At 42.9% G+C, this 45,227-nt stretch carries 45 protein-coding genes (1 of these 45 cut by a window edge); 13 read left to right on the top strand and 32 right to left on the bottom strand.

What is annotated here, in order from left to right; translation table 11 throughout:
• Positions 1 to 321: 321 nt before the first annotated feature.
• Complete coding sequence (locus MHN81_RS14255; RefSeq protein WP_023400637.1) at positions 322 to 792, top strand: RNA-binding protein; 471 nt, start codon at positions 322 to 324, stop codon at positions 790 to 792.
• Here MHN81_RS14255 and murI read toward each other — a convergent pair.
• Both murI and MHN81_RS14245 read right to left on the bottom strand, forming a co-directional pair.
• Positions 776 to 1,588 carry a glutamate racemase gene (gene murI / locus MHN81_RS14250; protein ID WP_023400638.1) on the bottom strand — a complete coding sequence of 271 codons (813 nt, stop codon included), beginning with the start codon at positions 1,586 to 1,588 and terminating at the stop codon, positions 776 to 778. The two genes, MHN81_RS14255 and murI, sit on opposite strands and share 17 nt — an antisense overlap.
• Positions 1,589 to 1,663: 75 nt before the next feature.
• Positions 1,664 to 2,767, bottom strand: coding sequence for a DUF5610 domain-containing protein (locus MHN81_RS14245; RefSeq protein WP_239426022.1), 1,104 nt, complete (start codon positions 2,765 to 2,767; stop codon positions 1,664 to 1,666).
• A gap of 161 nt (positions 2,768 to 2,928) precedes the next feature.
• Here MHN81_RS14245 and trmA point away from each other — a divergent pair, with 161 nt between their 5' ends.
• The gene (gene trmA, locus MHN81_RS14240) at positions 2,929 to 4,026 is read left to right on the top strand and encodes a tRNA (uridine(54)-C5)-methyltransferase TrmA (RefSeq protein WP_239426021.1); all 1,098 of its coding nucleotides are present in this window, start codon (positions 2,929 to 2,931) and stop codon (positions 4,024 to 4,026) included.
• Between the two features lie 63 nt (positions 4,027 to 4,089).
• Here trmA and MHN81_RS14235 read toward each other — a convergent pair whose 3' ends face one another.
• The 4 genes from MHN81_RS14235 to ccoG all read right to left on the bottom strand — a co-directional run bounded on the left by MHN81_RS14235 (position 4,090) and on the right by ccoG (position 7,928).
• Complete coding sequence (locus tag MHN81_RS14235) at positions 4,090 to 4,722, bottom strand: thiol:disulfide interchange protein DsbA/DsbL (RefSeq protein WP_023400641.1); 633 nt, start codon at positions 4,720 to 4,722, stop codon at positions 4,090 to 4,092.
• Positions 4,723 to 4,737: 15 nt separating this feature from the next.
• Positions 4,738 to 5,361: a thiol:disulfide interchange protein DsbA/DsbL gene (locus tag MHN81_RS14230; RefSeq protein WP_023400642.1), complete on the bottom strand. Its 624-nt coding sequence runs from the start codon at positions 5,359 to 5,361 to the stop codon at positions 4,738 to 4,740.
• Positions 5,362 to 5,380: 19 nt separating this feature from the next.
• Complete coding sequence (locus tag MHN81_RS14225) at positions 5,381 to 6,355, bottom strand: serine/threonine protein kinase (protein WP_239426020.1); 975 nt, start codon at positions 6,353 to 6,355, stop codon at positions 5,381 to 5,383.
• 151 nt (positions 6,356 to 6,506) lie between these two features.
• Complete coding sequence (ccoG, locus tag MHN81_RS14220; RefSeq protein WP_239426019.1) at positions 6,507 to 7,928, bottom strand: cytochrome c oxidase accessory protein CcoG; 1,422 nt, start codon at positions 7,926 to 7,928, stop codon at positions 6,507 to 6,509.
• Between the two features lie 216 nt (positions 7,929 to 8,144).
• On the opposite strand from ccoG, the gene MHN81_RS14215 reads away from it, so the two are divergent.
• Positions 8,145 to 8,501 carry a hypothetical protein gene (locus MHN81_RS14215; protein WP_023400645.1) on the top strand — a complete coding sequence of 119 codons (357 nt, stop codon included), beginning with the start codon at positions 8,145 to 8,147 and terminating at the stop codon, positions 8,499 to 8,501.
• Complete coding sequence (locus MHN81_RS14210) at positions 8,501 to 8,707, top strand: hypothetical protein (protein ID WP_023400646.1); 207 nt, start codon at positions 8,501 to 8,503, stop codon at positions 8,705 to 8,707. The genes MHN81_RS14215 and MHN81_RS14210 overlap by 1 nt, the downstream gene beginning before the upstream one ends.
• Positions 8,708 to 8,737: 30 nt before the next feature.
• Here MHN81_RS14210 and MHN81_RS14205 read toward each other — a convergent pair whose 3' ends face one another.
• From MHN81_RS14205 to gspC, 13 genes are all read right to left on the bottom strand, one after another.
• On the bottom strand, positions 8,738 to 9,313 hold the full coding sequence (locus tag MHN81_RS14205) for a UPF0149 family protein (RefSeq protein ID WP_239426018.1): 576 nt from the start codon (positions 9,311 to 9,313) through the stop codon (positions 8,738 to 8,740).
• A 3-nt stretch (positions 9,314 to 9,316) separates the two neighbouring features.
• A complete protein-coding gene (locus MHN81_RS14200) occupies positions 9,317 to 10,075 on the bottom strand; it encodes a type II secretion system protein N (RefSeq protein ID WP_023400648.1) in 759 nt (252 codons plus the stop codon).
• Between the two features lie 2 nt (positions 10,076 to 10,077).
• Positions 10,078 to 10,554 carry a type II secretion system protein M gene (locus MHN81_RS14195; RefSeq protein ID WP_239426017.1) on the bottom strand — a complete coding sequence of 159 codons (477 nt, stop codon included), beginning with the start codon at positions 10,552 to 10,554 and terminating at the stop codon, positions 10,078 to 10,080.
• Positions 10,551 to 11,759: a type II secretion system protein GspL gene (gene gspL / locus MHN81_RS14190; RefSeq protein WP_239426016.1), complete on the bottom strand. Its 1,209-nt coding sequence runs from the start codon at positions 11,757 to 11,759 to the stop codon at positions 10,551 to 10,553. Before gspL ends, MHN81_RS14195 begins: the two co-directional genes overlap by 4 nt.
• On the bottom strand, positions 11,756 to 12,736 hold the full coding sequence (gene gspK / locus MHN81_RS14185) for a type II secretion system minor pseudopilin GspK (RefSeq protein ID WP_023400651.1): 981 nt from the start codon (positions 12,734 to 12,736) through the stop codon (positions 11,756 to 11,758). The genes gspL and gspK overlap by 4 nt, the downstream gene beginning before the upstream one ends.
• Entirely contained in the window at positions 12,733 to 13,467 is a 735-nt protein-coding gene (gene gspJ, locus MHN81_RS14180) for a type II secretion system minor pseudopilin GspJ (RefSeq protein ID WP_023400652.1), read from the bottom strand. The genes gspK and gspJ overlap by 4 nt, the downstream gene beginning before the upstream one ends.
• Positions 13,467 to 13,853, bottom strand: coding sequence for a type II secretion system minor pseudopilin GspI (gene gspI / locus MHN81_RS14175; protein WP_239426015.1), 387 nt, complete (start codon positions 13,851 to 13,853; stop codon positions 13,467 to 13,469). Before gspI ends, gspJ begins: the two co-directional genes overlap by 1 nt.
• A complete protein-coding gene (gene gspH / locus MHN81_RS14170; RefSeq protein WP_239426014.1) occupies positions 13,846 to 14,448 on the bottom strand; it encodes a type II secretion system minor pseudopilin GspH in 603 nt (200 codons plus the stop codon). Before gspH ends, gspI begins: the two co-directional genes overlap by 8 nt.
• Positions 14,448 to 14,873: a type II secretion system major pseudopilin GspG gene (gspG, locus tag MHN81_RS14165; protein ID WP_023400655.1), complete on the bottom strand. Its 426-nt coding sequence runs from the start codon at positions 14,871 to 14,873 to the stop codon at positions 14,448 to 14,450. Before gspG ends, gspH begins: the two co-directional genes overlap by 1 nt.
• Positions 14,874 to 14,947: 74 nt before the next feature.
• Complete coding sequence (gene gspF, locus MHN81_RS14160) at positions 14,948 to 16,174, bottom strand: type II secretion system inner membrane protein GspF (protein WP_023400656.1); 1,227 nt, start codon at positions 16,172 to 16,174, stop codon at positions 14,948 to 14,950.
• Positions 16,174 to 17,733, bottom strand: a complete 1,560-nt coding sequence (gene gspE / locus MHN81_RS14155; protein WP_275447000.1) for a type II secretion system ATPase GspE — start codon at positions 17,731 to 17,733, stop codon at positions 16,174 to 16,176. The genes gspF and gspE overlap by 1 nt, the downstream gene beginning before the upstream one ends.
• Entirely contained in the window at positions 17,726 to 19,786 is a 2,061-nt protein-coding gene (gene gspD, locus MHN81_RS14150; RefSeq protein WP_023400658.1) for a type II secretion system secretin GspD, read from the bottom strand. The genes gspE and gspD overlap by 8 nt, the downstream gene beginning before the upstream one ends.
• 28 nt (positions 19,787 to 19,814) lie before the next feature.
• Complete coding sequence (gspC, locus tag MHN81_RS14145) at positions 19,815 to 20,711, bottom strand: type II secretion system protein GspC (RefSeq protein WP_023400659.1); 897 nt, start codon at positions 20,709 to 20,711, stop codon at positions 19,815 to 19,817.
• A gap of 263 nt (positions 20,712 to 20,974) precedes the next feature.
• Here gspC and hslR point away from each other — a divergent pair, with 263 nt between their 5' ends.
• The 3 genes from hslR (at position 20,975) to MHN81_RS14130 (ending at position 24,041) form a co-directional block, all read left to right on the top strand.
• Positions 20,975 to 21,385 (top strand): ribosome-associated heat shock protein Hsp15, encoded by a 411-nt coding sequence (gene hslR, locus MHN81_RS14140; protein WP_239426013.1) that lies wholly within the window; start codon positions 20,975 to 20,977, stop codon positions 21,383 to 21,385.
• Between the two features lie 10 nt (positions 21,386 to 21,395).
• Positions 21,396 to 22,241 carry an Hsp33 family molecular chaperone HslO gene (hslO, locus tag MHN81_RS14135; protein ID WP_239426012.1) on the top strand — a complete coding sequence of 282 codons (846 nt, stop codon included), beginning with the start codon at positions 21,396 to 21,398 and terminating at the stop codon, positions 22,239 to 22,241.
• Between the two features lie 261 nt (positions 22,242 to 22,502).
• Positions 22,503 to 24,041, top strand: a complete 1,539-nt coding sequence (locus MHN81_RS14130; protein ID WP_023400662.1) for a phosphoenolpyruvate carboxykinase — start codon at positions 22,503 to 22,505, stop codon at positions 24,039 to 24,041.
• Between the two features lie 358 nt (positions 24,042 to 24,399).
• Here the strand turns inward: MHN81_RS14130 and envZ are convergent, their stop codons facing one another.
• Both envZ and ompR read right to left on the bottom strand, forming a co-directional pair.
• Entirely contained in the window at positions 24,400 to 25,704 is a 1,305-nt protein-coding gene (gene envZ, locus MHN81_RS14125) for a two-component system sensor histidine kinase EnvZ (protein ID WP_023400663.1), read from the bottom strand.
• Complete coding sequence (ompR, locus tag MHN81_RS14120) at positions 25,704 to 26,423, bottom strand: two-component system response regulator OmpR (protein WP_023400664.1); 720 nt, start codon at positions 26,421 to 26,423, stop codon at positions 25,704 to 25,706. Before ompR ends, envZ begins: the two co-directional genes overlap by 1 nt.
• A 149-nt stretch (positions 26,424 to 26,572) precedes the next feature.
• On the opposite strand from ompR, the gene greB reads away from it, so the two are divergent.
• A complete protein-coding gene (gene greB / locus MHN81_RS14115; RefSeq protein ID WP_023400665.1) occupies positions 26,573 to 27,046 on the top strand; it encodes a transcription elongation factor GreB in 474 nt (157 codons plus the stop codon).
• An 85-nt stretch (positions 27,047 to 27,131) separates the two neighbouring features.
• Positions 27,132 to 29,465, top strand: coding sequence for a Tex family protein (locus MHN81_RS14110; protein WP_023400666.1), 2,334 nt, complete (start codon positions 27,132 to 27,134; stop codon positions 29,463 to 29,465).
• Positions 29,466 to 29,530: 65 nt separating this feature from the next.
• On the opposite strand, the gene MHN81_RS14105 is transcribed toward MHN81_RS14110, so the two are convergent.
• The 3 genes from MHN81_RS14105 to bioH form a co-directional block, all read right to left on the bottom strand.
• Positions 29,531 to 30,439 carry a putative metalloprotease CJM1_0395 family protein gene (locus MHN81_RS14105; RefSeq protein ID WP_023400667.1) on the bottom strand — a complete coding sequence of 303 codons (909 nt, stop codon included), beginning with the start codon at positions 30,437 to 30,439 and terminating at the stop codon, positions 29,531 to 29,533.
• 2 nt (positions 30,440 to 30,441) lie between these two features.
• On the bottom strand, positions 30,442 to 30,750 hold the full coding sequence (locus MHN81_RS14100; RefSeq protein ID WP_023400668.1) for a hypothetical protein: 309 nt from the start codon (positions 30,748 to 30,750) through the stop codon (positions 30,442 to 30,444).
• A gap of 103 nt (positions 30,751 to 30,853) precedes the next feature.
• The gene (gene bioH, locus MHN81_RS14095) at positions 30,854 to 31,591 is read right to left on the bottom strand and encodes a pimeloyl-ACP methyl ester esterase BioH (protein WP_239426011.1); all 738 of its coding nucleotides are present in this window, start codon (positions 31,589 to 31,591) and stop codon (positions 30,854 to 30,856) included.
• Between the two features lie 57 nt (positions 31,592 to 31,648).
• On the opposite strand from bioH, the gene MHN81_RS14090 reads away from it, so the two are divergent.
• A complete protein-coding gene (locus MHN81_RS14090) occupies positions 31,649 to 32,326 on the top strand; it encodes a phosphoribosyltransferase family protein (RefSeq protein WP_239426010.1) in 678 nt (225 codons plus the stop codon).
• A gap of 4 nt (positions 32,327 to 32,330) precedes the next feature.
• On the opposite strand, the gene MHN81_RS14085 is transcribed toward MHN81_RS14090, so the two are convergent.
• The gene (locus MHN81_RS14085; protein ID WP_023400671.1) at positions 32,331 to 34,865 is read right to left on the bottom strand and encodes a M14 metallopeptidase family protein; all 2,535 of its coding nucleotides are present in this window, start codon (positions 34,863 to 34,865) and stop codon (positions 32,331 to 32,333) included.
• Positions 34,866 to 35,009: 144 nt separating this feature from the next.
• Between MHN81_RS14085 and nfuA the strand changes: the two genes are divergently transcribed.
• Both nfuA and MHN81_RS14075 read left to right on the top strand, forming a co-directional pair.
• Positions 35,010 to 35,585, top strand: coding sequence for a Fe-S biogenesis protein NfuA (gene nfuA / locus MHN81_RS14080; protein WP_023400672.1), 576 nt, complete (start codon positions 35,010 to 35,012; stop codon positions 35,583 to 35,585).
• Positions 35,586 to 35,595: 10 nt separating this feature from the next.
• Positions 35,596 to 35,871, top strand: a complete 276-nt coding sequence (locus MHN81_RS14075) for a hypothetical protein (protein WP_239426009.1) — start codon at positions 35,596 to 35,598, stop codon at positions 35,869 to 35,871.
• On the opposite strand, the gene MHN81_RS14070 is transcribed toward MHN81_RS14075, so the two are convergent.
• A complete protein-coding gene (locus tag MHN81_RS14070; RefSeq protein ID WP_239426024.1) occupies positions 35,816 to 37,084 on the bottom strand; it encodes an MATE family efflux transporter in 1,269 nt (422 codons plus the stop codon). The two genes, MHN81_RS14075 and MHN81_RS14070, sit on opposite strands and share 56 nt — an antisense overlap.
• A gap of 27 nt (positions 37,085 to 37,111) precedes the next feature.
• Between MHN81_RS14070 and MHN81_RS14065 the strand changes: the two genes are divergently transcribed.
• Positions 37,112 to 38,158: a polysaccharide deacetylase family protein gene (locus tag MHN81_RS14065; protein ID WP_239426008.1), complete on the top strand. Its 1,047-nt coding sequence runs from the start codon at positions 37,112 to 37,114 to the stop codon at positions 38,156 to 38,158.
• Between the two features lie 4 nt (positions 38,159 to 38,162).
• Here the strand turns inward: MHN81_RS14065 and MHN81_RS14060 are convergent, their stop codons facing one another.
• The 6 genes from MHN81_RS14060 to MHN81_RS14035 all read right to left on the bottom strand — a co-directional run.
• Entirely contained in the window at positions 38,163 to 39,194 is a 1,032-nt protein-coding gene (locus MHN81_RS14060; RefSeq protein WP_239426007.1) for a chemotaxis response regulator protein-glutamate methylesterase, read from the bottom strand.
• 11 nt (positions 39,195 to 39,205) lie between these two features.
• Positions 39,206 to 39,829 carry a chemoreceptor glutamine deamidase CheD gene (gene cheD / locus MHN81_RS14055; protein ID WP_023400677.1) on the bottom strand — a complete coding sequence of 208 codons (624 nt, stop codon included), beginning with the start codon at positions 39,827 to 39,829 and terminating at the stop codon, positions 39,206 to 39,208.
• Positions 39,826 to 40,650 carry a protein-glutamate O-methyltransferase gene (locus MHN81_RS14050; RefSeq protein ID WP_023400678.1) on the bottom strand — a complete coding sequence of 275 codons (825 nt, stop codon included), beginning with the start codon at positions 40,648 to 40,650 and terminating at the stop codon, positions 39,826 to 39,828. The genes cheD and MHN81_RS14050 overlap by 4 nt, the downstream gene beginning before the upstream one ends.
• Positions 40,651 to 40,757: 107 nt before the next feature.
• The gene (locus MHN81_RS14045) at positions 40,758 to 43,493 is read right to left on the bottom strand and encodes a methyl-accepting chemotaxis protein (protein ID WP_023400679.1); all 2,736 of its coding nucleotides are present in this window, start codon (positions 43,491 to 43,493) and stop codon (positions 40,758 to 40,760) included.
• A gap of 12 nt (positions 43,494 to 43,505) precedes the next feature.
• Positions 43,506 to 44,012: a chemotaxis protein CheW gene (locus MHN81_RS14040; RefSeq protein WP_023400680.1), complete on the bottom strand. Its 507-nt coding sequence runs from the start codon at positions 44,010 to 44,012 to the stop codon at positions 43,506 to 43,508.
• Positions 44,009 to 45,227: the 3' portion of a chemotaxis protein CheA gene (locus MHN81_RS14035; RefSeq protein WP_023400681.1), read on the bottom strand. The gene runs 947 nt beyond the window's last position; the window shows 1,219 of its 2,166 coding nt (coding positions 948-2,166); its start codon lies beyond the right edge, outside the window; it ends in the stop codon at positions 44,009 to 44,011. Before MHN81_RS14035 ends, MHN81_RS14040 begins: the two co-directional genes overlap by 4 nt.

Genomic DNA, 45,227 nt, shown 5'->3' with positions numbered 1-45,227 from the left:
TAATTTTTCTTAATTAAGCTTTCCGTTTAACTTTAACCTTCACTTTGGTTTGCGTTTTCTCTCGCAGCCCGCCGTGTCAGTGGATGCGCATTATAGGGAGATTTAAGATTGGCGCAAGCGTTTTTTTATTAAATTTTAAAAAAAACATTCAATCGCTCAAAATCCCAGCAAAACCATACCTTAAGACGCTTAAAGCTCAATAAATCAGCATAATTTTACACAACATCTATATTTTATTATTGCGATGTTTAATTAAGTCGTTAAGATAGCAACCTTTCTTTGTTAAATTAATGTGTATTCACTGTTTATTGGTAGATCGTTATGAATTCTTCAGGTCGTAAAACACTCGTTACTATTTTTATACTCGCAATTCTAGGGTATGCAGTAGTGACGTTTTTATTCGCAAATAAAATCGATTCCGCGATTTTATTTGCACTTGGTATTGTGGTAGGTGGTCTGGTAGCACTAACAATTAATAAAACAACTATTGCGCAGCCGGATAATGGCAACACAATTCCAACCAAAACGCTTTATGTAGGCAATTTGCCCTATAGAGCAAATGAACAAGCTGTCAGAGAACTTTTTGAGGAAAAAGGGCAAGTTTTCTCTGTTCGTCTATTAAAAGATAAAAATACTGGGAAAAGAAGAGGCTTTGGTTTTGTTGAAATGTCTGAAAACGATGCAAACAAAGCAATTAAAGAACTTAATGAAATGGAATTTCAACAGCGCACTTTAAAAGTCCGCGAAGCAAAGCAGAAGCAAGAAGAGTCTGAGCCTAATTCTCTAGCTTAATTAATTGCAGCTTTGAACATTGCGCGGCACCATTTGTGTGTGTCGCATACCAATGCGTCATGTCAATTTGAGATGACGCTAACTCTTCTACTCCAATAGCTGTTTGGCTACTTACTATTGATAACCTGCCTGTTTGCATTAATAGATATTCTACCCGCTTTGCTATTGCGTAACCTGAGTCCACCAATTCAACTTCATTATGCAAAAGCTCTTTCAGTGCTTCTTTAATGATTGGGAAATGAGTACAACCTAAAACTAGTCTATCGAGGCGAGGATCTACTTTTAAACGTTTCAGTTCCTCTTTCAATCGCTCATAGGGTAATTCTCTATGCCAGTAGTAAGACTCAGCAATATTTACCAATTCTGTCGAGTGGTGAATATCTACTTTACATCCTTGTGCAAAGTTTGAAATTAAATTTGCTGTGTATGCATTTTTAGAAGTCGCTGGCGTCGCAAGGAGACCAATGTGTTTATTGGTGCTACTAAGAGCAGCAGGCTTAATGGCAGGCACGACACCAACAATTGGGATTTCAGTGTGCTTTCTGGCAGTCTCTAAGGCGTAAGTGGAGGCTGTATTACACGCAATAACTATAATATCAACGTTCACGTCATTTTGGTGTATCCAAAACAACAGAGATACTAATCTATTTGTAATTGTTTCTTGTGACTGGAGTCCATAGGGCAAAAGCGCATTATCCATTACATAGCTGTAGCGTGCATCAGGAAGCCTTAGCTGAAGCTCTGATAATACACTTGTCCCACCAATTCCTGAATCAAAAACTAATATATGCGGCAAACTTCAATCCCCCAAAAACGAGGATTGAAGTTTGCCATGCAATACACATAAAATAAACTGCGCCGTGTAAGCTATCTAGCTATTTTGCGTCTCAGTTTTATTATTTAACGCTCCAAAATAGGATTGTGCATAATCTAAAAACTGATTGAGTCTTTGCTGCCCTTCATTCATCCAGGCCATAATATCTGGCAATTGTGCTTGTATTCCCAAAGACTCCGCATCCGCGTTAATTCCTTCAAGCCTCTTGTCAAGTGGTGCAAACGCCTGCTCCAACTCTTTCATTGGATTGCTTTGTTGATACTGTGCAATAGCAGCTGATGTTTTACTCTGCCTTAAATCCATAGTGAAGTTTGATATTTGTTCACTGTTAAGGCTTAATCCTTGAGCAAGCTCAAACGCTTCGTCATATTCACCCGCAAAAAACGAATCACTGACGTCACGAATATCTTCCATCATCGCATTAATGGCTTCTTGTTCTTTTTCATTAAGCTCACCATTGACACTTATAGAGAAGCTTACTTCTTGAGATTGACTTTCTCCATAGGCAAAACCGACATTGTTTCCATCTCGTTCGTAACTGGCTGCGCGTGATTGGCTGTAGGCATCACTAAATGAAATTACCACTTCATCACCTTCTGCGGTAGTAAACGCGTACTCAGCTTTATTAGATAAACTCGCAAATTGGGCCGCGCTTACAGACAATTGCTGAGGACTTGGATCAAACAATTCTTTTTCAAATTCATCCAAGCCATTAAAGATGCCCTCTTTAGACTTTTCAATTCCCTCGGTGATGTCATCATTCAATAAACCAGATTCGGTTAATTCATCGGTCGCTTCATCAATCCCCATTTGCACCCCTTTACGGGCTTGCTCAAGCATACCTTTTAATGTGTCATCATCTTTGCCATCAGCTTTTGCTTTATTAATTGCACCTTGTACAAAGCCAAGGACATTTTTGACAATCTCTTCGAAATCAAAGAGCGGTTTTTCTTGCTCTTCTTTTTTCTCAATACCAAGCGCTTGCGCCAACTTATCATCGAGCACTTTCGCTGCGACCTGAGACTTATTACCTTGATAAACATCGGAGTTTATTGAGATATTAGGAATGGTCGGTTTAGCTTTGGCAGCATTGTGCTGCATCGCTGGGTTTAACAGCTGATTCAACTGTCCGATCTTCATGATTGCTCTCCGCTATACCCTATCAGTTAATTATCGGCCATATACGCTAAAGCTAAAGCTATTTTGTACAATAAAAGTGCAATTTTAATGGTAAGCACTGGACAAATGTTCCTCGCCACCTAAAATAGCGCCTCCTTGCAATACATAAAGGTAATCTCAGCATGGCCGTGATCAATATTGATACTTCTTTGTATAGCCAACAGCTATCAGAAAAAAAACAGCGCATCAGCACGCAATTTGCACGCTTTAACGCACCTGAATTAGAGGTTTATGACTCTGAAAAAAATCACTACAGGCAACGCTGTGAATTTCGAGTATGGCACGATGGAGAAGACTTGTATCACATAATGTTTGATCAACAAAGCAAAGAGAAAATACGCGTTGATCAATTTGATCCAGGTGCACCATTGGTCAATGAGCTTATGCAAGTGATGATGAATAAATTACGTCACAATGAAATACTGAGACGCAAGCTATTTCAAATCGACTATCTGTCAACACTCAGTGGTGAGATATTAGTTAGTTTGCTTTATCACAAAAAGCTGGATGATGACTGGCAGCAAGCGATGACCACGCTTAGAGCTGAGCTACAAGAAACTTATAAAATTGATTTTATTGGCCGCGCGCGAAAGCAAAAAGTCGTTTTTGGTGATGACTTTGTGACTGAAAGGCTCAATGTAGATGGTAAAGAATATATTTATCAGCAGGTAGAAAACAGCTTTACACAGCCTAACGCCAAAGTGAATGAAAAAATGTTGTCATGGGCAAAATCTATCGCGGCCCCACTATCGAATGATTTGCTAGAGTTATATTGCGGTAATGGTAACTTTTCAATCGCCTTAGCTGAGCACTTCGACCGTGTTCTTGCGACTGAAATATCAAAATCATCAGTCCATTCTGCACAGTACAATATTGCAGCGAACCAAGTCGGTAATCTTGATATTATTCGCATGTCGAGTGAAGAGTTTACTGACGCAATGCAAGGCAAACGCACCTTTTCTCGACTCAATGGAATAGATTTACAATCTTACAACTGTCAGACAATTTTAGTTGACCCACCCCGTGCAGGCATGGATGAACTAACCTGTCGCTTAGTGAGTAACTACGACAACATTATCTACATTTCTTGCAACCCAGATACACTAGAGCGAGACCTCGAGATATTAACTGAGACGCATACTATCGCGCGAATAGCTATATTTGATCAGTTCCCTTATACGCATCATGTCGAATCAGGTGTATTTTTAACTCGTAAGTAAGCCACTTGGCCCTAGAACAAAAAAACCCCGCACATGCGGGGTTTTTGTATGCCAAACGTTTTGTTATTTACTCGCCAAGTAGTTTATTAGTTTAGCGATATCATCTGGACTCGTAATACCAGAGCTTCTACCTAATACCAACTTATATTTACCATTAACGATAAATGTAGGTACACTCGATAAAGCACCTTTATCTTGAAGTTGTTTTTGCTGTCTCGCCATTTTTGAGGCTTTAGTACGCACAGAAAAACTCTTGTACATCTTGTCAAATTTCGCGCCATCTACACCTTGAGCAACAAACACATCTTTAATGTCTGCAAGTTCATTAAACTTCCCACGCTTAGTATGAATGTGACTAAAAATTGCCGATACAATTTGTTTTTTCTGAGGTAATACCTCTGCAGTAGCCAATGCTGTAGCAATCATTTTTTGATGTTCAGGATCACGGACACCAACAAAGTCAACGTGGCTTTTTTTGAACTTAACACCAGAGTCTAACTTAGGCTTGAATTGATCTATTAGGCCTTCAAAGTTATTACATGCTGGGCAATAAAATGAAAAGTACTCCGTCACTTCTGGCTTTTTAGTGCCACGCTCAGCAATCACTTCATAGTGTTTACCTGCTTCAAAAGTCATTGCATTGGCCGCCAATGGCAGCATAAGTGCCAACAAGGCAGCTTTAATTGATTTCAACATCATATTCTCCGACAATTATTTTTCTAGTAAGTGTTTAACTAATTCGTTGAACTCGGCTTGGCTTCTTAATGAATGCGTGATAACGCGATATTTATCGTTAACAATAAAAGTAGGTACGCCTTTCAATGCGCCAGCTTCGCTAAATCTCTTTTGCTCACCTTGCATTGCTTTCTCTGCAGAGATAACAGGCATACTTGCCAATGCAGAGTCGAACTTCTCAGCTGATACGCCGTGCGCTTCTAATAATTTCTGAACATCTTTCATGCTTGCGAAACGACCATTTTGCTCATGTATGGTCTTAAAGATTTGCTCAACTACCTGAGAGTCAACACCAAACTGCTTAGCAATTATGTAGCCATAACTCAAAAATGACTGTGCTTCAGGCGGGATCCCGCCCATAAAATTTACGTGAATTTTTTCGAATGGCACAGTAATAGGCAAGCTCGCTTGTAAAGCGCGCGCTGGCCCCTCAAATTTATAACAATGTGGACAATAAAAAGAAAAGAACTCAATTACTCTAGGTGTTTTGCTCTTTTCTAAAGTCAGTGTTTCATAGTGCACACTTTCTTTGAATTCAGCAGCGAATGCAGCAAGTGGCATGCATAGCGCCAATAATGCCACTTTAATAGATTTTAACATGTACTTTCTCTCTTAAATTTTATGGATAAACTGTTAGTGCCGGCTCATCTAGCGCGGCTAATTGTTCTTTTAGTGCCAAGATCTGCTGTTCCCAATATTTGTCTGTCGCAAACCAAGAAAAGTTCCTTGGAAAGGCAGGATCTTGCCAACGTTTTGCCAACCACCCCATATAATGGATCATACGCATCGCTCTTAACGGTTCAATCAGCTGTAACTGAGCCATATCTAATTCGCTAAACTCTTCATAACCACCTAGCAAAGTGTCTAGTTGCAATACTTGATTTTGGCGATCGCCATTTAACATCATCCAGAGATCTTGAATAGCGGGTCCCTGACGGCAGTCATCTAAATCTACGATCATCAATTGTTCTTGAGACCACAGAATATTGCCAGCATGGCAGTCTCCATGCAATCTGATCGTATCATTAACTACAAATTTTTCTTCCGTTTTTTTAACAACTTGCTCTAGCACTGTCGAAAAAGCCAATTGCAGCGATTGCGGCAGACATTCACTGCTTAAAATGTCTTGGCTAGCCTGTGTCAAATAACTATCGGTATTTATACTTGGACGATGGGTGAAATCATATTGTTTTGCGACACTGTGCAACCGACCAATGTAACGGCCAAGTACTTCGAGCTGATCCAAACTATCCATTTCAAATTGTCGTCCCCCCACACTAGGAAATAAAGCAAATCGATAGCCTTGATGTTCAAACAAACTTTCACCATCTCGTGTGATAGGGCTAACAACCGGTACTTCTGAATCAGCCAATTCAAATGAAAACGCATGCTCTTCTTTTATTTGCTCATCAGACCAACGGTTTGGCCTATAAAACTTAGCGACATAACGCTTCGCATCGTCGCTGCGAAACTGGTAAACACGATTTTCGTAGCTGTTCAGAGGGAGTAGCCCCGACTCAGGATAAATACCAATACTCTCTATTGCATCCAGAATTAAATCTGGCGTGAGATTTTGATAACTAAAGTCACTCATTGCTGCTGTCCATTTATAAAGTAAAAAGTTCTGGTATTGGCAAATAAAGCCTGTGGGTCACAGCGCACTAGGATAAAGCGAAGTATGATAGGAAGCAAAATATATTATGGCTTCAGGGTCACACTAAGTATGGAACCCTAAAGCCAATGGTTCAACGGCCTTTAAAAAAGTTTGTTGGTTGAGATATTTGAGACTGAGAGAGTCCATCGCTTGACAGCACAAAATGAAACTCTGTTACCGGTTTATTTAAGTCGAAGGGGTCCATTACAACTGATACAGGCACATCTAAAGTAGAGCCAGCTGCAACCGTGACCGCTTGCTTACCTAGTAATTCGAAATGAGACAACCCTCTTACAGAGATCGAAAACGTTTGCGAAGTTTGTGCTTTGTTGATCAATTTAAGTGTGTAGGTGTTTTCAACCATGCCGTCAAAGTTAACCCTGTATAGCTGATTTCTATCCCGAATAATATCCAATTCAAAAGTTTTTCGCATCGCGATATTCATTGCAAGCGCACCTGTCAACACCAGTAAAATCAGTACATAGCCAATGAGTTTTGTGCGCACGGGCTTAGTCACTTTTTTTGCATGTTCCAAGTTACGCTCTGTGGTATATGAGATGAGACCTTTGGCATAATTCATCTTGTCCATTACACCATCACAGGCATCGATACAGGCGCCACAGTTAATACACTCATACTGCAGGCCATTTCGTATATCTATGCCGGTGGGACAGACCTGAACACAGAGCTTGCAGTCTATACAGTCACCTAGACCAAGCTCTTTCGGATCTTGTTTCCGGCCTCTCGGTCCGCGCCCTTCACCACGCTTATTGTCATAACTGACCGTAAAGGTGTCTTTATCAAACATCGCCGATTGAAAACGCGAATAAGGGCAAATATGTAAACACATGATCTCCCTCATCCACCCCGCATTACCATATGTACAAACTGCAAATACGACCACACTCAAAGTGGCATAGCCACTTGCAGAAAGCATCATTAAGTCCGGTAACAAGGTTCTGATCGGCGTAAAATAGCCAACAAACGTGATGGCCGTATATAGTGAAAAAGCCCCCCAGAAAAAATGTTTAGCACCTTTCCTAAGAAACTTATCGAAATCCATTGGCCGTTGATCTAATTTTTTACGCTGGTTTGCTGAACCCTCACATTTTTCTTCAAACCAGATAAAAATAAAAGTCCAAACCGTTTGCGGGCAAGTATAACCACACCACACACGACCATAAAAAGTCGTTACTAAAAATAGGGCAAATGCAGCAATCATCAAAATGAATGCCAAAATAGTTAAATCTTGTGGCCATAGTGTCAAACCAAAAATATTGAACTTCTGTTCCAATAGGTCAAACAACACCGCTTGCTGTCCATTAAAATTGATCCAAGGAAGAAGCATAAAGGCCAACATCCCTAAAAAGCCGATTCTCTGACGCAATAGTTGATGCATCCCCTTAACAGCTCGGACGTATATTCGATTGCGAGGGTTAAATCGATCAGGTTGAAGGTTTTCTGGCGTGTGGACCTCAACGGGAATATTTTTAATTTTGATCTTATTGTCCATACAAGCTCCTTAAGCGCCTTGGACAGGTTACTTGCTACAGTGACCTTACTTTTACTAAGGATATTATATGCAACAGCTCGCTTTTCGCGTAGCCATAAATCGCACGACGGTGACAAAAACTACGAATAATTCCTGAGTAATTCGCTTGCTTTTGATTCTTGCATTTTATTACACTGTGACTTTGATTGAGTCGAATAGATCAAATTAGCGAGCTTTATGAAAAAATATCTGTTACTTGTACTGATTGTATTAGCACTATTCACCATTGATCACCCTTTGATCAAAGAGCCCAGAGATAAATTGCTAAAGCAAGGTGTAGACACCCTTGGAGAGACCAGTGAAACACAATATAGTCTTGCGGCTAAGCAAGCTAGGCAACATATTGCCAACGAGATTGAATTAACTGAATCTGAAAAAGAATATTTGCTGACAGCACTCGCTACAAACGAAAAAGTAAAAGTCTTTCACGTACGTTATTGTCAAGAGCACGAGCTGAACTTGTACTTTTACGGCCCTAAATTAAAAACAATTTGTGACGCAGCAGCAAAGGCTATAAACAAAGCGGAATTCTAATGATAGACATAGCACAATTTAATAAACTAAGAGCACGCTCTTTTAATGAACAGCGCGCCTTGCTCAAAAAATTATCGAAAGGGCAAACTGTATTGTGCCAGACATGTGGTAACGCGATAAGTTTAAATATTGCGGTTAAAGAGGGTGAAAAAGCTGTCGCACAATGCGCCAAAGGTTGCACACATATCGAACTAGATGTAGCTTAAGCATACCAGCTTAAGCTACAACACTTTATTTTACTCATCGTATAAGCCGCTATTCACAGCAACTTGTTCTATTAGCTCAGCGTAAGCGGGCGCAATTTCAGCCGCGAGTTGATATTGTTGCTCCACAAATGCATTGATGTCAGCTTCTATCGATTGACAGTAAGCTTCTATTTGGTCATGTCCTAGACTAAAAAAGCCTAACAGCTCAGTACTGGTTACCAACGCCTGCTGTAACTCCTCTGAGAGCTGCTCACATTGACTCAACTTATTCAAATACCCTTGGCAGCCATGCAAAAAACCTACGCTCCATTGTTGTTTATCCTGCCACGAGGATGACAACGTGAATGGCAGCGAAAAGCCCTGCGTAAATACCTGCTCACTAATTTGATGGTGCAGAGCTAATAATGCAAATACCACTTCTTCGGAAATATGTTCATCCGCAGCGGTTACTTCACTCAACCACATTTCAGGTTCCACACCGTCAGGACTACAAACGATGGCAAACAAAAAACCCTCGAGTGCACGTAAGTTAAGTGCTTCTGGACGCTGCTCCAAATATTGAGTGAGCAACGTTTCGTGTGCAGGCAAGTAATTAAAATCCATCATCGGTTACATACTCACCGGATATCGGCCTTCAGCATCCGGACGACCTAAATACTTAACCGCTTCGTGAACTTCTTTAGGCAGTGATGCATCTGGTTTTACGTTTCCTGCAACTTTAAATTGCATATTCTCAGCAAGCGTTGCATCTGCGCGTAGGCCTAGCAGGTTTTCTGGCTCAACAACAATCGCTATATCGCCCGATTTACAGCTTAATAAACCGCTTAAATCTCCAATGCTAAACCAACCTGACATACCTTTAACTTGAATCTCAGGGCTACTGATATCGCCTTTTAGATTTTCGCAATAAGGCTGGCCACTATTAAATTCTTCAAGCTTTAATATGATGCGACCTTTGGCGTCAACGGGTAAAGGCAGATTAACTTGATGCATTGCCTGCTCGACGCTAAACCTTAGAGTTGTTTGACTCAACTCTAAATCATTGCCAAAAAGTGACACTCCAAATGTACTGCGACCAGATATTTCAGACGCTTGGCGCGGGTTGCCAAAGTTTAATTTCCCCTGAAGCTGGCCCGATAATAAGCCCCAGCCGTTGAGCTGCCACTTCACATCGTTAAACTGTAAATTCTGATATCTAACACCGCTGATTTGCCCCTGCCAAAGGGTACCTGTCACCGCTCCTAAACGCACATTATTTGGGATATGTGATTGCACTAATTGTAAGGCTACGGGTGCCGGAATACTTATGACCGTAAAAACAATAAACGCGAATAAGAAAGCCAATACTACACTAACTGCATTTTTCATATTTAATTCTCTAACACCAAACGACTAACACGTACATAGCCTTGTTGTGGCTCCTCACCTAAATCAAGATTGGCTACCTTTACACCGTGTTGGTTCGTAAGTACATCCAGCCAGCTGACCAATTTGTTAAACTCAACATTGTCGATATTAATTCTTAGCGTATTGTCTCTCGGCTGCATTTTGCTTATCTGAATACCATGTCTGCCTCGAGTGCGGTTCACTAGCTGAGTTAAATTCTGATTACTTGATGTGGCACGGTTCGCACCACTGGCTTTTAGTTGTGCAACACTTTTTGAAACCCATGCATGAAAGTTTTGCTGCTTTTGCAAATCGGCTTGTGCTTTTTCGACTCCTGCATTAAGTGGCTTTATCACGCCCATCACCAATACAAAAATAACAAACACCACACCCGCTACAATGAGTAACTTTTGCTCCTGCTCTTTAAGCGATTGCCAATAATTAATCACTTGCTGCTTCATGCTGCACCTCTAATTCTTATTTCACCAATGACATAATCGCCGTCATTGTTCAGAGCACCTTGTTGTACTTCAATGCCTCTTTGCTCGAGAATAGATTTCACTTGGCTGAATATCTGAAACCCTTTGGCTTTTGCTCGGATCCTAAGCTCATTGCGTTTACGATCGTAACGGAAAGTCTCTGGACTAAAATCATCTACTTGCGAATAAATCGATACAAAGTGATTAGTCAACTCTAAAAAGCCGCCTTGCTCGCCACCACTGAGCGCATCGAGCTCATCTTGAATTTGCTTACGCAACAGGTGAGGCCTAACCACTTTATTTGGAAACGCTTGCTTGTACACGCTCATGGCTTGGGTTTTGTACATGTCAGCTTCGCTTTGCAGCATAAACAATTGTGCAGATTTAACTGACACAAATGCCAACAAAGCAACACTTGCCGCAATCAAACCAGATCTCCAATCACGCCACCATTGAGGCTGCTTTTTCTTCGCTGCAAATGGACCTTGGCGCAAGTTTATTGGCAGCGCATTTAAGCCCTGTGCACAAATTGCCAAAGGCAAGTCATATTCAGCTTCTTTGGCGTATAGACTCTTGGTCGTCGCTAAACTATCAGCGGGGCTATAATGCACAACCTCCGACTCGGGCGAGAGCATTAAATAGTCATTCACCCAATCAAGTTCTACCGCACCGATATGCCAATGGGCACCTTTAAACAACCACTGATGCTGTAATTGAATGGCGCTTAATGTTCCCTCTTCTGGTGTGGGTAACAATAGCGCATCTGGGACTATCACAGTTGGTTCTATATCAAAATCACCAAATACAGACATCCAGCTTTGCAACCACTCTAAATCACACAATGCGATATTGATATAGTGCTGCTCTTCAACTGTGGTCGGTTCACCCAGTGCGATGAATACCTCATCGATGTCACTGGCTACGTGCTCTTCAAGCATAAAGGGTAGTGCCCTTTCCAACTTGCGATTCCACTTTGTTGGTAAGGCAACTTGTTTAAGTTGCACGCTTGATGCTGGTAGCAACAATGCAACGCTGCGACCCGACGCTTTTTCCGTTAACTCTCCAAGTAACCCACTGTGTTCTAACTCACCACTGGCAATGATCTGTGAATCTGAATCAGACCATATTAACCAACTGACAGGTTCCTGCTGTGACTGGCCGACACGGACCAATAATTTTTCTGTCACTGAACGCCTCCAAACTTGCGTGCTAATACAGTTGCTCGACCATCTTTTATTTCGAGTATTGAGGTCATTTTAAACAACCGCTCATCAAATGATGCCTTGGCACGCAACTTAAAATAATTGCTTGTTATTGTGAAAATTTTCTCAGCTTTTTTAGTATCCTGAGCACCTTGATTTTTTGCTTCGGTAAAGAAGTCTTGCAAGTTATCAAATCCTTCTTCCGGGCGCGCGGCAATCACAGCCTCAGCCCCTGATAAGCTCAGCCCATCAAATAATGCACTTAATAATAATGCTTGCTCAGGCAATACAGTGTTCACGTTGATGGCTAAATCTGTACTGCCAGGGATAACACACACATAAGGCAACAGTTTTTCCATTACCAATGGATTGAAGCCTTTAATTACTCTTAACTCGCTTTCTGACGCCATTAAATTATTGGCTGTCATGTAGGGCATTTGGCGAGACATGTACTCATCTTCTTCTGCACCTGAGCGATACGTAATACTGTCTTCATCTAACCAGTCATAGACACTGTCAGCCATTGCCTCTTCACTTTCTTGCGCTGGCAAATCTTCAATATTTTTCAAAAGCTCTAAAAGGGCTTTGTGAGCTGGGTTGGTATCAGTGCTCTTGGCATTTTGCTCTTTTGGTGCTCTGAGCGCATTTAAGTTTAAACACGCTTGTAAATCAGTTACTTTTCCACTCAATGTACCATGGTCTACTGGGTAGGGGACTTCGTCAATTGCCCACGGCTGACCTAAATGGACTTTATCAGGATCATCTTTGCGGCTTTCTAAAAGCACTTTTTTTACCAATTCCTCTGTGCCGTAGCTATACCATTTAGCTTGCTGATGAGTTTGAATATTCGCGGCCTTTTGCACTTGCACCATCAAAGAAGACGACATTTCAGCTGCGAGACTCGCAGCCAGTGCAACAATAAACAATACAATGATCAGTGCAGCACCTTGCTGTTTTCTCATGGCCTGCCTCCTCGCTGGTTATTATTACCGCCGGCATTATTATCTCGATTTTGGTTATCATCGAGTCCATTGGAGATATTGTTGCCATTGCCCCGTGCCGCTTTTGCTTGTGTAACTTTGCCATCTCCCGGGGTTAGAAATATACGTCGTAAGGGCTCTGAATCCTGTCTTTGAATAGTAACGGCTACTGCTAGCGGCAGTGCCTTTAACTGCCAATTATCCTGCCATTTATGTTTGTCGTCTAAAAACTCAAACTTAAGTTCTTCCACGTCTTCTAATAGCACCTGAGCGCGCGGCTCAGCGCCGTCTAATTCGTCAATGTATACGCGATAAATTCGTTCAAGGTTATCATCTTTTACCCGATAGCCCACGGCCTGCAATTCAGAGCGCGGTAATAAACTCACTGGGTTAGTCCAACCATCACGTACAAATGCAATTCCATCATATTGGCTTTCCAATGAATAACGGCCATGGACAACGTAAGTAGGGCTAAAATCCCCCGCTTCGTTACGTACTTCCCGTTTGGTCATTTGATTGAAGTCTTGATCCATCAAGCGAAAGGTGGTTTGCAACCCTTCGAGCTCAGCAATCGTTTCATCCGATGCTTCTTTGGCCATGATAGAAGTATCTAAGATCTGGTGAGACGCGATCACTATAAATGTCAGAATAAATAGGGCAACCAACACTTCAATCAGTGTAAAACCAGTTTGTGTGCGCTTAATTGACAACATCACTTTTTGCCCTTATGCATAAAAGTGGTTAAATCATAGACTGAGTTTTCTCGCCTCTCGTCTTCAAACACTTCTATTGTCAATTTAACAAACTCAGCATCTGCGGTTTTTTCGACTTTTTGGCTCCAATACCAAGCATGCCCGGCAAACTCTTCATCGCCATTGTCTGAGTTTTTGCCACTCCATTTGCCACCACTGGCTTTTGCTCGCGCCATTACCATTTGGTTTTCAGCAACCCAAGCCGCATAGGTTTGCTGCTCGATGGTGCTCATATGATTAATGTGAGCGCCTGTTGCTTCTAATGCTGCAATACCGGCAACTGCGCAGATCCCCATCGCGACCATCACTTCCAGCAAAGTGAACCCCGACTGCTTTGACTTAATCATATTCAGGCTCCCGTCGCAATTTTACCGGTGCCATAAACTCACCTTCAACGTAATAAACTGGCTCAGGCTCCTGCGCCAGTTCAAGGGTGACTTGAAACGCGCTCACTTCTCCAGACGATAAAATCAGCACTTGCGGGATTTTTTTCTTTTGAAGTTCCAACAAATTATCATCTTCACCTGAGCCCATAATTTCCTGCCAGTCGGATTGTTCTAGCAAATTATCCTGCGCCCAAGATAAATCCTCTAACACCAACTCAACCTTGTACTCTTCGCCATACTCTATGGGCTTATAAAGCTCTTCGGCTTCGAAAGTAGTCCATTGCTCACCGTCGAAGACCAAGAACTCTAGCGTCCTCTTGTCCAAGTGAAGACCCAACTCAACTTGATTCAAAACGGCAAACTCCGATGCCATATTCACTATGCCATGCAGTTTTAGGGCTTCTTTCTCCAGAAGGTCCTCGTCACTTTCACCCACAGTAAAAGTCACAAGCTGAATTGAAATACCGATTATCAAGAGAACCACCAAGATCTCAAGTAGACTAAATCCACGAGATCTTGTTGGTAATTGAGTTGAGTTATTCACAGGCTGAGACATTAGCGGTCTTCTTCATCTCTCCAGTTACCGATATCATCTTCGGTACCTACTTCACCATCTGGACCCATTGAGAAAATATCGATTTTACCGATCTCACCTGGACTCACTAGCTGGTAAGGGTTGTCCCATGGATCTAGTGGAAGTTCATCTAAAAAGCCACCGTCAGGAAAACGCTTTGGTACTGGATCAATGGTCGTTTTCTCAACCAGTGCTTCTAAGCCCTGCTCAGTTGTTGGATAGCGCTTATTTTGTAGCTTGTAGATTTTCATCGCACTTTCAATTTGCGTGATATCAAGATTCGCTTTATCAATTGCAGCTTCCTCTTGGCTACCCATGATATTTGGTGCCACAATTGACATGATCATACCGATAATAACCAGTACGACCATTACTTCTAGTAATGAAAAACCTGACTGTTTCTTCACAATTTATACCTCTATGCTGTTGCATTGGCTACACGACGTGTGTAGTCCAGTGTGTTTATCTTTAAATATGTTGACTACAAACCAATTGCTTTGTTCATTGCCATAATAGGTTGGAGTATTGCCATGACGATAAAGAGTACAATTAATGCCATACTGGCAATCATCGCCGGCTCAAGTAATTTGAGTGAAACACTCACCATACTTTCAAACTCCCTGTCTTGGTTATTGGCAGCACGTTCTAACATTTGCTCCAACTCTCCAGACTTTTCACCACTGGCAATCATATGTAGCATCATTGGCGGAAATAGCTTTGTTTGATGCAGAGCTGCTTTGAGGCTCGCACCTTCACTTACGTGGGTTGCAGCTTCAGCAACTGCGGCTTTAATTTTTTGATTTTCAAGTACTTGCCCGGATATTTTCATACCTTCAAGCAAGGGCACTGCACTCGATGACAAAATACTTAATGTTCTTGCAAAGCGCGCAGTATTGATACCTCTGCTAATCTTACCAATGCCCGGTAATTGCAATAACTTAGTGTCATACCAAAAGCGTGCTTTAGGGCGCTTTAACGTTTGCTGAACAGCAACGATCAATCCAATCAATGCCAGGGTCGCTTGCATCCAGTAGTCCTGAACAAAGTTACTCGCAGCCAGTACCCATTCAGTCGTCCAAGGCAGCACTTGGTTCGATTTTTCAAATGATTTAAGAATTTCTGGTACCACGGTACCAAGCAAAACCGAAACTATGGCAATGGCAAAAATAACCAGAATCGTCGGATATACCATTGCTTGAGTAATTTGGCTGCGCATATGCTGGCGCTGCTCAGTGTAATCAGCGAGGCGATTTAGTACTTCATCAAGGTGACCTGACTTTTCACCCGCAGCAACCATTGAGCGATACAAGTTATCAAATACGTGTGGAAAATCAGACATCCCATCTGCTAGCGTATAACCTTCAACAACTTTTGAGCGCACAGCCATGAGCATGCGTTTTAAACGCGGTTTTTCACACTGCTCGGCAACTGCCATTACAGCGGCTTCAACAGGCAAAGAAGATTGGATCAAGGTGGCAAGTTGTCGCGTAATAAGTGCGATGTCGCTCACCGAAGGCTTGTACCCTCTCGATAGCGTAAAGCCACCCGTAGCTTGCGACTTCTCTTTTTCAGCTGCGGGCTCTACTTCTAAAGGCATCATTGCCTTTTCGCGCAGCATTTGCCTGACCTGCTTGGCTGTATCGGCTTCTAAAATGCCTTTTTTTTCCTTGCCTTTTGCATCCAAGGCACGATATTCAAACGCCGCCATTACCCTTCCTCACGCGTCACTCGCATTACTTCTTCTAGCGTGGTTTGCCCTGCCAGAACTCGTGAACAACCATCTTGACGAATGCTTGGGCTGTTTTTACGAATATACTTTTCTACGGCCTGCTCACCTTTACCATTGTGAATAAGCTCGCGAATATGCTCATCAACAACCAGTAACTCGTGGATACCTGTTCGGCCTTTGTAGCCGTTAAAGTTACACTCTTCACAGCCAACTGCACGATAAATGGTAGTTTGAGAATCTTTGTCTATGCCCAACAACTCACATTCACGCTCATCAGCAAAGTGTGGCTCTTTACAACTTGAGCAAAGCGTACGCACAAGTCGTTGCGATAATACACCTAGCAAAGATGAAGATAGTAGGAATGGTTCAACCCCCATATCTTCCATACGTGTAATCGCACCTGATGCGGTATTAGTGTGCAGCGTCGACATCACTAAGTGACCTGTTAATGACGCTTGCACAGCGATTTGACCTGTTTCTAAGTCACGGATCTCACCGACCATAACCACATCAGGATCCTGACGTAGAATCGCTCGTAATCCGCGCGCAAATGTCATGTCCACTTTCGGGTTAACTTGCGTCTGACCAATCCCAGGGATTTCATATTCAATGGGATCTTCAACGGTCAAAATATTTCGATCTTTGGAGTTTATTTGCGTCATGCCCGCATACAAAGTGGTACTTTTACCAGAGCCCGTTGGGCCTGTTACCAAAATGATACCGTGTGGCTTAGCAATAATTTCAGAGAACAATTCACGATTGCGCTCCGTCATCCCCAAATCTTCGAGGTTAAGTCGCGCGTTATTTTTATCGAGTAGACGTAACACCACACGCTCACCAAAACTAGATGGCATAGTTGATACACGCACATCAACGGCACGCCCAGCAATTCTCAAGCTGATCCGGCCATCTTGCGGTACACGTTTTTCAGCGATATCTAGTTTCGCCATAACCTTAATACGAGAGACTAAAAGCGAGGATAGTTTACGGTTTGGCTTGAGTACTTCTTTGAGTACACCGTCAACCCTGAAGCGGATAACCAGATCTGCTTCAAAGGTCTCAATGTGAATATCCGACGCCCCTTCTTTGATTGCTTCACTAAGCATGGCGTTGATCAACTTAATGATCGGCGCATCATCGTCTGCCGCTAACAGATCCTCTGTTTGTGGCATCTCTTCAGCAAGTGAGAATAGATCGACTTCATTACCAATGTCTTCCATCATTTGCTGAGTTTCAGAGCTGTCTCGCTGGTAAGACGCTTCAAGCAATAGTTCAAACTTTTCTTCGTCGATAACTTCAATGATAAAGCCACCACCGGCGACTCGACGTACTTCCAATAGGGCCTCAAGCGAAACGTCACCTTTGTGAAATACCTTCAAGCCCTTGGGGTCGTCACTAAGCAATACACCTTCTCGGCGAGCAAAAGAGAAAGGCAAACGCAATTGAACTTGCTGTTCCTCTAATGTAGCCTCGTCAGTCACTGCCGCAGACTCTGCTTCAATAGGTGCCTCAACAACACTCATACTTGCTTCAGTCATCGTTCTTCTCGTTTTGCTGATCTAAGTATTGTTCATATGTTGGTGGCAACACCATCGCATCATTCCACTCAGGCAGTACTGGTGCATCTTCAAGCGGCATCAATTGAATGCCATCATCTTGCTTTTTGATCTGCTCGTTGCGAATAAACTTATATTTAGCATGGCTTAACTCATTCATGCTGCGGCTATCGCGAACAATAGTTGGGCGAATAAATACCAGTAGATTACGTTTACGCTTGCTCGTATTAGTCGACTTAAACAAGTGACCTAAGATAGGAATATCGCCAAGTAGTGGTACTTTAGACACACTTTCTTGGACATCTTCATCAATTAGGCCGCCAAGAATAACCATGCCGCCATCATCAGCAATAACCGTGGTATTAATCGCACGCTTGTTCACTGAAATATCGACTGACGTTGCACCACTGACGCTTGATACTTCTTGCTCAATCGTTAATTGTACCGCTGTACCATCATTAATTTGTGGTGTGACTTTTAACTTGATACCAACTTCTTGACGGTCAACTGTTTGGAATGGATTGGAGTTATTATCACCAGCCGCTGAACCAGTAATAATCGGAACCTCTTGACCCACAATCATAGATGCTTCTTCATTGTCCATGGTGGTCACAGACGGCGTTGCTAGAATATTCGAGTTGGTATCTGTCGACACAGCCTGGATAATTGCACCCCAGTCATTTTTAACCACACCTGCGGCTAGACCGTTTACACCACCTAGCAACTGACCTAATGCATTTAAATCACCTTCAACGGTTTCTTCAAAGTCATTTAGCTGCGCATCATCACCGGTAACGGTTCTTTTAATCGTTTTGTCACGGGCTTGCTCTGCTGCTACAGCCAGTGCGCCAACAGGTACCGTTGTACCATTGTTGAATTGCAGCATACCACCTTGCTCTGTGATCCACTGTAAGCCAAAGTTGATACCATCACCTTCAAGCACTTCAACGACAATTGCTTCAACCAAAACTTGTGCACGGCGTACATCTAGTTTTTCGATGACGTTTGCCAGAGAACGCATGGTATCCGGCTGAGCGGTAATAACTAGCGAGTTTGAGTCATCATGCGCTTCAATACTGGTTTCATTTCGATTACTGCTACGAGAGCGGTTAGATTTACCGCCACCTTGCGCTTCTTCTTGTAGTGTTTTACTAACACCTTGCAACACTTTTACAAGGTCTTCAGCTTTGGCATAGTCAAGATAAAATACCTGTGTATTACCATGATTCTCAAGCTCATCATCAAGGCGCTTAATTAACTCTATTGCTTTGGTACGTGCTTGGCTTTCACCACTGACAACCACGCTATTGGTTCGGCCATCAGCAACGATTTTTGGTATTAGGAATTCAGGAACACGGCCTTTACCCGTGTCCTTATAGATTTTTTCTACAACTTGAACCACATCATCAGCGGTAGCGTGCTTTAATCTAACAATATCTACCCGCTGATCACCCGCTTGGTCGACCGACTTGATAATATTAACCAATCGATTTACCGATGCAGCATGACCTGTCAACATCATTACGTTTGCAGAGTTAAAGTTGGTAACATGACCACCATCTTTTTGGTCACTAAATTGACGAATAAGCGGACCAAGCTCTTGTACCGATACATTTTTCACTTCGACGACGCGAGTGATCATCACATCTCCATCGCCTTCGCTGCTATCGTTTACCAGAGGTACGTTGGACTTTTTAGCATCAGAGCTTCGTACAACCTTCATAATGCCGTTTGGCATTTCTACCACTGAATAGCCATATACTTCTAGTACACTTAAGAAAAACTGGTAATACAATTCTTCGTCCATCAGTTCAAAACTGCGCACATTGATATTACCGCGCACGTTTGGATCTATGATGATGGTTTTATTAAGCGTTTTACCAACAATGAGAATAAACTCATTGATATCAGTCCCTTTAAAGTTGGCCGCATACTCAACCGCAGACACTGACAATGACAATCCAGCCGCAAACAACAGAGCTGCATATTTAGCTAACCCTTTTCTGATTCTTGTGAGGTGTAGCTTTCTACCCATTATTCTTTAACTCCAAAATTAGTGTCTTTTACAGGCTGAATTGCACATCTAAAGTGCGGCCATCGCGTTCGATAGTTATGTTGGCATCCGTACTCTCTCTGAGCTCGTTCATTGCCGACATAGCCTGTTTCATATCCGTGAGTTGATAACCATTTATCGCAATGGCCAGATCGTTATTTTTGAGACCCATCTTCGCGAAAAGCTGAGGATCTTTACCAGGGCGCAAGCGATAACCAACGAGTTGACCATTGCGACGCTCTGGCGAAATTCTTATGTAATCAAATAGTTTACCTGGCTCGTTTAAAAGCTCTTGGCGACGTTGGGCAAGCTCTGAACGTGTTTCATCACTGATACGACGCTTTGCGGGTTCTGAATTACGCTTAGCTGTTGTAGGCATAGCTACTGTCTGCGTAAAATCCAAGCCATCCAACATGAGTGTTTCAAATCGGCCGCTGACGTCTAAAATAACGCGATCAGGTAACACCTGAGCTAGTTTAGCTCGAGTGCCTTTCACCACATCTTGCACTAAATAAGTTTCCTGTCGGCCTTGAGATTCGATAATTGCAAGTCCTGCACTGTCATTTTTACTAATCGCAACAATCCCCGTTAACTTCACATTTAAGCGAGTTTCAGGTGCATTTGAGATGACAGGTTTTGGCTTTTCAGCTTCTTTCGGCTTCTCATTGGCTTTGCCAAAAATGTTTTGCGCAAGAATGGTTGCACTACTTACAGCTTGAGCGCTGCTTTGAGCTTGATGAGGCGCAATATCTAAAGGCGCACTATCAGGTTTGGGAAAAAGTAACCAGAATAGCTGAGAGAGTAAAAATGCAATATATACAACAGCTAAGAACACCACTGCACGACTAAGCTTAGCGTGGGGCAAGCCTTGTAATATTTTCTGTAACTGTTGTATTTGTAATTCCATATAAAATTCTTTAATGAGACTGTTCTTATTCTATTAAGCGCCTCAGTGTACCGTTTAGATTTCGATTCAACAAGCGCCCAAATGTGAAACTTTAAATTAAATCGGTACAAGATATGACACGAGTAACATGAACACAGTATTAACCATTTGTTCATCTACTCTTCATATGCCATTCCTTGACCTATCGGGCGGTATGCTTTTTTTGACGGTTAAAATATGATAAATTTCACCATCGAGCAAGACGCCAACGTAGTTAAAGAATTGTGACAAAAGTCAATCCAGAAAACAACCAAGATGATACAAAAGTCAGATTGGACAAATGGCTTTGGGCTGCGCGCTTTTATAAAACGCGTACAATAGCCCGTGAAATGATCCAAGGTGGCAAAGTCAGATATAATGGCCAGAGATGCAAACCAAGCCGTCATGTCGATGTCGGGGCCACCATCGAACTCGCTCAGGGTCACGATGAAAAACACATCACCGTTTTAAAGTTAATGGACAAACGCCAAGCCGCTCCAATAGCCCAAACTCTTTACGAAGAGTCGGCGGAAAGCATTGAAAAGCGGGCTCAAAATGCCATTGCTAGAAAAAACAATAGTTTCTTCGCACCGCGTCCGGAGCACAAGCCAGATAAAAAGCAGCGCCGTGAGCTGCTTAAGTTAAAATCAAATTAGGGTCTCATAGATGAAACAAGATTTACTTCATCGCTATATTTTTGACGATCTCGACGTACGAGGTGAATTAGTCCAGGTCGAGCATACACTGAAGGATATTGTTGCTGGTCACAACTACCCAGTAGAAGTTCAAACTTTGTTAGGTGAGCTATTAGTCGCCTCAAGTTTACTGACTGCAACACTTAAATTTGAAGGGGATATTGCAGTACAACTTCAAGGGGACGGCCCAGTGAAGTACGCTGTTATCAATGGTAACCACCAACAAAATATGCGTGGAATCGCACGAGTTGAAGGTGAAATCACCGGTTCAGGTATTAGCGATCTGATCGGCAAGGGTCATATGATCATTACTATTTCTCCCGAAAAAGGCGAGAGATACCAAGGCGTAGTTCCTCTTACCTCAGATTCCCTAGCAAAATGTCTTGAAGATTATTTTGTTCAATCTGAACAATTAAAGACGCGATTATGGTTTGCAACTCAAATTGACCAAGACTCAGTAAAAGCAGCAGGTCTATTTTTGCAAGTTCTGCCTGTCAACAAAGAAAAGTCTCAAAGTGACTTCGAGCACCTCGAGGCGTTAAGTGACACAATTAAGGAAGATGAATTATTAACGTTAGACGCACAAACTGTGTTGACACGCTTATATCATGAAGACAATCCTCAATTATTCGAGCCACAAGAAGTCAACTTTGTTTGTGGCTGCAGTCGAGAAAAAACCATTAGTGCTTTAGTTAATGTAGGGCAACAAGCACTTTTGGAAGATGTAGAGCAACATGGTGAAGTTAAACTCAGCTGTCACTATTGCTTAACTGATTACCGCTTTAGCGAACAGGACATCAAATCTATTTTTAATTAAATAAGGTACATCCTGTGCATTCGAATTAAAGCCGCCATTTTGGCGGCTTTTTGTTTGCAAAAAAATGATACCGGTGTCATAAAGATGGCTAATTTTATGACACCGGTATCATTGAAATTATTCAGTTTTTTTGTCAAAAAATTGCAATTTCTGCCCCCTTTAGGGCTCGAATATCTCAAATGCTTCTGTTAGTATGAATTCAAGCTTTAGGTACTTAATAACCAGAGCTATCCCGTTCAATTCTCACATTTAGGTATAAACATGACTTCAAGCGCTACTCGTTTTGTCGATTTAACTGCAGCTGAACTTGTCGAACACGCTATCTCGCGTGGTGAAGGGACTTTAGCAGCGAATGGAGCTTTTGTAGCAAAAACAGGCCGCCGTACAGGTCGCTCTCCAAACGATCGCTTTATCGTTCAAGAGCCAAGCACTGAAAATGACATCCAATGGGGTAACGTAAACCGTCCATTCGATGCCGAAAAATTTGATGCTCTTTGGGCTCGTGTAGAAGCACACGTACACAGCAATGACCACTTTGTCTCTCACTTAGAAGTTGGTTCAGATCCTGAGCACTATTTACCAGTAGTCGTTACTACTGAAACTGCTTGGCATCACATTTTTGCTAAAAACATGTTTATTGAACCTAGCAAATACAATGCAGCTGATTTACCCCAATGGCAGGTAATGAATGTTCCTTCATTTGTATGTGACCCTGAGCGTGATGGCACAAACAGTGACGGTACAGTTATTATCAACTTTGCAGAGCGCAAAGTGCTAATCGCAGGTATGCATTACGCCGGTGAAATGAAAAAGTCGATGTTCTCTGTTCAGAACTTCTTGTTACCAGCAAAAGGTGTTTTACCTATGCACTGTAGTGCAAACGTTGGTGAGCAAGGCGACACTACATTGTTCTTTGGGTTATCAGGTACTGGTAAAACAACCCTTTCAGCAGACCCTAAACGCTTCCTTATCGGTGATGATGAGCATGGCTGGGCACCTGGCAGTGTATTTAACATCGAAGGCGGTTGTTACGCAAAATGTATCGACTTATCTCAAAAAAATGAGCCTGTAATTTGGAACGCAATCAAGTTTGGTACAATTTTAGAAAACGTTGTACTTGATGAAAATCGCGTACCTGACTTTGCAGATACAAGCCTTACACAGAACACACGTGCAGCTTACCCATTAGAGCACGTTGAGAAACGTAAAGTTGAAAACCGTGCAGGCGAGCCTCGCGCAGTTGTTTTCCTAACTTGTGACGTAAGTGGTGTACTACCTCCGGTATCTATCCTGTCTGAGGAAGCGGCAGCTTATCACTTCCTAAGTGGTTACACTGCAAAAGTTGGTTCAACAGAAATTGGCTCAACATCTGATATCGAGTCTACGTTCTCTACATGTTTTGGCGCGCCATTCTTCCCACGTCCAGCAGGTGTTTATGCTGAGCTTCTGATGAAGCGTGTTCGTGAATTTGGTGCAAAAGTATACCTAGTAAATACTGGTTGGACTGGTGGTCCTTACGGTGTAGGTAAGCGTTTTGATATCCCAACGACTCGTGCAGTTATCGACGCAATCGTTAATGACACGCTAGAAGGCGTTGAAACGCAACATATCGAAGCACTTAACCTAGATATTCCTGTTGCTGTTGAAGGTGTAGATGAAAAACTACTTAACCCTGTCAATACATGGGAAGATAAAGACAAGTATGCGGAGTACGCGGCTAAACTAGCGGCTGACTTTAAAGCTAACTTCGAGAAATACGACGTATCTGACGCAATCAAGTCAGCTGGTCCTCGCGGTTAAGCACTACCTTTTCCTTTATCAAAGGCGCCCCTCGTTGGGCGTTTTTTTATGCCTGTAATTTGGGAACTTGCAGCTATAAATCATTACGTCATTGAGAATCGAATTAAGCAACAAGGCTGATCCCCTCTCTCGGTAACAGTTCACCTACAGAAACTTTGAAGCTGAACACTCCATCGTAAAGCAGCACTACAACACGCGCAGCGGCAGCAAAAATAGACATTCATTATTGCCAACCACCTTAGACACAGATCTAAAACTGCTTGGCTTTAGACTCCGTTAGACTGTGCCATTAGAAATGAGTGTGATGTAAAGGAGGTAAGCTTGGCAAAATACCAAGCTGTATGAGCGGAAAAGTGAATTACTTTTTACCTAGCGGTAAGGCAACTTCTGCAGACAGCCCTCCCTCAGCCCGGTTCCTCAAGGAAACTTTGCCACCATGTGTTGCAACAATGCGTTTGATAATTGCCAAACCTAGCCCGCTACCATCAGAGCCCCTAGCTTGATCGCCTTGTTTAAACGGTTCAAATACTGATTCTAGCTCAGATTCAGGGATCCCCGGTCCTCTATCTTTTACTTGGATAACCATCACTTTATTTTTGGGATCTAACTGGGTATGGACGTCAATTTCGCCTTCTGAATACTTGATGGCGTTTTCAATCATATTGGTTAAAACACGCTTTAAAGCGACGTGATTCGCCACAACCCAAGGCGTGCCTTCAGCTAAACTCAGGTTGATCACCCGCTTATGTTGCTGCTCCGCATGAACCACTTCTTCCACCAGAGTATTGACGTTTTCTAAGTGCATCTCACCACTGCTATGGTGTCGAAGATATTCAATAAACTGATCAATGATCGCGTTCATATCTTCAATATCGTCAATGATGCCCTCTTTGAGATATTCATCCTCATCAGACATCATTTCCGTTGCTAGTCTGATCCGAGTTAAAGGTGTGCGCAAATCATGAGAGACACCCGCCATTAAAAGCCGTCTATCACTTTCTAATTCAGCAATCCCCTTAGACATTTGGTTGAACGCCTTCGTTACCTCAATAACCTCTGTGGATCCTTGCTCAACAAGCCGAGTCGAGAAATCACCTACCCCAACTCTACTTGCAGCTGTTTGCAATGCTCTAAGCGGTCTATTTAAATGCCGAGCAAAAAGCCACCCACCCAAAACACTTAAAAAGCCAATGCTGGATAAATAAAACACCAAAAATTCTAATTTGGTCTCAGAAAAGCCGGTTAGTGGAACTCGAACCCAATACCCAGGAGCCTGGGGAGCTTCAACCCAATAAACGATAGGGTCCCCTTGGCTGATCCTCACTCGCGCTGACCCATTTAGTTGTTCTGACATGCTGCGAGAGAGCAAGCTGTACTCACGCGCTTGCCCCAAACCATTTCGATAAGCCTCTTTTTGCGTCATGACATCGATCCCCGTTATCTCAAAAAATTTATTCGATAACGCGGTGTCGACTTCAACGCCTTCCTCCCAGTCAATAAAGACCGTTTTGACCTGTTTAGCGAGCATCAAATTCACTTGCTCAAAAGTCGGCTTAAACACATACAGTGTCACCGTAATATAAGAGACAACCTGATTGATTAATAACAATCCCGCGACAAAAAATACAGTCTGACCAAACGCACTACGAGGAAAAATGCTCATTATTTTTCGCCATCAGGCACAAACACATATCCAAGTCCCCAAACCGTTTGTATATACCTTGGGTTTGATGCATCTTCTTCTATCATTCTGCGCAGTCGGGAGACTTGTACATCGATACTTCGCTCCAATGCACTATAGTCTCGACCACGGGCTAAATTCATTAACTTATCTCGGCTCAGCGGTTCTCTCGGGTGACTGACCAATGCTTTTAATACAGCAAACTCACCACTGGTGAGCGCAATCGTTTCGTCCCCCTTTTGCATTTCACGGGTGGCCAAGTTCAATTTAAATATACCAAATTCAACTTCGTTTTCTTCCGCGGCGGGTGCTCCGGGTACTTCTTTTGTTTTTCTTCTTAAAACAGCTTTGATACGGGCCAATAATTCTCTAGGGTTGAAAGGCTTCGGTAAATAGTCATCAGCCCCCAACTCCAAACCGATAATACGGTCTACTTCATCCCCTTTTGCAGTCAACATCACAATGGGAATTTCATTTTCTTTTTGTCTGAGACGGCGACAAATAGAAAGCCCATCTTCTCCTGGCAACATGAGGTCTAAAACCATTAAGTGAAAGTTTTCCCTTTCCAATAACCTATCCATCTGCTCGGCATTCGCAGCGCTTCGGACAATAAAACCTTGTTCTACAAGATAACGCTCCAATAAGCTGCGTAATCTCATATCGTCATCCACGACTAGTACTTTTGTTGTTTCATTTCCCATCGAATTCTTCTTGTTATCACTGAACTATTGGTTAAATATAATTGAAATTTAGCTCCTTAGACACCATAACATACTGATAAGATTGTTACTGAACGTTACAGTTATCTAAACACGCGTACCTTATATAGGTTTTTCCGATATATTGCATTATGAAAACAAACTTAATTACGCCCGAAGGGTATCGAAAACTGCAGCAAGAGCATGACCACCTATGGTTTGAAAAGCGTCCTGAGATAACAAAGATTGTCAATTGGGCGGCCAGCCTTGGAGATCGCTCCGAAAATGCCGACTATACCTTTAACAAACGCTTACTCCGACAGATAGATAGACGTGTTAGATATTTACGCAAACGCTTACCTGATTTAAAAGTGATTGAGTATGACCCACAACAAGCAGGCAAAGTGTATTTTGGCGCTTGGGTCGAAATAGAAAACGACGAGGGGGAAACTAAGTTTTTCAGGATCGTCGGGCCAGATGAAATTTACGAGCGCAATGACTATATTTCTATAGATTCGCCAATGGCCAGAGCTTTACTCGGAAAATCAGTCGACGATGATTTCATGGTGAAAACACCGCAGGGTGACGCACAATGGTATATCAATAGAATCGAATATCAGGCCTGATAAATTTTCCACTAATATGGTATGATAAACCCCAACGCTTAATAGATTTTTTAGCGTAGCTAATTGAACTTTATAAGGATTTTGCATGAGCAACATCTCAGCTCGTTTAGCCCAAGAGCTAAATGCCTCAGAACAGCAAGTGCTGGCAGCCACCACATTGTTAGATGAGGGCGCAACAGTTCCCTTTATCGCCCGTTATCGTAAAGAAGCCACTGGTGGCTTAGATGACTCTCAACTGCGTCTTTTGGAACAACGCCTTTCATATCTAAGAGAGTTAGAAGAAAGACGTGCATTTATTATCAAAACAATCGAAGAGCAGGGCAAATTATCATCTCAACTCGCCAGTGATATTGCACAAGCCAGCAGTAAAACGGAGCTTGAAGACCTGTATTTACCCTATAAGCCAAAGCGCAGAACCAAAGGTCAAATTGCGATAGAGGCTGGGCTAGAGCCACTAGCCGATCAACTTTTTGCGGATCCACAATTATCGCCAGAACAAATGGCACAAGACTTCACAAACGCTGACGCCGGATTTGCCGATGTAAAAAGCGTACTTGAAGGCGCTAAGTTTATTTTAATGGAACGTTTTGCTGAAGATGCCAAGTTGCTTGCTAAATTCAGAAAACACATCACCGACAATGCTCAATTACAAAGTCGCGTGGTCAAAGGACAAGAAGAAGCAGGCAGTAAATACAGAGATTACTTTGAGCACAACGAAGCGCTTTCAAAAGTACCTTCGCACCGTGCATTGGCAATGCTCAGGGCGCGTAATGAAGGTATTTTACAATTAACCATTAACCCTGAACCAGAAGCGCAAGACCATCAACAATACTGTGCTCAAATGATCGCAGATCATTATGGATTGAAAGTACAAGGTGCCAATGCCAGCGATTGGTTAATGGTCGTGGTGCAATGGGCTTGGAAAATCAAATTAGCTCTGCACCTTGAAAATGAATTCCTAGGTTCTTTGAGAGAAAAAGCAGAAAGTGGGGCAATAGACGTATTTGCTAAAAACTTGCAAGACCTATTAATGGCTGCGCCTGCAGGACCAAAAGTAACCATGGGTATTGATCCTGGTTTGCGAACTGGCTGTAAGATTGCGATTGTTGATGCGACTGGTAAGCTACTTTCTACAACAACGATTTATCCACATGCTCCACAAAATCATTGGGATAAATCAATTCGAACAATCGAGCAGTTATCTCGTCAACATAAAGTACAACTGATTGCCATTGGCAATGGAACTGCGTCGCGAGAAACCGATAAACTTGCTGGCGAAGTACAAAAAGCAGCCTCAGATTTAAATTTAACGAAAATCATGGTCAGTGAAGCTGGCGCTTCTGTCTATTCAGCATCAGAGTTTGCAGCAAATGAGTTCCCAGACTTGGATGTATCACTGCGTGGCGCTGTATCTATCGCTAGACGATTACAAGATCCCCTTGCTGAACTCGTTAAAATTGAACCTAAATCAATCGGTGTCGGCCAATATCAGCACGATGTATCACAAAGCCAGCTGGGGCAAACCCTTACAGCTGTAGTAGAGGACTGTGTAAACTCTGTCGGCGTTGATGTAAACACAGCATCTGTACCACTTCTCACTCGTGTATCTGGACTAAATAAAACTCTGGCCAGTAATATTGTCAAATACCGAGACAGCAATGGCTCTTTTGCCAACCGTAAACAACTGAAAAAAGTTGAGCGTTTAGGTCCAAAAGCATTTGAGCAAGCAGCCGGTTTCTTACGCATTCAAGACGGTGATGATCCACTTGACGCCTCCGCTGTTCACCCGGAAGCTTACCCAGTGGTTAAGCAAATATCTAAATCTAACGGTTTGGAGCTGCAAAACTTAATCGGCAATAGCGACGTACTCAAAAAGTTAACGCCGAATGATTATGTTGATGAAAAGTTTGGTTTACCTACCGTTACTGACATTATTGCTGAGTTAGATAAGCCTGGCCGAGATCCTCGCCCCGAGTTTAAAACTGCCCAATTTAAAGCTGGAGTGGAAAAAATATCTGATTTAAAAGTTGGAATGGTGCTTGAGGGTGTAGTCTCTAACGTTGCTAACTTTGGTGCTTTTGTTGATGTAGGTGTTCATCAAGATGGTCTTGTTCATATTTCAGCGATCACCGACAAGTTTATTTCAGACCCTCGTGAGGTGGTCAAAGCTGGTGACATCGTGAAAGTAAAAGTCATTGAAGTCGATGTAGATAGAAAACGCATCAGCTTTACGATGCGCCTGAATGATGCCACCCCGTCTCAATCCGAAGGACATAAAAATAAGCCGCAGCAAAAAGCTGGTCAAAACCACAGCCGTAAGCCTGAACGTCGCGACAACTCAAAAGGCAACCGCCGTGATCAGGGCAATGCCGCCATGGGTAACGCATTTGCGGAAGCGTTTGCCAAATTGAAAAAGTAGCTATACTCAAACAAAAAAGGAAGGGTTAGCCCTTCCTTTTTTTAGTTATTACAAACAAACCCATTTTATACTGTCACTGAAAGCTGTGCGTCTTCATTGGGTTTTGTGATTTGCCCATAAAAGCCTTCGATTCTCAGGGCTCTAGACTCTATTTCAGGATCTCTCTCAATTGGCAATGCAACTGCAAATGGATCGGCTTCTTGTTGCAATCTCGCTCTTTCCAATACCGGCTGCTCTGACTGCGCTGCGCCTTCCTGAGTCAAACGCCTATTTTGAAATTTTTGCACCCCACTCGGGGCATTATCTTCTTCTGAACCACTGATAGATTTTTTTGCCAACTCTGCCTGTGCCGTCGCTATTTTTGACGTTGCATCTGCAGCAATAGCTCTATCGGCTCCAGAAGGCTCGGCAGGTGCCAAAGCCGCCGCTCTGACAGTCTGCATTTTTTCAATCGTTTGCTGAGGGTCCCCTTCGACAGGTGCCACATCAATCATCACTTGGCCACCTACGGCATAATTATTGCCGTCTGGGCCTCGTTGATATTCGTAACTCGGTGCACCAGCATACTGACCGCCGACTCGCGCATGGGCCTGCTCATGGAGTTTTACTTCTCTGTCTCTATCTTTGAGCTCTTTTAACTGCTGCTCGTCCTGTTCCTGCTGTGCCTGTTCGCGTTCGGAAAGTTCTTCTTCTGGAGTTTGATTCTCTTTCTGGCCTTCGCCTTTTTCGTCGCCACGCTCATTGACAGATTTGCTGTCTTTCAGCTGTCCGTTTGCATCGTATGTATCTTGCGAGTCATGTTCTGCGGTGCGAGACTTGTCATTGTCTTGGAGTGCTTTATTTTCCGTCGCAGGTGGGGTGATCGCTGCGGGCTTGGGGATCACTTCACGCAGCTGATTATCTCGCCTAGCCGTTTCCGTGTAGACGTTTGCGGTATTGAGGTTAATCGCCGGTTGAGGCGTGACGATGTTCATACTTACACTTTAATATCAATCAAAGTTCCTAGCACTTCGTCAGCAGTTTGAATCGTCTGCGCATTTGCTTTGGCATTGAACTCTTCCACCTTTAAATTGACCAATGATTCATCAATTCTCGGAGGTTGAGAAACAGGTGCCGTAACAGCCTCTTCAGGTCTTGCTGCTTCAAGTTGCCGTTGTTGAGCCAACTGTTCATCACTTTGCTGGTCAATCGTCGCACGATTTATATCAGCAGAGGCCCTTTCAATATTTTGTTGAGCACGATTAAAACCTTCAACGCCTGCGTTTAGTACGTCTCCAATAGGCATAATAGACTCCAAGTTACTTTTTTACTAACCTAATTATTGCTCATATTATGTGCAAAATAAAGTGCAGGCGGCAATTTTTTGCCGCCTTGAAGGTGAATATATTTTAAAGGACTGATTTTAGGTAACTAATAAAATCATCTCGGTGAGAAATAAACGGTGCATGAGATGCTTTTGGTAAGATCTCATAGCTAAATTGTGGGTTTATGCGTGAAAGCTCAGCTGCAACACTTTGAGGAACTAGCGAATCTAATCGGCCAAAAATGCCATAAACTGGGCATTTTAAGTTGGCAAAATCAGGTCTTAGGTCAACGCTTTGCAAAATGTCTAAACCTGCACTGAGAGCAGTATCATGCGGCTCAGATGCCAAAAACAACAACTCTTTTAGTTGCTTGATATCTGCTTTGGCGTGTTCGCTACCCATAGCTTGTATTGCCAAAAAGCGCTCAATTGTTTTTCGGCTATCTTTTGCCAACTGAACTTTGAATTGCTCAAGAACTTGCGCCTTAATACCAGGCCATTCTTCATCCTCGCAAAACTGTGCATTTGAGGACACTAACACTAGGCTGGCTACTTTTTCCGGATATAAGGTGGCTAATTTGGTTGCCACTAACCCACCCAGAGACCAGCCAATCACAATACTATTTGGCTGAATTCGATTAGACAATGACTCCACTATCACATCTAGTGAATAGGTATCTACAGGCATAGGTTCCCCGCCAAAACCTGGTAAATTAAGGGCTTTCACCGGCTTTCCCAAAGCATCATTCAATGCAGCCTCTATAAGCTGCCATACTTCTTTATTCATTCCCCAACCGTGCAGTAGCACAATTTCACTTTGCATTTTAATCCGCCTCAAGCCAAAATTACCGCTATGATATCGTTTCAAGGAATGAAAGCAATGTCGCTACTACAAGCTTTAACAAAAAGCTTTTTTCCAGCCAAATGCGCAACTTGCCAATGCTATATAGAAAGCCCCGGCTTATGCACTAGCTGTCATCAATCACTCCCTTTGTTTGACCATACGGATCAAAACTTGCTGTTGCGCCCCGATATAAACCGTATGTTTAATTTACCAAATTGTGATGGTTTGAGCGCCTGTGGTTGGTACCATGGACAGCTTGCAACTTGGGTAAAACAAGTTAAATATCAACACAGTCGCCAAGCAACTATGGTACTCAGGCAGGTTATCGACGCGCAGTGGCACAGGCTCAAATTGCAAAATCTTATCTGTGCTGACGGAGTTATACTCGTACCATTGCCCAGTAGTCGGCTGATCTATCGTGGCTACAATCAAGTTTATCAAATGTGGGCACCAATTCTAAAACAGCACAATGCGAATATCCTCAATACCATTGGCAAACGTAGTAGACCATCGCATGTTTCGCTGTCTAAGCAAGCGCGACAAAATAACGCCAAGCAGGCGTTTTATCTAAAACAGACGTTAGAGCACAAACGGATCTTAATCATTGATGACGTGATCACCAGCGGTGCCACAGTCAATGCCATAGCCGCGCTATGCAAGTCAGCAGGCGCACAATCCGTCTGGGCTTGCGCTACCTGCATTACGGAATTATGAAAGTCTATTCCACACTGCTTGCAAAAAATAGTGCGTTGTTTAGTAGTCGACTTGTTCCGTACCAGTAGCCGCGAAATACCGGGTTGTCGGTCATTGCGATCACCAGCCCTTTTCCATATTTCCTGGCAACCAATGCATTGCTATTAGCTATTTGTGCAACATTCTTTTCATGCGCATATCCCGATAACAAAGGAGCGTTACTATATTTCAGCACGTTACTAAAGGGCTTACTGTTATGTTTCATAACCCAAGTACTATTTTTAAAAAGCGGCAGTGTGCTATCTTCAAAGCCAAAAGCCAATGGGTGGGTCACATCTACATCAGCTTGAAAAATCGCGCCAGCAATGCGTTGTTTTGCTGCCAGTGCGTCACGCTCAGAATAAGGTAAATTCTCTGCCTTAAACAATGCTTTCATTTCTTTTGTTGAAACTGTTTCAACGCTGAGTAATTGCTGCTCAATTAGCCACTTGGCGCCGCGTTTTTGACCCCAAATTATGCCGCCACTTTTTACCCATGAGTATATTGCAGCCTTGGCCTGTTTAGTAAGCTGATCGTAACGGCCGTCTGCCAAGATAATATGTGTATATCGAGAGAGGTCTATTTTTCCTAAACGGTGCTGTTCGACAATTGTTGGGGCTAGATTTACATGTCTGTCTAAGTGATACCACAGCTCTCCAACTTCATATTGACTCGTACCTTCGCCACCAACCAACAAAACTTTGGGTTTCTCAATTGGGGTCATTAACCTTGAACCTAAGTCTATTCCATTCGCTGTTAATCCTGTGTCAATTGTGAAGAGCTTTATCTCTGTATTATTTGCGATATCAGCTAACTTAACCTGCCAATTGGGTAGTGTTTGAAGTCCTGCTGGGATCACAATGCTGCCAGCGGAAAAAGGCTGCTGTCCATGCTGTGTTTGCGCGGTAAAAGGCTTTAGTGCCCCCCTAACTTCAAATCCCTCTTTCAACAATAAGTTGAGTAGCTTTGGTGCTAAATAATGATGCCATTCAAAGGCATAAGCATAGGCATTAGATACTTGCTCTGCAGAAAAACTAGACTGTGTTGGCTCCCAAGGTGACTCGCTATACTTTAGCCCCCAACTGCTAGTAACAGCAGAAAAATTCAAATCAAACGCATAAGGTAATGTCCAGCCCGATACGTCGTAAAAGGTGTTGTCTTCAAATTCTGTCTGCGTAGAAAAAGCAGCTTTGATAAAGCGATATTGCTGTTGTTGCAAAGGAACAAATAAATCACCAACTTGATATTCATGGTCAGCTATAGTGATCGCTTTTGTTATAGGGTAAGCATTGATTTGATGGCTTTTAAGTAAAGCTGCGAATTGCTTAAAACGATATGTATCTTTTCCTTTTGCAACAATATACCCCTTGAACTTTTCTTTGCTAGCTAAGTGCTCGGCTTCAGCAAAAAAACTTCTTTGATACGCCATTAATGCTTCTTTGTGTTCTGTAGCACCAGTGAATGTGGACAATGACGTGAGCAATTGATTCTTAATAGTGCGATGAAAATATAACTCACCGTTTATAGACTCTTGAACGTGGCCTCTACTGCTCGCTTGTTCAAATAAAATCCCAATCGTTCCATTTACATCTGGATAGGTTGAACCTTTGCCTATGTAAAAGTCATCAAAACTTTCTTGAGTAAAATATAGTTGCCGCTCTTTATCTAATGTTTGAGCATGATATTTTGCCAGGGCGTGAGTCAGTGTTTGATTCTTTTTTGGCGTAATTGGATGCGTTCTAGATGGGATCCCTGGTTGAAAAAAGTAGCTGCTATTTGTTCCCATCTCATGAAAATCAGTGAGCACTGTTGGCTTCCAACGATGAAACTGTGCAACTCGCGCAATGGATTCAGGATGTTGTAATAATAGCCAATCTCGATTTAAGTCGAACCAATAGTGATTCGTACGCGCCGATGGCCAAGATTCTACATGCTCTCGATGAGCCGGGTCCGACGACAATGTCTGTCCTTTGTGACTGTTAGCCCAGTGAGCAAAGCGTGCTAATCCATCTGGGTTCATCGCAGGATCAAGCAAAATGATATTATTTTTCAATATATGTTCAACCTCCTCTCCCTGCGCTGCGGCTAAATAGTAGGCCACCAGCATCGCTGCATTGCTGCCTGAAGGCTCATTACCATGTACGCTATATCCCATCCATATTACATTAGGAGCACTTGGTGATGTTTCGCCCTCTTTTAAACTAGTCAGATGTGCTTCGCGCAACGACTCTAACTTCTCTAGTTGCGTAGGGTTAGTGATTGCAAGCTGTAATAAAGGTCGCTGCTCATGACTGTAGCCAATGGTCGATAAGCTAATCCTCGGGCTTTGCTTAGCGAGTAAAGTGAGGTAGTGAACTAACTGGTCATGACGTACATGCCACTCACCCACTTCATAACCCAAAACTTCGCTGGGTTTAGTAATATTTTGGTCAAATTTTATATCGGGGGAAAAATAATAGGTGATCGGCTTCGCATGGCTTGCAAATACAAAGAAAGCCAGCAGTAACAAAAATATTCTCATACTAATTCCATCTTAAATCGCTCACTTATAAGCTAACAAGTTGACCCAATTTACCGCAAATTTTTACGTCCAACACTAGCTACAACCGGACGAGGGGAGTATCATAGGGAGTAACCGAGTAAATTAGTCAAGTATAGCCAGATTATGATCACAATTTCAGAATCAGCCCAAACACATTTTGCCAAACTGCTCAGCGACCAAGCTGATGGCACGAGTATCCGCGTATTTGTTGTAAACCCAGGAACTGCACAAGCTGAATGTGGTGTTTCTTACTGTCCTGCAGATGCTGTTGAGCAAAGCGATATGCGCTTTAACTTTAACGGATTTGATGCCATCGTCGATGAAGAAAGTGCGCCTTTTCTAGAAGAAGCAGAAATCGATTTTGTTACCGACAAAATGGGTAGTCAACTCACATTAAAAGCGCCCAATGCAAAAGCGAAAAAGCTAAAAGATGACGCGAGCTTGGCAGAGCGTGTGGAGCATATGTTAGTCACTGATGTTAACCCACAGCTTGCCAATCACGGCGGTCAGGTGAGCCTAGTAGAGATCACAGCCGAAGGCATCGCCGTATTGCAATTTGGTGGCGGCTGTAATGGTTGCTCAATGATCGATGTCACTCTAAAAGAAGGCATTGAGAAAGAAATGGTTGCAAAATTTGACGAAATCACAGGCGTGCGCGATATAACAGAGCACGCACGTGGCGACCACTCATACTACTAACCGATTCAGTATGTTTACGCAGTTTATCTATCGCTTGGGGTCCAACCCCAAGCGCAGCCTACGATTCTTTTTTACTGGCATTGGTATATTTGTGCTCGCAATGGGGTTGTTCGCACTGAGCTATTACCATGACCCAAATTGGCGCTATGCTGGACTCGCCGTGTTATTTCCAGCATTAGGGATCGCGGGGTATGGCTATTTAGGGATCTTTGCAAACCGCTTTTCGCAAGTTATTTCAGCAAGGCGTTCTGCACGTCAAGCTTTCGATAACGGTAAATCAAAGTAATTCCACGCAGAGCCATAAAACATGTCATCGCTAACCACAGTGCGTGATTGCCATGGTCCAGCAGCAAATAAACGGGCAGGAAAAAACCAAACAATGCGGAAAATATCATACTGTTACGCATTTCTCTTGCCCTTGTTAATCCAACAAACACACCATCGAAAAGAAAGCAGTTCATCGCGATTAAAGGCAATACTATAAGCCAAGGTAAGTAAACCAATGCCGTTTCCACAACACTTGGAATACTGGTTAACATACCAATGATAGTCGGCCCAAAAACAGCAAACACAAAACAATAAAGTATTGCAAAAACACCGCCCCACAGTACGCTCACAGCAACCCATGATTTTAATTTTTCGGTATCTTTTTCACCTTTTGCCTGCCCGACTTTTGCTTCAACCGCATATGCAATGCCATCCATTGCAAAGCTCACCAGCATTAAAAAGTTGAGCAACACGGCGTTTGCAGCAAGCGTATTATCCCCTAACCGTGCACCATAAAATGTCATGAAGCTAAAACACAATTGCAATACCAGTGAGCGAATAAAGATATCTTTATTCAAGGTCAATAAATGAATAAGGTGTTGGCGGCTCGGTCTTAACCACAAAAATATCCACCCCTTCTTTTTCAGTAGTGAGCTGGTTAGCCACACAGCCAACGCCAATGCACTATAGTCGGCGATAACAGACGCCCACGCAGCACCTGCTACTCCCCATTCAAAACCAATGACAAACAGTAAATCCAAAACGATGTTGACTAGGTTAGTAAACAACACAATATAGAAAGGCCCCTTGCCATACTGTAATCCCAACATAAAGCCCAGCAAGACCAAATTCATCATTGCCGCAGGCGCACTGTATATACGGATTGAAAAGTAGAGCGAGGCTTGTTCCATAACATCGCTGCTGGGGTTGGCTAGCCGCTCTATCACCTCCAGTAAAAATGGCGATAACCCAATGAGCGACATAGCAAATAGCAGGGCAATGGCCATACTTGCCAACAAAGATTGGTATGAACGAGCTTGATTTTTCTCGCCATAAGCTTGTGCTATTTCCCCAGTTGTACTCATACGCAAAAAGCTGGCAAGCCAAAATAACAACGCAATACTGCCCGAGCCAAGCGCGATGCCCGCTAAATAGTGAGCATGACTTAAATGGCCTATCACAGCAGTATCAACTAACCCTAGCAGTGGTACCGAAATATTTGATAAAATCATCGGCGCTGCGAGAGTAAGTAGTGGAATATGATAAGGTGTACGCAGGTAATGAAAAAGCTTCATAATTTAGTTCTATTTGTTGGTTTAGCAAGTGTGCAAGCGCACAGTGCGACTATCTTACAATATCATCATGTCAGTGAGAAACTGCCGCCTGTCACCAGCGTCAGTGAAGATACCTTTAAATCTCATTTAGAGCATTTAAAAAAGGGCAACTATAACGTCATTGCACTAGATGAATTCCTCAATCATCTTAAACAGGGAAAGCACCTCCCACTAAATACCGTGGCAATTACTTTTGACGACGGATATGACAACAATATCGAAGCGGCTGCCCCGCTCCTTGAAAAATTTAACTTTCCCTACACGATTTTCGTCAACCCTAAACTGATTGACGAAGGCAAAAGTTATGTCATGACATGGGATGAATTAAGAGCTCTGTCAAAACGCGGCGCATTGATAGCAAATCACAGTGCCCAACACGACTATTTGCATATACGCCAATCCGGCGAATCTGAGCAGCAGTGGGCCAAACGCATAAGTCATGATTTAACTTGGTCACAACAGCGCATCAATGCTGAAATAGGGCATAATTACCCCTACATTGCGTACCCCTATGGTGAGTTTGACTCAGCACTACAATCACTTGTGCAAAAACTTGGCTTAATAGGTATTGGCCAGCATTCTGGTGCAGTTGGTCCAACAACTGACTTTACGCGAATTCCTCGATTTCCAGCCTCTGGCATTTATAGTAATTTAAAAACACTGAAAGTTAAAATTGACTCTCTCCCTTTCGAGATTGACCAATTGGCCTATAACAACTCAGTCACCACAGAGCGTCGCCCTTCAGTTACGATAACATTCAAAAGTAAGGACTTTAGCAAACATCAATTGGCGTGTTTCGTATCAGGAGTTGGTCGCGCAGAATTGACCTGGCGCTCAGAAAACCAAGTGACTGTGACGAGTCCAGAGCGCCTACCGAAAGGTCGTTCTAGATACAACTGCACTGCGCCTTCAAAAACACACAAAGGCCGCTTTCACTGGTTTTCCCAGCCTTGGGTGATACAGATAAACTAATGGTTTAACGACTCGCGGAGTGTAGTAGCGCCTTGGCCATTGCATCTAAAGACACCACTTTATTTGCGGCATTGAGTTCAACCGCTGCGCGAGGCATTCCCCACACAACGCATGAGGCTTCGTCTTGAGCAAATGTGTTTGCTCCAGCCTCTTTTAATCTCAGTAACCCCTGCGCCCCGTCAGAACCCATGCCAGTCAATAACGCTGCATGAACATAAGTCGCGACTGGTAACAAGGAGTCAAATAACACATCTACAGCAGGCTTATGGCGATTGACCTTATCGCTATCACTCAGCTGGCAAACCAATTTAGACCCTTTTTGTACGACCAGTAAGTGTTTATCTCCCGGAGCAATGAATACCTTACCAACACCAAGCTCGTCACCCTCCTCTGCCTCTTTAACATTCACAGTGCAGCATCTGTCCATACGTTGCGCAAATGAAGAACTAAAAACAGGAGGAATATGTTGAGTAATCACAACAGGAGGGCTATTAGGCGGTAGCTTAGTTAATACCTCTCTCAGCGCTTCGGTGCCGCCAGTAGAGGCGCCAATTGCCAAAACACTCAAGCTTTGAAAACGTGTATCACTGGGCATAGCTTGCGCTGTGTTTTGCTGCTTGTCAGGTTTAAACGCTCTTACCCTCGCTCGACTTGCCGTGCGAATTTTTTGGTAAAGTACATCAGCATATGCTTCTAATTGCTCCGCAACATTAGACATAGGTTTGGCAATAAAGTCGACAGCCCCCGCCTCTAACGCTTCAAGGGTCTCTGGCGACCCTTTTTGGGTTAACGTAGATAACATGACTACGGGCATTGGGCGCAACCTCATTAGGTTCTTTAAAAAGCTTAACCCGTTCATTTTTGGCATTTCAATATCGAGAGTAAGCACATCAGGCTGTAACGCCTTAATCATATCTCTTGCTTCATAGGGGTCTTTGGCCGCCCCCACAACCTCAATATCTCCAGCTTGCTCCAATACCGCTTTCAAAACAGCCCTAAGCAAAGGTGAGTCGTCTACTATCAAAACCTTTATCATTGCTAATTACTCTAAAATAACTCGATATCGGTTTGTGCATCTTGCGCCTCGATATCATGTAAGTATTTAACCTCACGTTTTTCAATCGTGTCATTGTGTACCTGCCGCAGTTTTTTTACCTTTGCAGAACCCGACTGAGGATGAAATACCACCTTTCTGGGCCACGGCCCTCCCACATCATGTGACACTAACTCTAAATGCTCTTCCTCTACGTAAGCTCTGGCAAAACGGATGTTGCCAACACCAATATCCGTCATCGCACTAATTATTTTTCCACCACCAAACAGCTTTACTTTGAGGTTGTTGCGACTGGCACCATTTTTTAGCACTTCGTTTATCAAAAACTCCATCGCCCAATTTCCATAGCGGCAATTAAAGTCATCTGAATGAACATTAGTCACATTCGTCATATTTTGAGCACCCGGCAACATAAAGTGATTCATGCCACCGATCCCTAACTTTTCGTCATATACACAAGCGGCAATACACGATCCTAATACCGTCGAGATCAATTCGTCATTTTTCGATACGTAAAATTCTCCCGGTAAGACCTTGGCAACAACCTTACTCCGCCCCGCATCCCAAAACCGTTTTACATGCTCAAAGCCATTTATCACAGGCCTAAAGTGGCTCATGTTACATCCACCCTCTTATACATAGTTTTGCCCAAATTTTTAAAGTCTCTGCGCTCTTTACTCATTGTTTCTGAGTGACCTATAAATAAGTGTCCATGTGACGGCTCTAACATGCGATGGTATCCATCAAATAGACTGTCTTTTGTTTCTTTGTCGAAATAAATCAATACATTTCGACAAAATATCAAATCAAACGGGCCTTTCATTGGCCAAGGTTCGAGCAAGTTCAATCGCTTAAAATAAATGAGGCTCTTCAACTGCTCTTTAACACGGTATTGACTGCCGTCACTGCTTTTCAAAAACCACTTTCTTAAGTGGTTTTCATCTAAGCCAGTCACTGACTGGCTGCTATAGATGCCTTCCGCCGCTTTTGAAAGTACATTGGAGTCCAAATCAGTGGCTAACACCTTCACGTCCCAGTCACTAGGAAACTCATCTTTCACCGTCATCGCAATACTGTATGGCTCCTCGCCTGTTGAACATCCCGCAGACCAAAAGCGTGCTCTCTTGGACATTTTATTGTCCTGTTTAATACGTGGAATTACGTCGCTTTTTAAATATTCGAAATGGTGCGACTCTCTAAAAAACGAGGTTAAATTCGTCGTAATTGCATTAATAAAGTGGCTAAATTCTTGATCACTGCTGTTGTCTAAAAACGTTAAATAGTCCTCAAAGTTTTTCAGCCCGTTTGCTCTGATCCGCCTAGCAAGGCGCGAATACACCATTTCTCGCTTATGTGGCCCGAGCACGATGCCACATGCGCTATATACCTTTTCAGAGACTTTCTGAAAATCAGTGTCTGTAAACTGAAACTCTTTCATACGCTCGCAACGCTTAAATAGTTCAATTAATAACCAAAAAGTTAGCCAGTGCTATTTTTTTCTCAAAAGGGGGGCCTCAGATCAGAGGCCCTCTTTCAAACTTGCGGTTAAAACTCTTCCCACTCTTCAGAGTCATCTGCAAAGCGGTTTGCAGGCTCAGTAGATTTTTGTGAAAGATTAGAAGTGACTTTCGCAGGCGTACTATTATTCAATTGCATGCTTCCGGCATTACTCACTGGCTGCTGAGGCGTATTCAACCGCTTGGTTGGCAAACTGCTGACAGATGCTGGCAGGCCATCGGTATTTGAGTCGCCAACATTAAAGAAGTTTAATAGCCTTCTCATATCATTTGCTTGCTCAGCCATTGATTCCCCAGCTGCAGAAGCCTGTTCCACCAACGCCGCATTTTGCTGTGTCATCTCATCCATTTGGGCAACAGCCTTATTGACCTGCTCAATACCAGAGCTTTGCTCCTCGGATGCTTCAGCAATATCCGAAATCATTTCTGTCACACGTTTTACTGCCGCAACAATTTCTTTTAACGTTGCACCTGATTCATTCACTAATAAGGTGCCATCTTCAACTTTACCAACACTGTCTCTAATCAAGTCTTTAATTTCCTTCGCAGCACCTGCTGAACGCTGCGCTAGATTCCTAACTTCACCAGCTACAACAGCAAAGCCTCGCCCTTGCTCGCCTGCTCTTGCCGCCTCCACCGCGGCGTTTAATGCAAGTAAATTAGTTTGAAACGCAATTTCGTCAATGACGCTGATGATATCGGCGATCTTTTTACTAGATTCATTGATCTCTGACATACTAGAGACGGCTCTGTTAACCACTTCGCCCCCTGTCACCGCTTTTTCACTTGTTTCTGCTGCAAGCTCATTGGCAACTTTTGCGTTGTCCGCATTTTGTCTCACCGTACTAGTCATTTCTTCCATACTCGACGCAGTTTCTTCTAACGATGATGCTTGCTCTTCTGTTCGCTGACTTAAGTCTGCATTACCTTGGGAAATTTCTTCAGCGCCACTGGCCACCATCGCAGCAGAAGAACTGATTCGATTCAACACTTCTGTTAATTTATCCGCTGTGGTATTCGCATCTTGCTTAAGTTTGTCAAACGCGCCTTTATAGTCTGCATTGATCCTTTGAGTTAAGTCCCCGTTAGCCAGTGCATCTAACATGTTTACGGTATCCGATACCGCATCATCTACTAGAGAAACCAAACCGTTTAGCCCTTTAGCTAAGCGAAGGTAGAACCCTTGCTTATCATTTTCATTGAGGCGCACGGCCAAATTACCTTCACGAGCTGATTCGACTAACTCATTAACTTCCGATTCAATCGCAACTTCATCAGTGCGGTCTTCCCATTCAACCACAGTGCCGATACGCTCACCATCTGATGCCAAAATAGGGTTAGCGACTAATCCAAATGTGCGCCCACCTACTTGGATCTCAGTTTTATAGGTGTCAGTTAAGTTACTGACCATATTGCGCTGATGCGCAGGGTTCTTATGGAAGACGTCAATATTTGCCCCCATCAGTTTATTGCTATCAAAGTTGGGGAGGTCTTGTCGAATATCGCGTTCAGCATTTTTCATCATGGATGTCACTGACTCGTTCATATAAACAATATTGAAATGGCCATCCGCAATCATGGTATTGGTTGCAACGTTGTCCAAAGCGCGACGTACACGTAGATTTTCGTTTGCCGCTTTTTGCGCTTCGCGCTCTTGTACCAACCGCTCGGTTTTGTCTTCCCACTCAACAACCGTGCCCAGACGGTTGCCATTTTCGTCTTGTACAGGTGTCGCAATTAAACCAAATGTAAAACCAGCAACTTCGATATCCGTCTTGTAGGTGTCCGTCAGATTACTCAATAAGTTCCTTTGATGACTCGGATTGGCATGAAATATGTCAATGTTTTGCCCCATCAATGTATCTACATTAAAGCGTGGCAATGCCGTTTGTAATTGCGCTTGGTTTTTTCTCAACATACTCATGACTGACTCATTGCCATATACAATATTGCAGTCATCATCCGCCAACATGACATTCGCTTGGCACACATTTAAAGCACTAGATATCCGTGCATTTTTCGCAGCTTCGTCCTTTTGTTTTTGTTCAATGGCTAGCTGTTCTGTCAAATCCTTCCACTCAACTAACGTGGCAATACGTTCATTGTTTTTATCAAACACAGGTGTCGCGATTAGATCAAATGTCAGCCCGGCAACCGTGATTTGTGTTTTGTACACATCTCTCAAACTCGCTAACAAGTTTCTTTGATGACTGGGGTTGGCATGAAACATGTCTATGTTTGTGCCGATCGTGGTTGCAACGTTAAAGTTAGGTAACTCTTTTCTAAGTTGATGTTCATTTTGTCTCAGCATGACGGTTACTGAGTCATTCATATAGACAATATTTAGATCGCTGTCTGCGACCATAATGTTTGCCTGACAACCTTTCAAAGCCAACAACAAACTTTCTGTATGATCGTCTTCATGATCCTCTTCTCTCACATCTTCATCTACGTTCGACAACACCCTATGCAGTTGGGGAAAACCTGACAGATCCAACTGCTCAAACTGTGCTCGATTACCTACTTTAAGCAATGGCATTGCGGCATACACAGCCACTAACTGGCCTGTTATGGGAGTTAAACCATTTTTTAAAAATACTAAAGCAGCCGCAATACCCAGAAGCGGAACTAAAAATGACATCATTCGTATTTGCTCTGATTCAGCTTGCCCTAGCTGAGCACCAACAATGACACTAATAACCAGAATCACCCCAGTTACTAAGATCTTGTTATTAATACTGCTTTGGATACTCTGTTCGCTCATTTCGACCCCCAATTAGCCTTTGAGACCACTTTTATCACTCAAATCTAAAACTTTTTCTAGATTTAAAAGCACAACCATTTTTTGACCTACATTCACTAGTCCGTGAACAAAATATGCATTATCTGAATCTTGGAAATCAGGCACATCTTTGGCCTTTTCCTCTGCAATGCTATAAACATCTGATACCGCGTCCACAACTAGCCCCATAATTTTCTGCTGTTCCTTAATTTTTACAGAGACCACAATCACTACAGTCAACGGTCCATACTCAATTGCATTAATGCCAAAGCGCATCCGCAAGTCGATAATTGGTACTATTGTGCCGCGTAAATTCATCGCGCCTCTGACAAAATTAGGAGAGTTTGGAATGGTGGTGACAGGCTCCCACCCACGAATTTCTTGCACGGCTAAAATGTCCATTCCGTACTCTTCATCGTGCATCATGAAAGTTAAAAACTGCTTTTCATCAGATTCCCCGTCAAACATAAGCTGCTGATTTACTTCAACTTGGTCAATCATGCTGGTTCAGCCTCCTCACCTTTCAAGTCAACTAATAATTCAGTTGAACCAGGCCGGCGTAAGCCACTCAATTTGATGAGTCCACTGATATCAATGATCAGAGATACTGTCCCATCACCCAATATCGTCGCTCCAGAAATGCCGTCAACTTTCTGATAGTTCGCCTCTAAACTTTTAATCACCACTTGCTGTTGCGCAAGTAAATCATCAACCAATAGGCCTATTTTATAATTGTCGCTCTCAACCACGACCAAGAGTGTTTTGTCCAGCTCTTCACGCGCGCCCTGATGGCTAAAAATGTCGTACAGTCTCAATATTGGAATATATTCATCACGCAAGCGCAGAACTTCTAAGCCTTTGCCAACCTTGCTGACTTTCGTAATGTCAATTTGAAGCGATTCAACTATCGAAATAAGTGGAATGATATAAGTATGCGTTGCAACTTGTACCAATTGACCGTCGAGGATAGCGAGTGTAAGTGGCAGCCTTATTGTAAAAGTCGAGCCAACCCCTTGTTTTGACGTGACCTCTACCGAACCATTGAGCGCTTGAATATTGCGTCGCACAACATCCATTCCAACTCCTCGGCCAGAAATATCACTTACGCTGTCTGCCGTTGAAAAACCTGGCATAAATATAAGCTCATTGATTTCTTCAGAACTTAGCTCGTCCGACTCATTAATTAATCCATTCGCAATTGCCTTACTGCGAATTTTTTCTGTATCCAGCCCTTTACCATCATCCATAATTTCAATAACGATATTACCGCCTTGGTGAAAAGCATTTAGTGTCACTGTGCCCACAGGATTTTTACCATTGGCGATGCGATCTTCCGGAGTCTCTAAACCGTGATCTAATGAGTTTCTCACTAGGTGAACCATAGGATCGGAGAGTTTTTCCATCACGGTTTTGTCGAGCTCAGTTTGTTCACCGACCAGTTTAAGCTCAACTTGTTTCTTTAATTTTTGAGACGTATCTCTTACTAATCTAGGAAAGCGACTAAATACAAAGCTAATTGGCAGCATCCTGATCCGCATTACATTTTCTTGCAAATCACGGGTATTGTGCGCTAATTGAGTGAGCCCTTCCTGAAGCGCAGCAATACTAGATTCAGTGATATCCTGATCACCAATTTGGCTTAGCATCGCTTGCGTTATCACCAGCTCACCAACCATATTGATCAAAGAATCTACTTTATCTATACCTACACGAATA

Origin of the sequence: Pseudoalteromonas sp. Of7M-16 (assembly GCF_022347805.1) — a bacterium.
In the GTDB taxonomy this organism is placed as follows: domain Bacteria; phylum Pseudomonadota; class Gammaproteobacteria; order Enterobacterales; family Alteromonadaceae; genus Pseudoalteromonas; species Pseudoalteromonas luteoviolacea_F.
The sequence above is the reverse complement of the archived record's forward strand: the minus strand, read 5'-3'. Positions and strand labels throughout refer to the sequence as shown.

Excerpts from the sequence above, each read along its gene's own strand:
- MHN81_RS14255 (WP_023400637.1), top strand. The coding sequence starts at position 322 with ATGAATTCTTCAGGTCGTAAAACACTCGTTACTATTTTTATACTCGCA.
- MHN81_RS14245 (WP_239426022.1), bottom strand. The coding sequence starts at position 2,767 with ATGAAGATCGGACAGTTGAATCAGCTGTTAAACCCAGCGATGCAGCAC.
- trmA (WP_239426021.1), top strand. The coding sequence starts at position 2,929 with ATGGCCGTGATCAATATTGATACTTCTTTGTATAGCCAACAGCTATCA.
- MHN81_RS14235 (WP_023400641.1), bottom strand. The coding sequence starts at position 4,722 with ATGTTGAAATCAATTAAAGCTGCCTTGTTGGCACTTATGCTGCCATTG.
- MHN81_RS14230 (WP_023400642.1), bottom strand. The coding sequence starts at position 5,361 with ATGTTAAAATCTATTAAAGTGGCATTATTGGCGCTATGCATGCCACTT.
- MHN81_RS14225 (WP_239426020.1), bottom strand. The coding sequence starts at position 6,355 with ATGAGTGACTTTAGTTATCAAAATCTCACGCCAGATTTAATTCTGGAT.
- ccoG (WP_239426019.1), bottom strand. The coding sequence starts at position 7,928 with ATGGACAATAAGATCAAAATTAAAAATATTCCCGTTGAGGTCCACACG.
- MHN81_RS14215 (WP_023400645.1), top strand. The coding sequence starts at position 8,145 with ATGAAAAAATATCTGTTACTTGTACTGATTGTATTAGCACTATTCACC.
- MHN81_RS14210 (WP_023400646.1), top strand. The coding sequence starts at position 8,501 with ATGATAGACATAGCACAATTTAATAAACTAAGAGCACGCTCTTTTAAT.
- MHN81_RS14205 (WP_239426018.1), bottom strand. The coding sequence starts at position 9,313 with ATGATGGATTTTAATTACTTGCCTGCACACGAAACGTTGCTCACTCAA.
- MHN81_RS14200 (WP_023400648.1), bottom strand. The coding sequence starts at position 10,075 with ATGAAAAATGCAGTTAGTGTAGTATTGGCTTTCTTATTCGCGTTTATT.
- MHN81_RS14195 (WP_239426017.1), bottom strand. The coding sequence starts at position 10,554 with ATGAAGCAGCAAGTGATTAATTATTGGCAATCGCTTAAAGAGCAGGAG.
- gspK (WP_023400651.1), bottom strand. The coding sequence starts at position 12,736 with ATGAGAAAACAGCAAGGTGCTGCACTGATCATTGTATTGTTTATTGTT.
- gspJ (WP_023400652.1), bottom strand. The coding sequence starts at position 13,467 with ATGTTGTCAATTAAGCGCACACAAACTGGTTTTACACTGATTGAAGTG.
- gspI (WP_239426015.1), bottom strand. The coding sequence starts at position 13,853 with ATGATTAAGTCAAAGCAGTCGGGGTTCACTTTGCTGGAAGTGATGGTC.
- gspH (WP_239426014.1), bottom strand. The coding sequence starts at position 14,448 with ATGTCTCAGCCTGTGAATAACTCAACTCAATTACCAACAAGATCTCGT.
- gspF (WP_023400656.1), bottom strand. The coding sequence starts at position 16,174 with ATGGCGGCGTTTGAATATCGTGCCTTGGATGCAAAAGGCAAGGAAAAA.
- gspE (WP_275447000.1), bottom strand. The coding sequence starts at position 17,733 with ATGACTGAAGCAAGTATGAGTGTTGTTGAGGCACCTATTGAAGCAGAG.
- gspD (WP_023400658.1), bottom strand. The coding sequence starts at position 19,786 with ATGGGTAGAAAGCTACACCTCACAAGAATCAGAAAAGGGTTAGCTAAA.
- gspC (WP_023400659.1), bottom strand. The coding sequence starts at position 20,711 with ATGGAATTACAAATACAACAGTTACAGAAAATATTACAAGGCTTGCCC.
- hslO (WP_239426012.1), top strand. The coding sequence starts at position 21,396 with ATGAAACAAGATTTACTTCATCGCTATATTTTTGACGATCTCGACGTA.
- MHN81_RS14130 (WP_023400662.1), top strand. The coding sequence starts at position 22,503 with ATGACTTCAAGCGCTACTCGTTTTGTCGATTTAACTGCAGCTGAACTT.
- envZ (WP_023400663.1), bottom strand. The coding sequence starts at position 25,704 with ATGAGCATTTTTCCTCGTAGTGCGTTTGGTCAGACTGTATTTTTTGTC.
- ompR (WP_023400664.1), bottom strand. The coding sequence starts at position 26,423 with ATGGGAAATGAAACAACAAAAGTACTAGTCGTGGATGACGATATGAGA.
- greB (WP_023400665.1), top strand. The coding sequence starts at position 26,573 with ATGAAAACAAACTTAATTACGCCCGAAGGGTATCGAAAACTGCAGCAA.
- MHN81_RS14110 (WP_023400666.1), top strand. The coding sequence starts at position 27,132 with ATGAGCAACATCTCAGCTCGTTTAGCCCAAGAGCTAAATGCCTCAGAA.
- MHN81_RS14105 (WP_023400667.1), bottom strand. The coding sequence starts at position 30,439 with ATGAACATCGTCACGCCTCAACCGGCGATTAACCTCAATACCGCAAAC.
- MHN81_RS14100 (WP_023400668.1), bottom strand. The coding sequence starts at position 30,750 with ATGCCTATTGGAGACGTACTAAACGCAGGCGTTGAAGGTTTTAATCGT.
- bioH (WP_239426011.1), bottom strand. The coding sequence starts at position 31,591 with ATGCAAAGTGAAATTGTGCTACTGCACGGTTGGGGAATGAATAAAGAA.
- MHN81_RS14090 (WP_239426010.1), top strand. The coding sequence starts at position 31,649 with ATGTCGCTACTACAAGCTTTAACAAAAAGCTTTTTTCCAGCCAAATGC.
- MHN81_RS14085 (WP_023400671.1), bottom strand. The coding sequence starts at position 34,865 with ATGAGAATATTTTTGTTACTGCTGGCTTTCTTTGTATTTGCAAGCCAT.
- nfuA (WP_023400672.1), top strand. The coding sequence starts at position 35,010 with ATGATCACAATTTCAGAATCAGCCCAAACACATTTTGCCAAACTGCTC.
- MHN81_RS14075 (WP_239426009.1), top strand. The coding sequence starts at position 35,596 with ATGTTTACGCAGTTTATCTATCGCTTGGGGTCCAACCCCAAGCGCAGC.
- MHN81_RS14070 (WP_239426024.1), bottom strand. The coding sequence starts at position 37,084 with ATGATTTTATCAAATATTTCGGTACCACTGCTAGGGTTAGTTGATACT.
- MHN81_RS14065 (WP_239426008.1), top strand. The coding sequence starts at position 37,112 with ATGATAAGGTGTACGCAGGTAATGAAAAAGCTTCATAATTTAGTTCTA.
- MHN81_RS14060 (WP_239426007.1), bottom strand. The coding sequence starts at position 39,194 with ATGATAAAGGTTTTGATAGTAGACGACTCACCTTTGCTTAGGGCTGTT.
- cheD (WP_023400677.1), bottom strand. The coding sequence starts at position 39,829 with ATGAGCCACTTTAGGCCTGTGATAAATGGCTTTGAGCATGTAAAACGG.
- MHN81_RS14050 (WP_023400678.1), bottom strand. The coding sequence starts at position 40,650 with ATGAAAGAGTTTCAGTTTACAGACACTGATTTTCAGAAAGTCTCTGAA.
- MHN81_RS14045 (WP_023400679.1), bottom strand. The coding sequence starts at position 43,493 with ATGAGCGAACAGAGTATCCAAAGCAGTATTAATAACAAGATCTTAGTA.
- MHN81_RS14040 (WP_023400680.1), bottom strand. The coding sequence starts at position 44,012 with ATGATTGACCAAGTTGAAGTAAATCAGCAGCTTATGTTTGACGGGGAA.